The sequence below is a fragment of the Oceanobacillus limi genome, from assembly GCF_900111445.1.
GTDB lineage: Bacteria > Bacillota > Bacilli > Bacillales > Amphibacillaceae > Ornithinibacillus > Ornithinibacillus limi.
Genome location: NZ_FOHE01000008.1, coordinates 1 through 57,671, shown reverse-complemented (window position 1 = coordinate 57,671; position 57,671 = coordinate 1). Strand labels below are relative to the sequence as shown.

General features: G+C 36.6%; 55 protein-coding genes, 1 pseudogene and 3 riboswitches (1 of these 59 running past the window's edge). Of the genes and pseudogenes, 19 read left to right on the top strand and 37 right to left on the bottom strand.

What is annotated here, in order from left to right; genetic code table 11:
- Both glcD and BMX40_RS10115 read left to right on the top strand, forming a co-directional pair.
- Nucleotides 1-190 carry the final stretch of a glycolate oxidase subunit GlcD gene (gene glcD / locus BMX40_RS10120; protein WP_090869452.1) on the top strand. 1,223 nt of this gene lie to the left of the window's left edge, so the window shows 190 of its 1,413 coding nt (coding positions 1,224-1,413); its start codon lies off the left edge, out of view; its stop codon occupies nt 188-190.
- Nucleotides 190-1,533 carry a (Fe-S)-binding protein gene (locus tag BMX40_RS10115; RefSeq protein ID WP_090869690.1) on the top strand — a complete coding sequence of 448 codons (1,344 nt, stop codon included), beginning with the start codon at nt 190-192 and terminating at the stop codon, nt 1,531-1,533. The genes glcD and BMX40_RS10115 overlap by 1 nt, the downstream gene beginning before the upstream one ends.
- A gap of 42 nt (nt 1,534-1,575) precedes the next feature.
- Here BMX40_RS10115 and BMX40_RS10110 read toward each other — a convergent pair whose 3' ends face one another.
- On the bottom strand, nt 1,576-1,986 hold the full coding sequence (locus BMX40_RS10110) for a YwpF family protein (RefSeq protein WP_090869450.1): 411 nt from the start codon (nt 1,984-1,986) through the stop codon (nt 1,576-1,578).
- Between the two features lie 273 nt (nt 1,987-2,259).
- Between BMX40_RS10110 and BMX40_RS20240 the strand changes: the two genes are divergently transcribed.
- The 14 genes from BMX40_RS20240 to BMX40_RS20235 all read left to right on the top strand — a co-directional run bounded on the left by BMX40_RS20240 (nt 2,260) and on the right by BMX40_RS20235 (nt 12,057).
- Entirely contained in the window at nt 2,260-2,424 is a 165-nt protein-coding gene (locus tag BMX40_RS20240) for a hypothetical protein (protein ID WP_170840748.1), read from the top strand.
- A gap of 113 nt (nt 2,425-2,537) precedes the next feature.
- Nucleotides 2,538-3,254: a hypothetical protein gene (locus tag BMX40_RS10105; protein WP_090869448.1), complete on the top strand. Its 717-nt coding sequence runs from the start codon at nt 2,538-2,540 to the stop codon at nt 3,252-3,254.
- 12 nt (nt 3,255-3,266) lie between these two features.
- A complete protein-coding gene (gene nfsA / locus BMX40_RS10100) occupies nt 3,267-4,007 on the top strand; it encodes an oxygen-insensitive NADPH nitroreductase (RefSeq protein WP_090869446.1) in 741 nt (246 codons plus the stop codon).
- A gap of 161 nt (nt 4,008-4,168) precedes the next feature.
- On the top strand, nt 4,169-4,375 hold the full coding sequence (locus tag BMX40_RS10095) for a DUF1657 domain-containing protein (protein ID WP_090869444.1): 207 nt from the start codon (nt 4,169-4,171) through the stop codon (nt 4,373-4,375).
- A 64-nt stretch (nt 4,376-4,439) separates the two neighbouring features.
- Nucleotides 4,440-4,907 (top strand): YhcN/YlaJ family sporulation lipoprotein, encoded by a 468-nt coding sequence (locus BMX40_RS10090; RefSeq protein WP_090869442.1) that lies wholly within the window; start codon nt 4,440-4,442, stop codon nt 4,905-4,907.
- 17 nt (nt 4,908-4,924) lie between these two features.
- A complete protein-coding gene (gene spoVAC / locus BMX40_RS10085) occupies nt 4,925-5,404 on the top strand; it encodes a stage V sporulation protein AC (RefSeq protein ID WP_090869440.1) in 480 nt (159 codons plus the stop codon).
- Nucleotides 5,404-6,420, top strand: a complete 1,017-nt coding sequence (gene spoVAD, locus BMX40_RS10080; RefSeq protein ID WP_090869438.1) for a stage V sporulation protein AD — start codon at nt 5,404-5,406, stop codon at nt 6,418-6,420. The genes spoVAC and spoVAD overlap by 1 nt, the downstream gene beginning before the upstream one ends.
- A complete protein-coding gene (gene spoVAE, locus BMX40_RS10075; RefSeq protein ID WP_090869436.1) occupies nt 6,417-6,767 on the top strand; it encodes a stage V sporulation protein AE in 351 nt (116 codons plus the stop codon). Before spoVAD ends, spoVAE begins: the two co-directional genes overlap by 4 nt.
- A 66-nt stretch (nt 6,768-6,833) precedes the next feature.
- Nucleotides 6,834-7,037: a DUF1657 domain-containing protein gene (locus tag BMX40_RS10070; RefSeq protein ID WP_090869433.1), complete on the top strand. Its 204-nt coding sequence runs from the start codon at nt 6,834-6,836 to the stop codon at nt 7,035-7,037.
- Between the two features lie 15 nt (nt 7,038-7,052).
- Nucleotides 7,053-7,910 carry a DUF421 domain-containing protein gene (locus BMX40_RS10065; protein WP_090869431.1) on the top strand — a complete coding sequence of 286 codons (858 nt, stop codon included), beginning with the start codon at nt 7,053-7,055 and terminating at the stop codon, nt 7,908-7,910.
- A 108-nt stretch (nt 7,911-8,018) separates the two neighbouring features.
- Nucleotides 8,019-9,542: a spore germination protein gene (locus BMX40_RS10060; protein WP_090869429.1), complete on the top strand. Its 1,524-nt coding sequence runs from the start codon at nt 8,019-8,021 to the stop codon at nt 9,540-9,542.
- A gap of 11 nt (nt 9,543-9,553) precedes the next feature.
- Nucleotides 9,554-10,669: a GerAB/ArcD/ProY family transporter gene (locus BMX40_RS10055; RefSeq protein WP_090869427.1), complete on the top strand. Its 1,116-nt coding sequence runs from the start codon at nt 9,554-9,556 to the stop codon at nt 10,667-10,669.
- Nucleotides 10,638-11,897, top strand: a complete 1,260-nt coding sequence (locus BMX40_RS10050) for a Ger(x)C family spore germination protein (protein WP_090869425.1) — start codon at nt 10,638-10,640, stop codon at nt 11,895-11,897. Before BMX40_RS10055 ends, BMX40_RS10050 begins: the two co-directional genes overlap by 32 nt.
- 1 nt (nt 11,898) lies before the next feature.
- Nucleotides 11,899-12,057, top strand: a complete 159-nt coding sequence (locus BMX40_RS20235; RefSeq protein WP_170840747.1) for a hypothetical protein — start codon at nt 11,899-11,901, stop codon at nt 12,055-12,057.
- 32 nt (nt 12,058-12,089) lie between these two features.
- Here BMX40_RS20235 and BMX40_RS10045 read toward each other — a convergent pair whose 3' ends face one another.
- From BMX40_RS10045 to BMX40_RS10000, 11 genes are all read right to left on the bottom strand, one after another.
- Entirely contained in the window at nt 12,090-13,073 is a 984-nt protein-coding gene (locus BMX40_RS10045) for a zinc-binding dehydrogenase (RefSeq protein WP_090869423.1), read from the bottom strand.
- A complete protein-coding gene (locus BMX40_RS10040) occupies nt 13,070-14,011 on the bottom strand; it encodes an ArsA family ATPase (RefSeq protein ID WP_090869421.1) in 942 nt (313 codons plus the stop codon). Before BMX40_RS10040 ends, BMX40_RS10045 begins: the two co-directional genes overlap by 4 nt.
- A 24-nt stretch (nt 14,012-14,035) precedes the next feature.
- Nucleotides 14,036-14,293, bottom strand: coding sequence for a cory-CC-star protein (locus tag BMX40_RS10035; protein ID WP_090869420.1), 258 nt, complete (start codon nt 14,291-14,293; stop codon nt 14,036-14,038).
- A 77-nt stretch (nt 14,294-14,370) separates the two neighbouring features.
- On the bottom strand, nt 14,371-16,110 hold the full coding sequence (locus BMX40_RS10030; protein WP_090869418.1) for a carbon starvation CstA family protein: 1,740 nt from the start codon (nt 16,108-16,110) through the stop codon (nt 14,371-14,373).
- Between the two features lie 239 nt (nt 16,111-16,349).
- The gene (locus BMX40_RS10025) at nt 16,350-17,729 is read right to left on the bottom strand and encodes a Glu/Leu/Phe/Val family dehydrogenase (protein ID WP_090869416.1); all 1,380 of its coding nucleotides are present in this window, start codon (nt 17,727-17,729) and stop codon (nt 16,350-16,352) included.
- Between the two features lie 81 nt (nt 17,730-17,810).
- Nucleotides 17,811-19,226 (bottom strand): hypothetical protein, encoded by a 1,416-nt coding sequence (locus tag BMX40_RS10020; RefSeq protein WP_090869414.1) that lies wholly within the window; start codon nt 19,224-19,226, stop codon nt 17,811-17,813.
- 109 nt (nt 19,227-19,335) lie between these two features.
- Nucleotides 19,336-19,845 (bottom strand): hypothetical protein, encoded by a 510-nt coding sequence (locus BMX40_RS10015; protein WP_090869413.1) that lies wholly within the window; start codon nt 19,843-19,845, stop codon nt 19,336-19,338.
- Nucleotides 19,846-19,855: 10 nt separating this feature from the next.
- Entirely contained in the window at nt 19,856-21,160 is a 1,305-nt protein-coding gene (lepB, locus tag BMX40_RS10010) for a signal peptidase I (RefSeq protein ID WP_090869412.1), read from the bottom strand.
- A gap of 66 nt (nt 21,161-21,226) precedes the next feature.
- Nucleotides 21,227-21,358, bottom strand: coding sequence for a hypothetical protein (locus tag BMX40_RS20780; protein WP_280139671.1), 132 nt, complete (start codon nt 21,356-21,358; stop codon nt 21,227-21,229).
- Between the two features lie 118 nt (nt 21,359-21,476).
- Nucleotides 21,477-22,046, bottom strand: a complete 570-nt coding sequence (thiT, locus tag BMX40_RS10005) for an energy-coupled thiamine transporter ThiT (RefSeq protein WP_090869410.1) — start codon at nt 22,044-22,046, stop codon at nt 21,477-21,479.
- Nucleotides 22,047-22,167: 121 nt separating this feature from the next.
- Nucleotides 22,168-22,270: riboswitch (TPP riboswitch) on the bottom strand.
- 532 nt (nt 22,271-22,802) lie between these two features.
- Nucleotides 22,803-24,593: a M3 family oligoendopeptidase gene (locus BMX40_RS10000; protein WP_090869408.1), complete on the bottom strand. Its 1,791-nt coding sequence runs from the start codon at nt 24,591-24,593 to the stop codon at nt 22,803-22,805.
- A 225-nt stretch (nt 24,594-24,818) separates the two neighbouring features.
- Between BMX40_RS10000 and BMX40_RS09995 the strand changes: the two genes are divergently transcribed.
- Nucleotides 24,819-25,355, top strand: a complete 537-nt coding sequence (locus BMX40_RS09995) for a YceI family protein (RefSeq protein WP_090869406.1) — start codon at nt 24,819-24,821, stop codon at nt 25,353-25,355.
- Nucleotides 25,356-25,407: 52 nt separating this feature from the next.
- Here BMX40_RS09995 and BMX40_RS09990 read toward each other — a convergent pair whose 3' ends face one another.
- The 7 genes from BMX40_RS09990 to BMX40_RS09960 form a co-directional block, all read right to left on the bottom strand.
- Entirely contained in the window at nt 25,408-27,429 is a 2,022-nt protein-coding gene (locus tag BMX40_RS09990) for an iron ABC transporter permease (protein ID WP_090869402.1), read from the bottom strand.
- 4 nt (nt 27,430-27,433) lie between these two features.
- Entirely contained in the window at nt 27,434-28,432 is a 999-nt protein-coding gene (locus BMX40_RS09985; protein ID WP_090869400.1) for an ABC transporter substrate-binding protein, read from the bottom strand.
- 24 nt (nt 28,433-28,456) lie between these two features.
- Nucleotides 28,457-29,050, bottom strand: coding sequence for a nitroreductase family protein (locus BMX40_RS09980; protein WP_170840746.1), 594 nt, complete (start codon nt 29,048-29,050; stop codon nt 28,457-28,459).
- Nucleotides 29,051-29,149: 99 nt separating this feature from the next.
- Nucleotides 29,150-30,031: a VanW family protein gene (locus tag BMX40_RS09975; RefSeq protein ID WP_090869396.1), complete on the bottom strand. Its 882-nt coding sequence runs from the start codon at nt 30,029-30,031 to the stop codon at nt 29,150-29,152.
- Nucleotides 30,032-30,282: 251 nt separating this feature from the next.
- On the bottom strand, nt 30,283-31,494 hold the full coding sequence (locus BMX40_RS09970; RefSeq protein ID WP_090869394.1) for an NAD(P)/FAD-dependent oxidoreductase: 1,212 nt from the start codon (nt 31,492-31,494) through the stop codon (nt 30,283-30,285).
- 283 nt (nt 31,495-31,777) lie between these two features.
- Complete coding sequence (locus BMX40_RS09965) at nt 31,778-33,217, bottom strand: vWA domain-containing protein (protein WP_170840745.1); 1,440 nt, start codon at nt 33,215-33,217, stop codon at nt 31,778-31,780.
- Nucleotides 33,218-33,402: 185 nt separating this feature from the next.
- Nucleotides 33,403-34,677, bottom strand: coding sequence for a SpoIID/LytB domain-containing protein (locus BMX40_RS09960; RefSeq protein WP_090869688.1), 1,275 nt, complete (start codon nt 34,675-34,677; stop codon nt 33,403-33,405).
- Between the two features lie 316 nt (nt 34,678-34,993).
- Between BMX40_RS09960 and uraA the strand changes: the two genes are divergently transcribed.
- Nucleotides 34,994-36,277, top strand: a complete 1,284-nt coding sequence (gene uraA / locus BMX40_RS09955) for a uracil permease (protein ID WP_090869390.1) — start codon at nt 34,994-34,996, stop codon at nt 36,275-36,277.
- Between the two features lie 686 nt (nt 36,278-36,963).
- On the opposite strand, the gene BMX40_RS09950 is transcribed toward uraA, so the two are convergent.
- The 12 genes from BMX40_RS09950 to BMX40_RS09900 form a co-directional block, all read right to left on the bottom strand.
- Complete coding sequence (locus BMX40_RS09950; RefSeq protein WP_090869388.1) at nt 36,964-39,123, bottom strand: type IA DNA topoisomerase; 2,160 nt, start codon at nt 39,121-39,123, stop codon at nt 36,964-36,966.
- Nucleotides 39,124-39,305: 182 nt separating this feature from the next.
- Nucleotides 39,306-40,166: a manganese catalase gene (locus BMX40_RS09945; RefSeq protein ID WP_090869386.1), complete on the bottom strand. Its 861-nt coding sequence runs from the start codon at nt 40,164-40,166 to the stop codon at nt 39,306-39,308.
- A 148-nt stretch (nt 40,167-40,314) separates the two neighbouring features.
- The gene (locus tag BMX40_RS09940) at nt 40,315-41,268 is read right to left on the bottom strand and encodes an ATP-grasp domain-containing protein (RefSeq protein WP_090869384.1); all 954 of its coding nucleotides are present in this window, start codon (nt 41,266-41,268) and stop codon (nt 40,315-40,317) included.
- Nucleotides 41,269-41,282: 14 nt separating this feature from the next.
- Nucleotides 41,283-42,335 (bottom strand): LLM class flavin-dependent oxidoreductase, encoded by a 1,053-nt coding sequence (locus BMX40_RS09935; protein WP_090869381.1) that lies wholly within the window; start codon nt 42,333-42,335, stop codon nt 41,283-41,285.
- A gap of 95 nt (nt 42,336-42,430) precedes the next feature.
- Nucleotides 42,431-42,534: riboswitch (SAM riboswitch) on the bottom strand.
- Between the two features lie 70 nt (nt 42,535-42,604).
- Nucleotides 42,605-44,140, bottom strand: a complete 1,536-nt coding sequence (gene dacB / locus BMX40_RS09930; RefSeq protein ID WP_244513483.1) for a D-alanyl-D-alanine carboxypeptidase/D-alanyl-D-alanine endopeptidase — start codon at nt 44,138-44,140, stop codon at nt 42,605-42,607.
- A 71-nt stretch (nt 44,141-44,211) separates the two neighbouring features.
- The gene (locus tag BMX40_RS09925) at nt 44,212-45,816 is read right to left on the bottom strand and encodes a YndJ family protein (RefSeq protein WP_090869379.1); all 1,605 of its coding nucleotides are present in this window, start codon (nt 45,814-45,816) and stop codon (nt 44,212-44,214) included.
- The gene (locus BMX40_RS09920; protein ID WP_244513480.1) at nt 45,803-46,417 is read right to left on the bottom strand and encodes a DUF4166 domain-containing protein; all 615 of its coding nucleotides are present in this window, start codon (nt 46,415-46,417) and stop codon (nt 45,803-45,805) included. Before BMX40_RS09920 ends, BMX40_RS09925 begins: the two co-directional genes overlap by 14 nt.
- Nucleotides 46,418-46,426: 9 nt before the next feature.
- Nucleotides 46,427-47,332, bottom strand: a complete 906-nt coding sequence (locus tag BMX40_RS09915) for a DoxX-like family protein (RefSeq protein WP_090869375.1) — start codon at nt 47,330-47,332, stop codon at nt 46,427-46,429.
- Nucleotides 47,333-47,382: 50 nt separating this feature from the next.
- Nucleotides 47,383-47,550, bottom strand: coding sequence for a hypothetical protein (locus BMX40_RS20230; protein ID WP_170840744.1), 168 nt, complete (start codon nt 47,548-47,550; stop codon nt 47,383-47,385).
- 93 nt (nt 47,551-47,643) lie between these two features.
- On the bottom strand, nt 47,644-49,206 hold the full coding sequence (locus tag BMX40_RS09910) for a Vga family ABC-F type ribosomal protection protein (protein ID WP_090869373.1): 1,563 nt from the start codon (nt 49,204-49,206) through the stop codon (nt 47,644-47,646).
- A 486-nt stretch (nt 49,207-49,692) separates the two neighbouring features.
- Complete coding sequence (locus BMX40_RS09905; RefSeq protein ID WP_090869371.1) at nt 49,693-51,417, bottom strand: methyl-accepting chemotaxis protein; 1,725 nt, start codon at nt 51,415-51,417, stop codon at nt 49,693-49,695.
- An 88-nt stretch (nt 51,418-51,505) separates the two neighbouring features.
- Nucleotides 51,506-51,590, bottom strand: a riboswitch (cyclic di-GMP riboswitch).
- 276 nt (nt 51,591-51,866) lie between these two features.
- Nucleotides 51,867-52,628: a WxL domain-containing protein gene (locus tag BMX40_RS09900; RefSeq protein WP_090869369.1), complete on the bottom strand. Its 762-nt coding sequence runs from the start codon at nt 52,626-52,628 to the stop codon at nt 51,867-51,869.
- A gap of 96 nt (nt 52,629-52,724) precedes the next feature.
- Here BMX40_RS09900 and BMX40_RS09895 point away from each other — a divergent pair, with 96 nt between their 5' ends.
- Nucleotides 52,725-53,741, top strand: a complete 1,017-nt coding sequence (locus BMX40_RS09895) for a DUF916 domain-containing protein (RefSeq protein ID WP_170840743.1) — start codon at nt 52,725-52,727, stop codon at nt 53,739-53,741.
- Between the two features lie 45 nt (nt 53,742-53,786).
- Here BMX40_RS09895 and BMX40_RS09890 read toward each other — a convergent pair whose 3' ends face one another.
- The 6 genes and pseudogenes from BMX40_RS09890 to BMX40_RS09865 form a co-directional block, all read right to left on the bottom strand.
- Entirely contained in the window at nt 53,787-54,365 is a 579-nt protein-coding gene (locus tag BMX40_RS09890; protein ID WP_090869364.1) for a WxL domain-containing protein, read from the bottom strand.
- A 139-nt stretch (nt 54,366-54,504) separates the two neighbouring features.
- Nucleotides 54,505-54,942: a CBS domain-containing protein gene (locus BMX40_RS09885; RefSeq protein WP_090869362.1), complete on the bottom strand. Its 438-nt coding sequence runs from the start codon at nt 54,940-54,942 to the stop codon at nt 54,505-54,507.
- A 218-nt stretch (nt 54,943-55,160) separates the two neighbouring features.
- Nucleotides 55,161-55,721, bottom strand: a complete 561-nt coding sequence (locus BMX40_RS09880; RefSeq protein WP_090869360.1) for a flavin reductase family protein — start codon at nt 55,719-55,721, stop codon at nt 55,161-55,163.
- 94 nt (nt 55,722-55,815) lie between these two features.
- Nucleotides 55,816-56,235 (bottom strand): annotated as a pseudogene (locus tag BMX40_RS09875) (phosphotransferase family protein); the annotation flags it as partial.
- An 87-nt stretch (nt 56,236-56,322) separates the two neighbouring features.
- Nucleotides 56,323-56,928 (bottom strand): YdcF family protein, encoded by a 606-nt coding sequence (locus BMX40_RS09870; protein ID WP_170840742.1) that lies wholly within the window; start codon nt 56,926-56,928, stop codon nt 56,323-56,325.
- A gap of 183 nt (nt 56,929-57,111) precedes the next feature.
- Nucleotides 57,112-57,483, bottom strand: a complete 372-nt coding sequence (locus tag BMX40_RS09865; protein ID WP_244513477.1) for a hypothetical protein — start codon at nt 57,481-57,483, stop codon at nt 57,112-57,114.
- Nucleotides 57,484-57,671 lie beyond the last annotated feature (188 nt).

Below are 57,671 nucleotides of genomic sequence, written 5' to 3'. Positions count from 1 at the left end.
TTTAGGTGGAACCATTACAGGAGAGCATGGTGTAGGTGCAATGAAATCTGCATACTTACATTTAAAAGTTGGTGAAGCTGGCGTAGAGGCTATGCAACAGATTAAAAATGCATTTGATCCCAATAATATCATGAACCCTGGGAAAATATTTGCTAAGTCGGAACGAAAAAGGGTGGTAGTTTCATCATGATGAATACAAAAGAAAAACAAAAAATCCAAACTGAATTTAAAGAAAAAATGGATTATGATGAATTGTTAAATTGCATGCGTTGTGGCTTTTGCCTTCCGAGTTGTCCAACATATATCGAATCAGGAAAAGATGAGGCCCACTCGCCTCGTGGAAGAATAGCGATGATGAAAGCTGTTGTTGATGGCGATATCGAACCTGACGAGGATGTAAAAAGGTCACTAGATTTATGTCTAGGTTGCCGCGCTTGTGAGCCTGTCTGTCCTTCCGGTGTTAACTATGGTCATTTGCTAGAACAAGCTAGGGATATAATCTATCAAAATAGTAATCAGTCACTCCCTATAAAAGCTGCACGTAATATGGCCTTTGAACATCTCTTTCCAAATCAAAAGCGAATGATTGGGTTTACAAGTTTAGTAGGATTCTATCAACGATCTGGACTGCAAAACGTGACGAGAAAAACAGGTTTACTAAATCTATTTCCAGAAACGTTACGTACGATGGAAAAAGTATTACCTGCTATACCAAAAAAAAGCGAAATGCAAAATCGTCCGAGATACCTCCCTTCCCTAACCGAAGAAAAAAAGAAGGTCGCTTTTTTCTCTGGTTGTTTAATGGATACCGTATTTATGGCTACGAACGATGCGACTACCAAACTTCTTCAATATGCTGGTTGTGAAATCATCGTTCCAGAAACTCAAGGTTGCTGTGGCGCATTACACGGACATAGTGGTGAACGGGAAAGAGCAAAAGAAATGGCAAAGAAAAATATTAAAGCATTTGAAGATGAACAGGTAGATTATATCATTACCAATGCAGGTGGTTGCGGTGCATTTCTTGTAGATTATGATCATTTATTGAAGGATGAGCCAAATTGGGCAGAACGTGCCCTTGCCTTCACCAAAAAAATTAAGGATATTACCAGTATTCTTATCGAGCTTAATTTTCATCAATTAGATCTCCAATTGGATGAACAAATTATTACTTACCAAGATTCATGCCATTTAAAAAATGGACAAAAAACGTTTATGGAACCACGTCAATTACTGCAATCAATTAAAGGTGTTGAGTACGTTGAAATGAAAGATGCCAGTAGATGTTGTGGTTCTGCTGGAATTTATAATATTGTGGAATCTGAGATGTCGATGCAAATACTTGAATACAAGATGGAACAAACGAAAAAGACCAATGCTAAAACAATTGTTACTGCAAACCCAGGTTGCTTATTACAAATGAAGCTTGGAATCGAAAAAGAAGGGTTATCAGAAGAAATGGAAGCCGTTCACATTGTAGACATTTTATTAAAAGCATATGAAAACTGCAATCGATTGACTACATCCAACTAAATAATAATTGGATAATGCATCCTGATTAGGCGATGCATTATCCTAAATTAGTTCCTTAAATCTGTCTAATAATTCTTCCCCTTGATAGCCCTTGTTGATTAAGGCACCTAGCATTTCTTCAATTTTATTTTTTCGTTGGTCAACAATGGTACCCATAAACAGCACATTTATATGGTCGCCTATATCATTTATTCCGATAATAGAAGTAATAAAGGTTGCAGGGTCATTACTTTCTTTTGTAATAATAACTTCTACCATTATTTCTTCATAATTATCTCGTAAATTCATAAAATATTCCTTGCAATCCGATTCTAAATAAGCCTCTATTACCCAGCGATTTTTTTCGTCTTCTCGATTTATTATCAACCCATCAAGTAATTGGATTTTATGTTTGACAAGTTCTTCTTGTTCATTCTCAAAAATCTTCATGGCATGTAGTTTAAATGTCTTCATATTCTCCCTCCCTTTTTATCGATTTCCTATTATGTTTATTTTAACAAACTTCTTCCTAATTCTATAATGATTTTCACCTATACTGGACAAAATATGAACAAAATGCATGTTACGAACTGGACTAACCCAAGATAACAACAATCAAATGGAGTCGTCTCTATCCTAGCGTACATATTTAAGAGAATTTGCGATAGAATTGTCCCTTTTCCCTTTCGCTAGAAATAGACGTGGTTGTCCTGTAATAAATATACTTTAAAAGGAGTAATAGATATTATGACAATGGTATTTATATTTGTATCGGTTATTGTTTTACTTATAATTGGTTTAATAATAAACACGAAGGGAAAAGAAGATAAAAGAACGAATTCCCTGAATGAAAACGAAGAATATATAACACAAGGTACTAGAAAAAATATAGAGGATCCTAAAAAACTATAATAGTGAATACATCGTTTGAGAGTGATGTTTTTGCAACTCTCCCCCTTTCCCTCTTTTGGAATATTGTATAATATTATTAAAAACGGAATGGGGTGTATCCAATTCGAAGTTTAATGATAATTTCCTTATTTACTTTCGTTTTACTTTCTTCTTGTTCTTCCGATGAGCCTGTATTAGTAAAAAAGAAGACAACACTACCTCATTCGCAAGAAAACCCTGAGCTTATTGAACAAAAAAACGAAGATGAAGAAGTTAACGAATTCATTGAGTTTACTTTAGATGATGAAGTTGTTATGTTAAATTTAAATTTAGTTCCGATATTAAATCAATACTTACATGCTGTATCTGATCGAAATAAAAAAATTGAAGAAATGAATATCCAACGCATTCATCAGAAAGTTACGAATAGCATTTATTTATTAGAATTTTCATGCCATAATAGTTTATGTTCTTATTTATTATTTGACCAAAATAAAGACAACACAGGACATCTCGTTGCAGATCTTGCTAATTTAATCCATGCTAAATTATCTCCTGACCATTCCAAACTTCTGTTACAATTTAATCGAGAGTCCAATTTACCACTACCAGTTACCCATCTCGTTGTTTTGAACCTTGAAGAATGGCAACCAGTCAAACTCGAAAACGAACATACTGATACACAACTTTTACATTACAAATGGCCAATTTTGGGGCTGGATTGGGTGAATAATGAAACAATTTCAGTAGTAATACCGGATATTATTGAACCTACACCTGAAATGATCAATAATTGGCAAAATGAGCTTGAAATTACTACTACAATTTTACTTAAAACACAGCTTGAGTAAGGGAGTATTTATATGAATCAAATCATTGAAACCATCTTTAATCATCGTTCAATCCGAAAGTTTACCGAACAGAAGTTAACACAAGAACAAATAAAAACGATCGTTTCCGCTGCTCAACAGGCTTCTACTTCTAGTTATGTAATGGCATATTCCATCATAGGAATCACGGATGAATCATTAAAGGGGCACCTGGCTAACATCTCTGGGCAGCCATATGTCAAGGATAATGGCCACCTTATGGTTTTCTGCGCGGACTTACATCGAGTGTCACAGTTGGCGACGATCGAAGTGAAAGAAAAAATTACAGAAAGTGTTGAAACAACTGAACAGTTCATGGTATCCATCATTGATAGTGCACTCGCTGCACAAAATGCAAGTATAGTTGCCGAGTCAATGGGATTAGGAATTTGTTATATTGGGAGCTTGCGAAATAATATAAAACGAGTGAATGATTTATTAGAACTTCCAAATCATGTCATTCCATTATTTGGTTTAGCTATTGGCTATCCAGCTGAGCATCCCGAGAGAAAACCACGTCTCCCATTTAATATGGTGTATCACAAAAATAAATATCAACCAGTAAATAAGAAACAATTTAAAGAATTTGATGAAACATTAGATCATTATTACCAAAATCGTTCCGATAATACAAGGGCTGATACATGGACAGAGCAAATGATCCGAAAATACAGTAGACAGGAACGTTTAGATGTTTCACCATTTGTGAAGGATAAAAAACTCAACAAAAGATAACAATAAAGGTGCCCATGATTAGGGTACCTTTTTTTATTTAAGTTTAAAATTTGAAAGTATCAATCGTTGGCTAAGTTCACGTAGGAAAAATGTAGTAGGTATAAATCAATCGACAAGAAAAGATGATAATGAATGAGGGTAATTAAAAGGAGGGGCAATTGATGACTGTATCAACTCAGGTAAAACAAACAATTGCAGGGCTGAAAAGTGCACAAGCTAGTTTTGAACAGTTTGCCTTACAAACACAAAATAAACAAGCAAAAAAGCTGTATGAAAATGCAGCACAACAAACACAAAGTATTTTACAAAGTGTTGAACCTAGGGTACAACAAATTGAACAAGAGGAACCACAGTATAAAGGTTTTTAATATTTAAGGGGTGGCGGGACTCCCCCTCCCCTACTTCATACATGCGATAGAATTGGGTGAAATCATGAGCAAACTAAAAAAAACAATTCTTACAGGAATACTTCTATGTTTGCTAATTGGGTGTGGAACAGATACCGGACAAGGCACATCCGATAATCCGAACAACGTTGAATTAACAAAAATTTCAACGCAAAGGAAAGATACGGATCAACAGTTAGCAAATAAAGCAAAAGACATATTAAAGAAGAAAGAAAGTGTCAGCGGTGTTAACGCCGTAAACACATCAAAAAAACTGGTTATTGCAGTGGATGTTCCCCAACATGAACGGTTCAAAATGGCTGAAACTAGAAAAAAGCTTCGTAAAGAGATGAAAAAGAAGTTCTCACAAGTAGATGTTGAGTTATCTACTGACCAAAAGATTATTTTAGAATTAGAAAAACTCGAAGAAAAGTTACAGAAAGGCTCCATAAAAAAGAAAGATCTTGAGAAACAAGTTGAAGACATTATTAAGTTATCTAAAGAACAAACATAAAGGAAAGAGTGAAGGAAATGGCAGATAAGAAAAAAAAGAACTTACCACCTTCCGCCCAACAATATCAATCATTTCAAAGTAAGCGTGAAGTAAAAAGACCAGTTTTTAAAAACTGTTTAAAAGCATTTTTTGTAGGTGGATTTATTTGTTTTATCGGCCAACTTATTTCCACATTTTATATATATTTTTTTAATTTCACCGAACAAACTGTTGGCAACCCAACAACTGCAACACTAATCTTTCTAACAATGCTACTAACCGGCTTTGGAATATACGATCGTATTGGTCAATTTGCTGGTGCAGGGACAGCAGTTCCAGTTACCGGTTTCGGTAACGCCGTTATTTCAGCAGCAATTGAGCATCGAACGGAAGGTTTTGTCCTAGGTGTTGGTGGAAATATGTTCAAATTAGCTGGTTCTGTTATTTTATTCGGTGTCTTTTCTGCATTCATCGTTGCATTGATTAAGACTATCTTCATTCAATGGGGTGGTATGTAATGTTACAAGGTCATCGCACTTGGGTATTTGAAAATAGTCCCGTTATCATCTCATCAGGTACTGTTGGTGGCCCCTTTGAAGCCAATGGAAAGATACCAAATGATATCGATATTTTACATGATGATATGTGGTTAAACCAAGCATCTTTTGAGAAAGCACAACAAACAATGATGGAAGAAGCTTGTCAACATGCAATTAAAAATAGCCATATCCAAAAGGAACAGGTATCTTACTTCATTAGTGGCGACTTAATCAATCAAATTACACCAACCAGCTTAACTGCTAAGACGATTGGAGTTCCTTATTTTGGCCTTTTTAGTGCATGCGCAACTTCCATGGAGAGCTTAGCATTATCCGCATTTCTCATTAATGGAAATGGCGCCGAATACATCCTAAGTGGAGCTTCCAGTCATAATGCAGCTACGGAAAAACAGTTCCGATACCCTACTGAATACGGTGGTCAAAAGCCACCAACCGCTCAGTGGACGGTTACAGGAGCAGGATGTGTCCTGCTTGCAAAGGAAGGAAATGGCCCTATTGTAACTTCAGCTACCACAGGAAAGGTAGTTGACATGGGAATGACTGACCCATTCAATATGGGTGGTGCAATGGCTCCAGCAGCTGTGGACACCATTACAACCCATCTGCGTGAGCGAAATGTGGATCCATCTTATTATGATTTAATCATTACCGGTGATTTAGGTCATATCGGTAGAGAGGTTTCATTAGACCTCTTCCATAAAAACGGAATCGATATAAAAGAGGACAAATATGTAGATTGCGGATTAACTATTTATCGAGAAGATCAACCCGTTTTAGCTGGGGCAAGTGGAGCGGCATGCTCTGCTGTTGTAGCTTATGGACATTTTTTAAATAAGTTGAAAAAAGGTGAGCTAACTAAAATTCTTGTTGTAGCAACAGGAGCATTACACTCTCCATTAAGTGTAAACCAAAAAGATCCCATTCCATGTATTGCACATGCAGTTTCAATTGAGTCAGGAAGTGATCGTGTATGATATTTTTTTGGGCATTTGTTGTTGGCGGCCTTATTTGTGTGATCGGACAAATAATGTTTGATGTTTTTAAACTTTCACCTGGACACACCTTAAGTATCTTAGTTGTTTCAGGAGCAATCTTAGATGGGGTTGGATTATACGAACCTCTTATCGATTTTGCTGGTGCAGGCGCAACCGTTCCTATTACAAGCTTTGGGAACTCCCTCGTACATGGTGCCATGCAAGAAGCAGAGAAACATGGAATTATTGGAGTCATAACTGGCATGTTCGAAGTTACAAGCTCCGGTATTTCAGCAGCAATTATCTTCGGTATGATTGGTGCATTGATTTTTAAACCAAAGGGATAATATTGATGGGAGCCGTTTTCATACGACTTCCCCCTTTTACTAACAAGTTGGAGGTATCGTCAAGACATGACTGTAGGATCTCAAGTAAAATCCTGTTATTCAACGATAAAAAGCGTGGAAGCAAATTTAGAGACGCTCGCTATACAATCAAATGAACGTGAAGCGACGGAAGCCTTTCACAAGGCACAAGCAATTGTAAGAGAAATTAAAAAAGACTTAGACAAGCAAGTGATTTTATTATCACAAGAGGAACCACAATATAAACAATAGAAAGGATCAGTAGTTATGCCTGATTGGATTCAAATTGTACTACGGGCACTATCACTCGTAATCATCCTTTTCTTCATGACAAAATGGTTAGGAACAAAGCAACTTTCACAAATGAATATCTTTGAATATATTTCGGGGGTTGTTTTAGGTGGTATTGTAGCCATCCACGCCAGTACATTAGATAGCCCATATTATTATGCACCGCTTGCCATGTTTATTTGGTTTATCGTTCCCTATATGGTAGAACTCATTTCGTTAAAGAGTAAGAGCTTCCGTAATTTCACCCAAGGAAAGAGTAAAGTTGTTATACAAAACGGGAAAATTATGGAGGATAACCTTAAGAAAGAACATTACTCAACGGATGATTTACTAGAAAATCTTCGAGAAAAAAATATCTTTAAAGTTGCAGATGTTGAATTTGCCGTATTGGAGCCTACCGGTAAATTAAGTGTTTTACCAAAAAAAGAAAACCAACCGTTAACAGCAAAGGATTTAGATATCAAATTAGCCCCAGAAAGAGAACCTCAAACAGTTATTATGGATGGAAAGGTATTATTGGAACCTCTTGCCAACCTATCTTTGAATACCAATTGGCTTGAGACAGAGTTAGATAAATTAAATGTAAGCATTGAAAATGTATTCTTAGGTCAGGTAGATTCACATGGACAACTAACAGTTGATTTGTATGATGATAAAATAGCAGTCCCAAGCCCAAGTCAAAAACCTCTTTTACAAGCTACAATGAAGAAGACTCAGGCAGATTTGGAACTCTTTGCATTAGCTACGGAGAATGAGGATTCAAAGCAAATGTACGAGAAAAACAGCAAGAAATTACAAGAAGCTCTAGATATTGTCTCCCCTTACTTAAAGTAAAATCCTACAAACTTAAAAGTGGGATTTTATTTTTTATTCATTTTTACAGCACATATTTTTAAGGGCATCGTGGAAAGGTAAGACTAGTAATCATTGGAGTTGAAGTAAATGTTTAAAAAATTATTAAAAAAAGCTTATCAAACAGTACCAGATGTTCCAGAAAAGTCATCAAAAGAAGATATAAAGTTAAAAGATTCAAATATAGGAAATAATTTAGAACAAACATTAGATATATTTAAAAAGATATATACGTATCCGCATAATCAGGATTTTAAAGTTAGGAATTTACATATCGGTGGTTCAAATAAAAAGGCAGCAATATTGTTTATCAATACTGTTACCGATACAAAGATTATTGAGGAAAATGTAATTAAGCCATTATTGTCTAATAATGATTCAGATAAAAAGATTGATGATATTGTGTCGGTCCTTTCCATTTCAACGGAATGCAAAATTAAAAATGTGTTGACCAACTTAAACAAGGGTAGTGCTATTCTTCTAGTTGACGATGATTCAAAAGCATATATCTTAAGCGCGGCTAATTTCGAAGGTAGGAATATTGAAAAATCAGAAAACGAAACTGTTGTGAAGGGGCCAAAAGAAGCATTTAATGAAAGAGCAAATACGAATATTTCCATGGTACGCAAAAAGGTTAAAAATGAAAACCTAGTTGTTGAATCTTTGACCATCACCGAAAGGTCCAAGAATGATCTATTTATTCTTTATGAAAAAGACTTAGCGAATGATAAATTAATATCCAATATTAAAAAGCGTATTAATGCATTGGATGTTGATGCCATTCAAAACCTAGGCTTATTAGAACAACATATCGAAGAAAGAAAATTGTCCATCTTCCCTACTGTTCTCTATACAGAAAGACCAGACCGCGCTGCCTCTTTCATTGAGGATGGATACATCGTATTGTTAATGGATAATTCACCCGCCTGTTTAGTTTTACCAGCAACATTCTGGTCCTTTTACCATTCATCCGAAGATCATTATTTGCGGTTTCCATATGGTAATTTTACGAGAATTCTACGAATGGTTGCGTTATTTATTACATTATTTACTTCTGCAGTTTATGTTGGAGTTGTTTCCTATCATTCGGAAATGATTCCACCCGATTTATTACTCGCTATTGCTGCAACTCGAGAAAAAGTACCCTTTCCTGCCGCAATAGAAGTAATTATTATGGAACTCGCTTTTGAACTTATACGGGAAGCTGGACTACGTGTACCAAGTCCTATTGGACCAACCATCGGAATCGTTGGTGCACTAATTTTAGGACAGGCTGCTGTTCAAGCAAATATCGTTAGTCCAATTGTTGTAATTGTAGTTGCTCTCGGTGGACTGAGTTCCTTCGCAGTCGGTGATATTAGTATGAATTTCTCGATACGATTAATTCGGTTTCTTTTCCTAATAGCTGCAAGTTTGTTTGGCATATACGGAATGGCGGCTTTATTTACAGCTGGGATTTTTTACTTAGTTTCCATTAAATCTTTTGGTATCCCATATTTAGCGCCTCTTACACCAAAATATGTTTCCTCTGGAGATACAATTTTTAGGCGCGTATTACAAAATGAAATGTTTCGTCCTGGTTATGTTAAACCAAAAGATATTAAGAAGAAGTAAGGAGAACATGAATGGAACAATCAAAAGGAAAAATCGGGGTCAAAGAATTTATCGCTATTATTATTTTGATGACAGGTACAAAGTTAGCGGATGATACACCTGCGATTCTGTATGAGAAATTGTCAAATGCAGGTTGGGTGGCCCCACTCATTATCGGTGTCATCTCGATTATTCCTGTATTTTTGTTAATAAAGGTAACGACAACCTATCAAAACAAGAATCTCATTGAAGTTGTTGATCATGTATTTGGAAGAATTATTGGTTTTTTCATTATACTTTTTCTTTGGATTATCTCTTATTCAGCACTTATTATCGATTCGGCCATTTATACAGATATCATTGGGACGATGTATTTCGTTCGAACACCGACCATTGTAATCTACGCCTTATTAATGGCCGTTTGTGCGTATGGCGGAAAAAGAGGATTCGAACAAATTGGATCAACCGCTTGGGCAGTTATTCCTTATATAAAAGCTTCCTTGTTTCTGGCATTAATCCTATCTTTTAACAAAGGGAATTTCGCTTTTATTCATCCTATTTTTGGACCTGGCGAATGGGAAGTTTTGAAGGAGAGTACCTTAAAATTATCTATTTTTGCTGATTTATTATTTATTTTTATCCTTTACCCTCTCGTTAAAAGCAAAAAAGACTTTACAAGAGGAGTGTGGATTTCATTAATTATTCTATCAATTGAACTAACATTGGCAATGCTTGCTTATGTATTTCTATTTGATTATAAAACCGTGGAAATGTTAAATTACCCTTTTCATGAGGCAATTCGTTCCGTTGAAATGGGGTTTTTATCGAACATGGAAACTTTTTTCTTTCCATTTTGGTTAATTTCTTCTTTTGTACGATTCTCGGTTTACATTTATATTACAGCAATTCTATTCGGAAGATTATTCAAAATCGATCATTTTGAATACGTAATACCCTCGATAGCGACACTTGTAGTTTTCATCGGTTTAATTCCAGAGAGCCCAACTCATTCTATTTTTGAATTAAGGGAAACCTTGATTAACCTAACAACACCTGTTTATTTCATATTACCGTTCTTGTTATGGATTGTAGCAAAACTTAAAGGAGATTTTAAACATGATAACAAAAATGGTTCTAAAGATGGCTAATTTACTTCTTCTTCTCCTTTTCATTACCGGATGTTGGGATCAACGAGAGGTGGAAGATATGGCGTATGTCGTTGGTATAGGCTTGGATAAAGCTGAAGATGATGATGACCGAGTAAAAGTAACCTATTTAATTTCGAACCCTGAGGTCGGCTCACTGGCACAAGGAGGTAGTGCCGGTGAGGAGCCACCCCGAGAAATTATTTCCTTTGTTGCGGATGATTTCGTAACCTCCAGGAATTTAGCAAATACGGTAGTTTCAAAAGAGATTACCTATGACTTATTAAGAATCTTAATTGTATCAGAAGAATTTGCTTCGAAACCAGATTTCTTAAGATGGGTGTATGATGCAACAAAATCAATGGAAATCCGACGCGATACAAAACTATTGGTCACCAAAGAAAAGACAAGTGAGTTCATTCAAAATAATCAACCGTTATTAGAAACCAGACCACATGAATATTTCGAGAAAATGTATGACTTAGGAAGCGAATCGGGGATGACTCCCAAATCAGATTTAATGACGTTTTTCCGGATTACAGAAGCTGATGCCGACCTCTTCCTAGCTGCCTATGGGACAGCCCAACAAAGTAATGAGAGAAATAAAGGACAAGATCCAGAGCAAATTATTGCTGGCGAATTTGACTATGAAGGAGAAACAAATACTGCTCAATATGCGGGTTCAGCTATATTTAACGAAGGAAAGATGTTCAATACGTTAACACTAGAGGAAACAAGAATAACATATCTTCTAAATCCTACATTAGAATTTGAATCCATACTGACAAGCTTACCAGACCCTTTTAATGAAAAGTACAAAATCGCAACAAAAATAATTCAAAATGGAGAAACGAGTATTAAGATGAATCTCAAAAAGAAAAATCCTACGATTGATGTAGAAGTCCCAGTACTCGTTGAGGTATTAACAAATCATAGTGGTATAAACTTTGCAAAGGATAAAGATAAACGGGAAAAGTTAAAAAAATCATTTGAAGAACGATTAACCGAAAAGATTGAGGAATTAGTCAAAAAAACCCAAGAAGAATTTGGGACGGAGCCTTTTGGTTGGTCACTAATCGCCAGAAAACACTTTAAATCCATCCCCGAATGGGAAACATTCGACTGGATGAACACGTATCCAGATATGAAAATAAATGTTACAACAAAAGTTCGATTAGGTAAATTCGGAAGACAAGGTGAAATGTTAAATATAGAGGACGTGAGAGATTAAGATGAATATTGTCATCTGGATTGTTATTGGAATTGTCGTTTGTTATTCTCTTGGGTTTGCCTTTACTCTATGGAAAGAAAATAGCAAAATTGGCGCTTTCACGATGATTGCCATGGCTGTAGCCATCATCGTTTCCCCCTTTTTTTCCATTCTACGGTAAGCAGGGGAGCTAGGCTTTTTGTAAGCCTAGCTTTAATCTTGAATTTTTAGTGCTATTTTTCCAAACTGTTTGTTTTCTTCAAGGTAGTCAAATGCATCTTGTGCTTGATCTAACCGATAGACCTTATCCACAACTGGATGTGTTTGGTGTATCTCCATGTGCTCCAGCATCCCTCGTAGTTCTTCCCTACTCCCCATCGTCGAACCGAATAACTGATATTGTCCATAAAAGAAAGAACGTAAATCAAAATCAATTGTATCCTCTGTTGTTGCACCAAAGGTAACAATCCTACCGCCTTTTTTTAATACACCTAAGGAACGATTAAACGTAGCACGGCCAACACTTTCAATTACAAGGTCAATCGTTTCATTTTTTAGCTCCTCCGACCAATCGCTATGTGTTTCAATAGCAATATCGGCACCTAATTGTATAGCTTGCTCTCGTTTTTGTTCACTACGAGATGTCACGATGACCATTGCACCACTGTTTTTAGCAAATAAAATTAAAAAGGTTGCTACACCACTCCCTGCACCAGGAATAAAGACGGTTTCTCCTTCTTTCAACTGACCTTTGGTAAACAACGCTCGATATCCTGTTAAGCCTGGTAAAGCTATTACAGATGCTTCCTCCATGGAAAGATATGATGGTTTCTTTTCTACTTGTTCGGCTGACAAGGAAATTTTCTCTGCAAATGTGCCATGGTCTGGCATACCTAAAATATCAAATCCAATCGGTGGTGCATCACTATTCGCATACCAACGTAATGCCGGATTAACAATCACCTCATCCCCTACTCGTACATTTGTTACACCAGGTCCAACAGCTTCTATTACCCCAGCACCGTCTGAACCTAGAATCAATGAATCAGCTTTATCACCTCGTCGAGAAGGTATATAGAGATCACGACGATTCAGACCAGCGAAACGTAACGCAACTACTACCTCTCCTTCACCCGCAACAGGTTCTTCCATATCCCTCAATTTCAAATTTCCATATTCATGGACAAATGCTTTCATGTACGTTCCATCCTCTCTACAAAATACTTGCTTATTTGATTTAAGTCTTTTTCATTCGTAATATCGTGTGGAAATAAAGGTATTTTAATGAATTCTTGTTCCGGGAAATATTTAAATATCATAGCTAAATATTTCTCCTCATGTTCTTTTCGTTTCTGAAAAAATCCACCTACAGATTCCTCTGGAAGCACTTTGTTTATGATTAATGTTTTCACATGAAGATGGTATTTTTCAAGTAATTCGATTGCTTTTTTCGTTTCCACTATAGGTAACCGCTCTGGATTTAACACAAATATAAATCCTGTCTTCACAGGATCAAGCAATACTTCTCTAGCCTTTGCAAAGCGCTTTTGACGTTCTCTTAGCACATCATAAATTGGATCATCAACGGCTTCTCCGTCATTTAACAATTGAGTATAATTATCATTGGTTTTTTTTCGACGTTGTAATAGTCCTTTAATCCAAACCCCCATTAATTCTGGTAAAGTTAACAAACGGATCGTATGACCAGTTGGTGCTGTATCAAAAATGAGCTTATCATAATGATTACTTTCTTCTAAAATGATGGAAATAAGCTTATCAAATAACGCTGCCTCATCAGCACCTGGTGAAGCCTTTGCCGTATCTAATTGACGATGAACCTCCTCCATCATGTGGGAATGAACGACACCTTGTATATTCTCTTTCACACGATTAATATAATTAGTAGTTTCTACATCCGGATTAATTTCCAATGCAAAAAGATTCTTTGTGATTTTCTTCGTATCTCCACCAATAGCTTGTCCGAAAATATCTCCTAAATTATGTGCAGGGTCCGTGGATACTAATAATGTTTTCTTTCCAGCTTGCGCTTCTTGCCAAGCAATCGATACGGCGGTAGTGGATTTCCCAACCCCACCTTTTCCACCAACAAACAAGATCTTATTATTCTGTTGCATCTACATCCTCCTAACTAATCCACACTAACAACATCGAATACCAGACAATGGTGAGTTTTCCATTCCCATTCGTAGATGCCAATCATGGAATTTTTCAATCATATAGGGGTATAACTCCAACGTATAATAATAAACCGGATTTGGTATACCAATCATTTCAGAATACAGCAGTAGTAAGAATAAATCATCTTCATTTCGTAGTTCTCTAGCTATTTCCTGGCGATGCGGCATTCTTAATACTTCTTCATAATAATCAATAAGTTTTTTCACTTTATCTAACATCCAATCACCTCCTATAGGTAGCAGAAAAGGGATCACATTATCCATTGATCCCTTTTCCATTTCTATCACTCTATTCATTACGCTTTATTATTGATTGGTGGATCATCTTTTCCACTTAATGCTGAGAATGCTGTTAACACGATCCAAACAGCAAATACAAATATAATCGCCCCTAGCACGAACAATAACGTGTTTGATTCATTACCAAACCATGACCATTGGAATACAACCTGCTGGAACATAGCATATAATGTCATAAACATGAGGAAAATCATCGGTATCAATGTAATCGCGTAGTTTCTTCCTTGACGTTTTAACCAAATAGAGATTAATAGTAAACTGATACCAGCTAACAATTGATTGGAAGTTCCAAATAACGGCCAAAGCAGGTATCCGCCTGACCCGAACCCTCGTGAGCCTTCCGGTAATAAAACTAAGACTCCACTTGAGATGACGGCAACAGATGTAGCAACATGTGTTTTCGTTAATAGTGGCATTTTATACTCAACACCGAGCTCGGATATGATGTAACGCATTAGCCTAACAGATGTATCGAGTGTTGTTGCCGCAAAACTAACAACAATAATGGATACGATCGTCGTCGCCACTTCAGGAGGGATTGCTAAGCCTTGAGCTAGAACTGCTGCTCCTTCAACAAAGTTACCTAAACCGCTTTGATTCGCATCAGTAAAACTACTATATACACCAACAAATGCCTCTTCACTAGAAAATAGCGTTACAACCGCTATAATGGAGACTAATGCAAGTATTCCTTCCCCTATTGCTCCTCCATAACCAACAAATCGTGCATCTGGTTCTTTATCCAATTGTTTCGACGATGTACCAGAGGAAACCAATCCATGGAAGCCTGATATTGCTCCACATGCGATCGTAATAAACAGAAGTGGGAACCATGATACATCTGTCGCACTTCCATTGACTGCTGGTGCAGAAATAGATGGATTTGTAAATAATAAACCTAAATATAAAATTAATAACCCAACAACTAACTGATGAGAATTAATAAAATCTCTTGGTTGAAGCAATTTCCACACTGGTAAAGTAGAGGCAATGTAAACATATACCATTAAAATGACGATCCAGATTAAAAATGCAGAAGACACAGCTCCTAAACCAAAGAGACCTGCTCCACCTTCTCCTCCCATATACCTTACTAAATCAACTTGCAAAAATTCTACGTTACTAGCAATGATAGCCGTGATGTACATGACGGCAAGTGCTAGTAAGGACGGGACTAGCATTTTTACATTTCGTTTGTATACCGCATACCCAATCCAAATTGCTAATGGAATTTGAATGAATACCGGAAGTACACTTGCTGGATAAGAAATGAATAAGTTCGAAATGACCCAGGCAAAAACCGCATTTACCATTAACACAAGGATAAGGATAATGAACAAGAACAATATCTTTGCTCGTTGACCAATTAATCTGTGGGCTAAAGTTCCAACCGATTGTCCTTTATTCCTTACAGATAATACTAATGTTCCAAAGTCATGTACCCCCGCTGCAAAGACTGTACCTAGAACGACCCAAAGAAGTGCTGGTAACCATCCCCAATAAACAGCAACAGCTGGGCCTAGAATAGGTGCCGCCCCTGCAACAGATGTAAAATGATGCCCCCATAATACAAACTTATTCGTCGGGACATAATCAACTCCATCTTTATACCGATGTGCTGGGGTTACATAATTTGGATCCAATCGAAAAATCTTTTCTGCAACGAATTTCGAGTAAAACCGAAATCCTAAGGCATAAACGACCAACCCAACAATTGCTATTAAAATACCATTCATATTAATCTACCTCCCCCATATAATTGGATTTTCCATCAAAACTAAAGTTGTCATTGATGAAATGGCTAATCCTATTTAAACGCTATGTGAAAGCGTTTTAAATTAGTACAAATTCATATAAAAATTATGAACAAAATCTTATTAAACAGAGAAGAAGCAAGGTGACATAATATAGTCTCCTTGCTTCTACAAATAGGGAAATAGTATTTTATTGTAATGACATACAAGTCACGATCATCTTAATACAACTTTCCTTGACGATACATAATTGTAGATAGCTTCATCACAGCATGAATATAGCAATTTTGCCGAAGAGGAAACGGATCTCCAAAAAACTGTGGATATACAGATTCAAACGTTTGTTCCATTTTCTCGTACAATTTTTTAAAAACCTCTTCCTCGCTGTAAAATTGTGTTTCTCTTCCTTGTAGCCATTCAAAATACGATACAATAACACCACCGGCATTGGCTAAAATGTCGGGAATAATCACGATACCTTTGTCACTTAAAAAATTATCTGCTTCAGTAGTAATTGGAGCATTGGCACCTTCGACAATAAATTGTGCTTTAATTTCATTCATATTGTCCTGATGGATTTGGTTCTCTAAAGCTGCTAATAACAAGACATCGACATCAAGTGTTAACACTTCATCACGATCCATTATATTTGCTTTTACATCAGCCTTTTCTAACTCTTTTTCAGTTGTAGGTAGGTCACCGCGATTGTTCTCAACAAATTTCACTAGGTTTGGTATATCTAAGCCATCTGAATTATACAATGTTACATTCCGATCACTTACAGCTACCACTTTATTATTTAAATGATTGCATTGATAAGCCGATAAAGCCGCCACAGAACCAACGTTTCCAAATCCTTGAACTGCAAGAGTTATGGATTTATCCTTTAATGATAACGCCGTCTTAGCAAAAATATTATCTCGTTCGGATAACCATTTCTCCTGTTTTTTTACAAAATCATATAATAAATAACGAAATGTAAAATAAACACCTTTACCCGTAGCTTCTCTACGACCTAGTGAACCTCCATTTTCTACACTTTTACCGGTAAAGCTACCACGATAGGATTCACCTGGTCGGATGCTTTTATATTCCCCCATCATCCAGTCCATTTCTCGGGCGCTTGTTCCTACATCAGGAGCAGGAATATCTTTATCTGGACCTAGAATATCACTAAAATATTGAACATATTTTTTACAAATTAAATAAAGGTCTTTTTCACTATAGTTTCTTGGATTAATGACAACGCCACCCTTGCCACCACCAAATGGCACTTCGTGTAGCGCATTTTTCAAGGTCATTAAAGCAGCTAAATTAGCAACTTCCCCCTCATTAACTGTTTCATGAAAACGAATCCCACCTTTATAAGGTCCAAGTACATTATTATGCTGTACCCGAAAAGATGGGATACGAACGACCTTACCATTTTCTAAAGCAATACGTAAAAATGATTTATTGACGTGATTTGGTGTAGATAGGATAGAGACCAAGGAGGTAAATGCTTTTTCCCTAGTCTCTCCTTCTAAATCTGGTAAAAATGTCGGATCATCCAATAAAGCCTGTAATGAATCTTGCACGATTTCCACCGTATTAGTAGCCACAACATAACCTCCATATTTCCATACTTTTGGTTCCGATTGTATCAAAAGTATAACCAAATACCAACGTCAAGAAAACTAAATTTATAATATAAACACGGCAACTAATGTCATAATGAGTAGCCCTGCCATAACCGGAAGGAAGTTCTTTCTTACTAAGTCCATTACCGAGACACCACATAGACCTGCTATAGCGATAAGTGAAGACCATGCTACAAGTGTTCCTCCTCCAGTCCAAATGGCACCCATTTGACCAATAGCTGCAAGTGTTGCGGCATCAATCGAAGCTGTTTCTAATGAGGAGGCCAATGCGCCAGTTAATGGTAGTCCCGAGAAGCCAGAACCATCAAGACCGGATATTATTCCAATTACCAATACACTTAGCGCTGCAAGTAAGGCACTTTGTGGTAAGAAGCTCTGTGTTGCTTCCACCAGACCAAATAATAAGGAAGGTCCTTCTTCTACACCTAAAATGCTACCGGAAAAATCCGGGCTCCCTAAAAAGAAGAAACCCGCTATAGGAATCACCGGTCCCATTGCTTTGAATGCGAAGACGAATCCATCTGTAATATGGTTGCTTATATAATCCAAGGCTTGATGTTTACCAAATGCAATGGTCGAGAGCAACAATAGAATGACTGCTACCCCTCCTACAAATGCAGCACCGTCTCCCCCTGCTAAACCGTCACTACCCGAGTAAAGCTTGTTGTAAAGCATATAAACAACTACAGCTAACAGAGATAATGGAACCAAAACAGCGAAGACCTTACTCCACGTCGTTAGGTTATCTGTTTTCGGTTGATTCGTAGATCTTTCTTGTGACTGCAACGCTTGTAATTCTTGTTCATTTCTTACATCATTTTTAGAACGAATTGTTTTTCGATACATGAAGTAAGCTAATGCTATCGCTACACCACCAGCAATAAGTGATAATACGATCGCTCGATCAGCCACAACTCCTGCATCAAGTCCAGCAGAGGAAGCCGATAAGCTAGGTGCTACTTGAACAATATAATCAGAAGACAAAGCCATACCTTGCCCCGCAATTGCGATTGCCACAGCTGCTGTCATTGCAGGTAATCCTGCTCGTATTGCTGCTGGAACAAGTAGTGCACATATAAGTGGAACAGCTGGAGTTGGCCAAAAGAATAAAGAAATAACATATGTTATTGCAATAAGGACAAAAAATGAAATATGACCATTTACCATCATTTTCTGAACCGGCTGTATCATTCGAATATCTGCACCTAAATCCTTTAAGGAGTTGAGTAAAGCTAACATAAAGGTAATGATTAAGAAAATACTAAAAAGCTCTTGAGCAGCAACTAAGTTCGCATTAAAAATCGCTGTGAATCCATCTACTAAACTTCCTTTATATACCCAAGCAATGATAAAGGTACCTAATAAAGTTGGTAAAACAACACCTTTGCGGAAAATCATCGTACCGATAATTAAAAGCGTGAACAAACCATATAGAAGATGGGATATCGTTAGTTCCACATATATCTTCCTTTCTTTATTTAACTGTGCTATAGCCTATGCATGACTATATCCAGCGGTGAAAGGAAAATAAAAGCTCCAAAGTCATAGCCTTTCTACAACTTTGGAGTTATTTACTTATATCTTCTGGAACTAATTGTAAAACTTCTGTCTCTCCATCCAAGATAAGCTTTAATTCTATTGGATTTTCAAAAACACCAAATACATCAGAACTGTCAACAGGTAAATTAAATACTGTTTCCCTTGGTGCATCGTTATCAAATGTAACCCCCATACTACTCGAGCTGCTACCAAATTCTGCTTTTATGTCTAGTTTCTCAGCTGCATTTAGCTTACTTATATCTCCTATATATTCAACATGACCAGTACCCTCATGCCAATATTCCTGTTCTAATACGCCAAAAGATTCATAGGTTATCTCTTCGCCCTCTAGAATATACTCTCCCTTCCAATGTTCGCTTTCTCCTGTATATTTATAATTTATTTTTTTATAACCGGTATCATCCAGCGTATTTTCCGTTTCCTGCGATGGTGGGTTTTCATTCATAATGACAATATTCACCACTACAAGAAAAAACAGAACACCAATAATACCAAATAAGATTTTTTGTAGATTCATTTAATCACCTCTAATGTTCTATTCCTTCCTTATACCCCATCACTTTCCCTTCAATCTCATCTACAGGTAACGGTCCAAACACCCTACTGTCGAAACTATCCCACCACTGATCACTTAGTATAAAAAAAGTATTAGGAGGAACCTCAACAGCCTCCATACCTTGATCAAAATAGTTCAATATCTCTTCTTTCTCACTACTTGTGTGATCATCTATTTTCTTTTCTAAATATGTTTCTTTATTCATTCCTTGTATAAGAGCCTTATTATAAGGACGATCTAACTGTTCTTCATCGATATAAACTACCCCATCTTTTATCGATACTTCTTCCCCAGGCAATCCTACTATTCTACCTAAGCTATTGCTCGGTACATCTGACTGATTTGTGTTCTCCATCTGAGGAGTTTGATAAAAGATCACATCTCCTCTCTGAAGTGTTCGTTTATCATATGACTGATTGACGATGATTTCACCACGCACTTCTGAAACATATTCATTGTTACCTCGCACCATGTTGTCATATGTATACAGTACCTCTAAACGGTCTTCTTCAGAAACGCGGTACACTTGATGCATTTCTTCTCCTAAATAAAAACGGCCAATCTCTTTCTCTTGTATAGTAACAACAATATCTACTTCTGTAGCATGGTCTAGGAGAAGATCCATATCTTTTACTGCCGGAACAATTGGCGTATCTCCATTTTCAAATTCTGATCCTACTTGATAGGACAATGTATACAAATTTCCATTAATCGTAGATATTACAGGATGTCCTTGAAAGCTATTAGGCTCCGTAAATAGATTAAATCCAAGCACATCATCCATCAGGTCAACAAATTCCTTATGTGGCTCGATATGAACGCTTACACCGTTTTCATAGGTTTGTTCCTCTGGATCATATCCCCTAATACTTCCTAGTGGTTCTCTCCATATGTTAGATAGACCAATATCGTATCGCAAAACAGTTGGATGGAAATAGGATGACATGCCATTATTCCTTACGATAGGTTTTTCTACAAAATAACCTTCCCTGAATGGATTGGTACCGATTTCTATTAAACCCATTTCCAGCTTCAATACATCTTCATTTTCATTTGGTATTGGTATTCGTTCCTTTTCTGTTTTACTCCACATACCATTCTCACTGTAATAAAGAAGGAATGAAAGAATTACGATGCAAGCAATACCTCCTATATAAATCCAACGGCGAGGGAACGCCTCCTTGTTAACATCCTCATTCTTATCCCCTTTTGAAGGGCTTTCTCCAATTGATGATTGCAACTTCTTTTGATCATCTTCATATTGATTATCCTCCATGAACGACTCCTCCTACTACTTAGATGAATGAAGCTTATATCCATAATCATGTTCAGGAATAATACATCATTCCTCAAATTTGGCTTCCGAACATTGATTGCACATCAACTCACCATCTTCATGAATTCCAACAAGGAAACCATTTTCACAAAAAACGTCTTTCCCACAAACCATACATTCACCAACGAATTCACGCATCCAATCACCCCTTACTAAAAGTATAGAATAATTCGTAAATTCATGAAATACTATAACAAAAAAAATAAAAGGACAACCCTAATTAGGTTATCCTTTGAAATGAGCGGACTGTTACATATTAAGATTGCAGTAATGTTCTAGGCTGTTTGATAAACAAGAAAAATACTACGATTGTACATAATATAAATGATGGAAGCATGTAAGATCCATTATAGACAAGGGAATAAATCCAAACTTCTTGATTTTCCGGAGCGAAATGATCCCAAAAAACAATTCCAGCATAAAAATGCGCTAAGAAACGTAACACACTTCCAATAAACACACCCAACATGATATATAGAAATCGTTTAGCGAATTCCCCATCTCTCATGGATTGTTGAACAGGCTTGGCAAAAATTCCAGCTAAACCTAATACTGTGAATGCAAAACCATATTCAATAAAACCTTGTAATGGATGAATAATTGACGGATTTACAGTCAATTGCAACAAACCCCATAATAATCCAGAAAGTAAACCGCCTTTAAGTCCCCAGCGGAATGCTACAATAAAAACTGGAATCATTGCAAAGGATACTGACCCTCCATTTGGCCACACTTTAAATGATAAAAATGGAATGATATCCAGTAAAAATGCTAAGGCCGTAAAAATTGATACTTCAACTAAAAATAACGTTTTCTTTGAACTCATGTAAAAATTCCTCCCCTTATAAGTAATCTAAAAATCTACTAATTCGATTTTTAAACATACAAAAAAAGCAATGCCAAGGGGAAGCTTCCTGATGGGGAATCCGCTCACATTGCTTTTATTCCATCAAAAAAGCCACCATCCCTACGCTAGTACTAACTAACAGGTTCTAAGGGTCTGAACATAAACCGTCCACTCTCAGCCACTTGGCTCCCCCTGTAGGCTTCTACATTCACTTTTTTTGCTAATGGTATTGTAACGTACTTTATAGATATTTACAATGAAAAAAGGGCAAATGGTTGCAGATCTTCGTAACTACATTATCAACCTTCATCTCGTGTTATCAACCTTCATCTCGTGTTATCAACCTTCGTCTCCAAGTTATCAACCTTCATCTCGAGTTATCAACCTCCATCTCGTGTTATCAACCTTCGTCTCCAAGTTATCAACCTTTGTCTCCAAGTTATCAACCTTCATCTCGAGTTATCAACCTTCGTCTCCAAGTTATCAACCTTCGTCTCCAAGTTATCAACCTTCATCTCGAGTTATCAACCTTCGTCTCCAAGTTATCAACCTTCGTCTCCAAGTTATCAACCTTCATCTCGAGTTATCAACCTTCGTCTCCAAGTTATCAACCTTCGTCTCCAAGGTATCAACCTTCGTCTCCAAGGTATCAACCTTCACCCCAGTGTTAACAACCAACGTCCACAAAAAAGCAACCTAATTTCAAAGATGAAATTAGGTTGCCAATGTTAGCTTTTATAGCGCTACAAATTCTTCAACGTCTTTCACACATAATGCGATTGCATTTTCCCAGAATTCTGGTTTAGTTAGGTCCACACCTAGGTGTTTCTGTGCAAGATCTTCTACTTTCATGCTTCCAGTATCACGTAATAACGCAATATAGTCATCCTCAAAGCTTCCGCCTTTTTCTACTGCGTGTGCATAGATTCCAAGGCTAAATAAATATCCAAATGTGTACGGGAAGTTATAGAAAGGTACACCAGTAATATGGAAATGTAATTTAGATGACCAGAAATTCGGATCATACTCACCTAGTGCTTCACTATATGCTTCTTTTTGCGCTTCCACCATTAATTCATTCAAACGATCAACAGATACTAACCCATTTTTACGTTCTTCATAGAAACGAGTTTCAAATAAGAATCGTGCATGAATATTCATGAAGAATGCTACACTCCGGCCAATTTTGTCTTCAAGTAATGCTTGTTTTTCTTCTTTTGTTTGTGCACTTTTGACTGAAGCATCAGCAACAATCATTTCAGCAAATGTTGATGCCGTTTCGGCAACGTTCATTGCATAACCTTGATTTAGTCCATGAATATCATTCATCACATGTTGATGGTACGCATGTCCTAATTCATGGGCAAGTGTCGAAATATTCGATGTCGTACCAGAATACGTCATGAATATACGTGTTTGCTCACTATGTGGGAAGCTTGTACAGAACCCACCAGGTCGTTTACCAGCGCGGTCTTCTGCCTCAATCCAGCTTTTATCAAATGCCATTTGCGCAAAATCAGCCATTTTCGGACTAAATTCACGGAATTGATCAACGATAAAATTAGCACCGTCTGTGTAGTCTGTTTTTTTAACCGATTTTGAAATAGGCGCTCCAATATCATACATGTTTAACTTATCTAAACCTAATAGTTCAGCTTTTTTATCTAGGAATTTAACAAAATGCTTTTTGTTCTTTGAAATTGCAGTCCACATTGCATTTAATGTAGCTTCTTCCATGCGATTTATTGCTAATGGTTCTTTTAATACATTTTCCCAACCACGGTGCTTATACTTTTGTAGACGGAACCCAGCTAAATGGTTAAGTGTTTGTCCAAATAGATCTGCATTATCTGACCATGCCTTACTGATTTGTTCAAACACATGCTTGCGGACGCTACGATCAGGATTACTTAGTTTGTTGGCAGCTTGTCCAACCGAATACGAATTAACTTCACCATCTTCTTCGATATCAACTGTCATATTTCCTACAATCGTTTCATACATTTGACCCCATGCGTGATAACCATCTACAGCTAGATCATTAATAAGCACTTCTTGATCCTCTGAAAGTAATTCTTTTGCTTTATCCCTTGTTTCATTTAAAACGTAAGATAATTCACTGAATGGTTCTTGACTTAGTAGTTCTTGCCAAGCATTATCTTCAATTTCAACTAGTTTTTGATCAAAGGATGTTTTAACTGCATCCATTTCCGCCTTTAATGCACTGCGTTTCCCGACTAGTAAGTTTGCTTGTGCGTCTTTTACATTCTGTGCACTTAAACAACTTATATATGCAAAAGATTCACGTAATTTTTTCATTGTACTTTCTAACTTGCTAATTATATCAGCTAAGTTGGAAGATCTTGTTTCCTTATTATTTGGATCAAACGCGTCTACTGCAGATTCGAGCGTTTTGATTTCATCCTGAACCGTATTAAGAAATTGTTGGAACTCCTTCGATTCGCTTCCACCAGGGAAGATCGTATCTAAGTCCCATGTCTGACGATATTCTTTTGTGCCTTGCATGTAACCTCTCCCTTTTTTAAAAATATCAGTATATTTTCTATAATAACAATAAATTCTACATTTTTCACGAAATAATACTTAGAAAACCGAAATATTTTTAGTTAATTTTTTCCATCATGTAAAAGAACTTACGAATGAATACCTTGACTTTCTTAAATTATGATTATATACTTAGTAACATAAAGTAAGTAACTCATTAATAATTATATTTGGAGGGGAATAACAATGACAAAAACCGTATGGAATGTAGACGCATCGCATAGTGAATTAGGATTTTCAGTAAAACACATGATGATTTCTAAAGTGAAGGGAACATTTGAGAAGTTTGATGCAAAAATAGAAGCTGACCTTGATAACCTTACTGATTCAAATGTAGCACTTACTGTTGATTTAGATAGTATTAATACACGAAATGAAGACCGTGATAATCATTTAAAATCAGCTGACTTTTTCGATGCAGAAAATCATCCAAAAATGACCTTTGTAGCTACTGATATTAAGAAAAAATCAGATAACAATTTTGACCTAACTGGAGATCTTACAATCCGAGGTACAACCAACCCTGTCACGGTTGATGTTACATTAGAAGGAGTAAGTAAAGATCCAATGAGCGGAAATGAAGTAGCTGGTTTTAGTGGTGAAGCGACAATTAATCGTAAAGATTTTGGTTTAACTTGGAATGTTGCAGTAGAAACTGGCGGCGTATTAGTTGGCGAAGAAGTAAAAATCAACTTCGAAATCGAAGCACATAAACAAGCGTAAAGATAGAAAGGGACGCCGTCTGAGGCGTCCTTTTTTAATATAACCATAAATACTATCCATTCCGCTTCATTAACCATAAAAAATATGGTGCACCGATAATTGCTACTAGAATGCCGGATGGGATTTCATTTGGTGCTAATAGGGTACGACTAAGAGCATCAGCAACAATTAGTAACAAACCACCAATTAACATCGTAACTGGAAATAGTCGCTGATTGGATGGACCTACTAACAATCTAGCAAAATGTGGCGCAATAAGTCCGATAAATCCAATTGATCCAACTGCAGCAACACTGAATGCTGCTAATAGAGTGGCCATTAATGCAAGCTGAAATCGAGTAGACATTACCTGTAAACCGAGGCCCATTGCTGCCTCATCCCCTAATGACAAGGTATCTAGTCTGCTAATTTGCAATAAAACGATTGGCAACAGAATAATGACCGGCCAGATAAGGTATTGGAATAACTCTGACCATCCTCTAGCATAAGTTGTTCCGGAAAGCCATGTTAATGCAGAAGCAACACCCATATCAGCTTGGACAACTAATATTTGTATAATTGCAGATCCAAATGCGGAAACCCCAATCCCTAACAACGCTAAAATTGCCGGTTGGAATTTAGCACGAATGGCTAGAAGCATAACCAACATGAAAAAGACAAATGCTCCAATCATCGCTCCTACAGGAATCCATATCGCAGAAACACCCACTACATACATGGTTAATAATGCTCCAACACCGGCACCAGAAGTGATTCCAATAACAGAAGGATCTGCCAATGGATTTCGAAGTACTCCTTGAAATATTAAACCACTTACCGCCAAGATTACCCCACTTATAAAAGCAACTAATGTTCGTGGGAAACGAAGATCGACAATTAAATTCTTCATGAATTCATTTTCCCCAACTAAAGCCTGTAAGGTCACTATCGGTTCAAACCCGTAATTTCCCGAAGCAATACTGATAAACATGGTACATGCAATAATAAATAGAAGTACCGGAACAATGATCTTTAATGGTAATCTCATTGTTGTTTTACCAGCTATGATCGCAGTATTCTCGGAACCATACTTATGTTTTCTCATTCGAAGCACAAGAAAAATTAACCATGGTGCACCAATTAGAGCAGTTATTGCCCCAACTGGAAGTTCCGAAAACGAAGGGTCTATAATTCTAGCCATTATATCAGCCAGTAATAGAACATTCGCCCCCCATATAAAAGATGCGATAATCAATGGGAAATGTTTACGGTATCCAATTAGTTTAATGATATGTGGGGCAACTAATCCCACAAAACCAATCGGTCCAACGACACTTACCGTAACGGATGTTAAGAGTACAGCAAAAATAACAGAGACAAACTTTATTCGATTTACATTCTGCCCAAGCGCAATTGCTACATCATCACCTAATGTCAACGTATCTAATTTAACCGACATAGCTAGTAAAATGAATAGTCCAATTGCAACGACAGGAAAAGAAAATTGTACTCCGCTCCAATCATTTTGCACGAGCGTGCCAGACCCCCATAAAAAAATTCCTGCTGTCTCATTTTCATAAAAGATTTGTAAGACACTTGTCAATGAAGAAAATAGGAAGGTTACAATCATTCCTGCTAAAACCATTCGTACAGGCGATGCCTGGTTACCTCCAGATAGGATAAATACAATTAAAAATGTAAAAAGACCTCCAAGAAATGCAACGACAATACCGTTCCCCATTAACATACTTGGAAATAAAACAGTAGCAAAAACAACTGAAAAATAGGTTCCAGAATGAATTCCCAATGTACTAGCAGAAGCTAAAGGGTTTTTTGTTACAGTTTGTAAGACAACACCTGCAACTGCAAGCGCCCCTCCCGCAATAACTCCCATCATAGCACGTGGGAGCCGAAGATATCTTACCGTGTGATGTTCCATAATATCCTGTGGGTTGAAAATAGCACTCCAAACCAAATCAATCGAAATCGTAACATTTCCTTGATTTATATGTATAAATGTGAATAGGCATAAAAGCGCGGTTCCACCACCAAAGGTGAGAACCGCAACAATTAAATTTTTATAATTTATGTTCATATAATCACTCATTTACCATAGCATCGACTAATTGTTCGGCAAGTACTTCCGCTGATAATAATCCACCAAATGTCCAAGTATCACCAGGTAATGCATGTGTATTCCCTTGTTCAACGAAGCTCAGGTTCTCCCATACCGGATTTCCTTTTAACTGATTTTCAAAAATATTATCATCTTCTTGAACGATATATAAGAACTGGAGATCTTCTTCCTGGAAATTCTGTAACGCTTCAACGTTCACTTCACTATAGCCATATACCTCTACTGTATCAGATTCATATGCATTTTCAAATCCTAATTTCCCCATAACTTGAGCTACGATCGAATTATCTGTGAACAACCTTAAGATTGGTGTGTTTTGTGCCGTGTATGCTTGCGTCGATAAATATTTCGCACCTTCAAGTTCCGCATCTACTACACGTTGTTTTTGTTCCTCTATAAACGAATCTAAATCAGCTAAAGCTTCATCTGCATCGTTTTCACGATCCATAATCGTTGCAATCGTTTTAAATTCATCAATCATGTTTTGATAATGATCCTCTATTGCTGCTTCGCCATATGGCGCAAAAGTAACAACAGGAGCAATATCCTCTAAGCTATCCAGGTATTGTTCATGTCTAAAATCTACTGCTATAATCAAATCTGGGTTTAAACGAGAAATCGCTTCTAAATTTGGTTCTTGTCGAGTTCCAACGTCTTCTACACTTTCATCAAATTCTTCATCAATATTTACCCATTGATGAAAACCATCAAGGTCTGCAACCCCTGCAGGCTGAATACCTAACGAAAGTAAATGTTCTGCATAAGACCATTCTAGTACAACAATATTTTCTGGAGTACCAGTAATGGTTTGCTCACCATTCGCATCTTCTATTGTTACCGAACGTTGTTCTTCATTTGAGTTATTTCCATCTTGCGCTTGATTCTCCCCATCGTCATCTCCACCACAAGCGACTAGTAATGTTAGCGCTATAAAAATAGTAATTGCTAATATTTTTCTCATCTCATAGTCTCCTATCTCGTTTGTTTATGCTTGAATCCATTCTATTGATTCTTGAATTGGTGTTCTTTCCTTACCTTTTGGAACTTTATTTGGATAACCAACCTGAACAACTGCTACTAACCGATGTTCATTTGGTGATAAGCCAACATCCCGAATAAATACCTCGTCACGTAGCGTTTCTTTCGCAGTCCACATTGTCCCAATGCCCTTTTCCCATGCTAGTAGTTGAAAGTTCTGGATAAAGGCACAGATTGCCGCAAAATTTTCATCGTCTAAATATCCACCATTGTCCTCTTTATCCATGTAAAAAAGGATATGGTGTGGTACAGAAGTAAAAAATCGATCATATGCCTCACGCGCTTTTTTTAATTTACCTTCATTTAACGTTTTTAATAATCCTAACCTTATGTAACTATCAACTACTTTTTCACCGAATTTAGACCGAGAATCTTCCTCATATATCTTTAGCTTCCATGGTTCTTTCATATGATGGTTTGGAGCAAAAGAAGCATTTGTTAATATCTCCATTAGTAATTCCCGTTTTATCTTATCGGGCTTATAATCAAGTATGGTACGTCTGCCCCGAATAGCATCTATTAAATTTATACCGTTCACCACCTTATTGATAATGAGAATCTTTATCAATTATAATATATCCAGTATTAAAATATGTCAATAGAAATTCGTAATTATACTTGTTTTACCCTATATTCGTAGTTATGATTGAATTTCTTCCGATTTGTCACTATTCTTTTTTTCAATCGACTCGGAAGATAGAATACGGATAGCTACTCTCCCATTTTTCGCTGTCGCTCGAATTAATATTGGATGGTTATACTCGTTTAGAAATACAAAATCCGGTCCCCACCAGCTCACCGTAGCATCCTTACCAGGAGGAACATATGGTACGTTGCGACTATGAGAGTACCGTTCTACTATTTTTATCCCCTCTAAATTCACTGCATTAAACAATGTGGAAGATACTTGACAGATGCCACCACCTATATCCTCCGATAACTCTCCTTTTACAATAACTGGAGCACGCATATACCCTTTCTCTTTGGTGCGCTTACCAACCACCTTATTAAATGAAAATTTTTCTCCAGGGAAGACTACAGAATTATTAATAGCTTCTGTGGCTAGTGCAATATTGTTAGATCTTTCCTCATTACCACTTTTAAAATACGTTGTATAATTTGCTAACTCATATGTAGTTATCTCAGATAATAATTCACTGTCCACTCGGGGATATATTATTTTTTTCGGAACTCTTATTTGAAAGGACACATTGGAATAATAAAAATGATAGAACTGTTGTAATAGTAACCTTCTATCTAGCGTCACCCCTGGTTTTGCTGGTATAATCTCCCCGGTATCTGTCAAATAAGCATTTTGCGGGGATTCATACACTTGTTCTTCTATACGTTCAACCAATAAGTCAAGTTTGTTATGATCGATAAAGGAATCCGTAATTGGGTTGGAGAAATGATCACGGACAATGGTCTCGCTAATATTTTTTTCAGATATCACTAGCGTTGTAGCAAACACTTCTGGTGAAAACACAAATAGCATAATGGTTAAGAGTAATAATATCCTCATATAAACACCTCCTCATAGTTAGTCATTTACAAAAAATGAAAAAGCATGTACAAAATGTAAAATTTACGCAAATAAAAACGTTGATCCCTTTTATGAACAGGAATCAACGCTTAATTTTATTATCGAAAGTCTCTTTTATCTTCCATCCTTCTACTAGCTAGCATATACCCAACTAAAGATGCTAGAACAGCAAGGATCCAATAAAAAGTTCGTTTCATATATAAATCCCCCTTTTGGAGTACTAATTTAGTTTAAAAAGGACGTACTTTGCCTTTTTTCAAAAATAGGTTTAATCCGCCGAGTAAGAACAAATAACGATTATCTACTACTTTTTTCATAGCAGCTGCTGGCTTACCATATAATTTTGTGCCTTCGAAAATAGTACCCATGGCATCTGTTACCCCCAGTGATGCTACCGTTCCTTTATCACTGAAAACGAATTGCTCTAAAGGCTGATGGTGAAGCAATGCCTTCAAATTGTTGGCACATGTAGTTGCATGTTGCATAGCAGCTTGAGCTGTTGGTGGATATGGACGATCTTCTTTTTTATTCATTACCCATGCACAATCACCTAGTATAAAGATATTCTCTTCACCAGGAGCACGAAGATCACTATTTACAGTCACTTTTCCCTTTGTCAACTCAAAACCAGAATCCGCTAGTACTGAATTACCTGTTACACCACCAGTCCATACTACAGTACCAGCTTTGATAAGCTCATTTCCTTCACCTACAATAAATCCTTCTTCCGTACATGCTTGAATTTTTGTTCCCTCTCGCAATTCTACTCCTCGTTCTTGTAGTGAAGTTTTAGCATATGCAACTAAATCCGTATCAAAGCCCGGTAAGATCGATGGAGAGGCTTCTACATTAATAATTTTCGGTACATTTGGATCAATATCGTATTTTTTACAAAGCTGTGGTACCTTTTCTGCTAATTCACCCACAAACTCTACTCCAGTAAAACCACCACCACCGACTAAAATGGTTAGGTTGTGATCTTCTTTTGCTTCACTGTTTTTATATTGAGCAAATTGGTACTCGATATGTTCGCGGATTAATTGACAGGAATCTATATCTTGGATGAAAAATGCATTTTCATCCATTCCTTTGATTCCAAATGTATTTGTTTCAAAGCCAAGTGAAACAACTAGATAATCATAATCAATTTCACTATTTTCTAGCACAACTCGTTGATCATCTCGATTTACCCGAACAACTGAATCATAGATCAAGCGAACTCGATTCGGATCAATAATATCGCGAATCATTATTCTCGCTTGATTGTGATTAATTGTACCTGCTGCCACTTCATGTAACCACGTTGTCTGATAATGATAATTATGCTTATTAACTAATACAATATCTGCTTCTTCTGGTTGCAATTGTTGCATCAATTTCTTTGTCGTCATCATTCCAGCATAACCAGCTCCGAGGACGACAATTTTTGGTTTTGAATTCATTCATTTTCCATCCTTTCTAGTTTTCCTAACCTTACAACCTTAAGTCTTGCATTTGTAATCTGCATTATTTACCAATCAATACCAATATTATCTTATTATTATGATAGCAAAGTTTCTTTTAATAGGCTAATATCTCGGTATATTCTTGACATATGCTTTATTATTTCAAAAAAGAGATCAATCATTCACAAAAGATATTCGCATTAGCCCAAGTATTACCCCACCATCGGAAGGTTTATTCCAAAAAAATGAACCGCTCAACAAACTAGCGGTTCATTTCGTTTTACCAAACATCTCCTCGCTCTTTTTTTCGTTCTCTCATTTCTTCCGTCCATTCATTTACTCGCTCTTTGATATCTTCAGCAATCGCATCGATTTGATCAATTTTATCAGAGCGTATTTGCCTTAATTCATCCATACGCGAACGATATTTGGTGTCTATAGCATCATTCAATTCTCGTTGTTTTTCCTCTGGGATTAACTCTAACTCCTTCATAACAGCTAAAGCATAATCATAACGTTCTTTTTCCTTTTTAATAATTGATCGAATCTTTTCATGTTCGATATCATATCTTTCATATTCGTCAAGTATTTCCCACGGACCTGGTGCTTTCGTAAACGCCCAAGCTAAATCAATACTAGATGGAAGCCATTCATACTCGATTGTTTGTTTTAGTTCGCTTGCATTATTTGCTGAAAAATATTCTCCATTCCCAACTTCCGAAACTTGCTTTAATTGCTCTTCTGCTTCTTGATCTACATCAAACCCAATAATGTTAACAGAGCGTTGGTCATGTTTCGCTACAAAATCTTTAGCTGCCTGGACCGGGTCTCCATCACATGTTTCAACACCATCACTGACAATATACAAAGTTATCGGACCGCTTCCTGCTTCACTCATCGTTGCTGCGTAGTTGATTGCTCCAGCTAAAGGTGTGTAACCTTTGCTTTCAAATGCTGATAAAGCATCCGCAAATTCCTCCGAATTATATGGTGCCATTTCGTATAATTCTTCTATTCCATTACAAGAAAGCTCTTTATCAGCACTAGACTCTGAACCTTGATGTCCATAAACTACTAAGGAAATCTCACTGTTTTGTCCGATTACTTCTGCAAATTGGCCCACTGCTTTCTTGGCGATATCCATTTTCACCTCTCCGTCAACAGCCAAAAGCATGCTTGAACTTGCATCCAACAATATAATGGCTTTTTCACTCTCTACCGTATTCTCAGTTTCTTCGCTGACCTTCCCTGGATAAGGAAGATAAGGCTCTTCAAAATTCGGTTCGAAATTATCCGCTTGTGCTAAAACCGTAGGATAATTCGGAGTAGCAAATAGAAAAGAAACAACTTTTTCGAGTTGTGTTAGATCCAAGTCCTCTGTGATCCCGTCTTTTAAATGTTCCCTTAATTCATCATCCAATGTAGCTTGGATATCCTCGATCCCTTTTTCTAATTCCTCTTCCAAAGTTAATTTTTCTACCAATATTCCACCCTGCTGTTGCTCCATTTCTTGTTTACTTTCTGGTAAAACTATATCCTGCAAGTCGGAAGGTGAAATCGATTCTCCATTTTGTACTTCTTCAGCCACACCCTCATCAACGTTTGCTTCTGTGTCTTGTTGTCCTTCAACAGTTGCATTTGTTTTTTCCTCATCATCCTTTGTACAACCAACCAAAAGAATAATAGTCATGAAAACAGCAAGCATAAAAATACGAATCACGCTTGTTTCCCCCATTTCAACAATTATATCCTTAAGATTGAATATATACTTGTTATTTGTCAATATTACTTTTATCCTAATTTTCACACTTAAATGACGAAATAATCAGTTGATACTCCTATGAATTCGTACCTAATTTAAAATTAAAAAGCCACCTTAATGGTGACTTATTTGTGCAAATACACCTATCTAGATAATGTTTGACTAGAAAGGTCTGTGATAGTTGTTCCAGGATAATAATATCCAACAATCTCCTGATAGTTTTTTCCGTCTTCAGACATATAATGAGCTCCCCATTGGCTCATTCCAACACCGTGCCCGTATCCTTTCCCTTTCATCGTATATTTTGCATCGTCTGATTCAAAGGATTCAATTAAGTAACTTTTAAATATTGCTCCACCTATCATCGGCCTAATACGATTGAGGTTAACATCTTCTAACTCAAGCTTCCGAAATAATACCGTTCCTTCAAATAATCGTTGCATAAATTCAATTGTAATGGATCCTTTGTGACTTCTTCCAGATTCATAGGTGTCATCCACTACTTCAAAATTCGAAATGGAGAGTATTTTAATTTCGCCTGGATATCCGTTATTTCTTAAGTAGCCTTTCATCGAATCTGTAATTTCTTGATCTTTTTCCTGTAATTTATCCCACCAATCAACTCCATCCCATGCAAGGCTTTCAAAATCAATCTGTGTTTTATCCAATGTGAATTCCCATGGGTGTGTTGGATCATAGGGGTCTTCTTTGATTGGAAAATATTGCAAAGCGCTCCCTCCCCAAACATTCGAATTATTCTCTGTAACTCCTCCATTACTGGCGGAGTAAAACGTTTCTATTAATTCATTGTTGTAAGTTATCACCTGGCCAGCTGTTTCTTCCACAGCCTTTGTTGTATTTTCATCCCACGTATACCCTCCATAAACTTGGTAGTTAATTGTATCATCCATTACTTCAGTCATTTTAGAAACTGCATATGTCCTAGCAGCTAACGCTTGTGCTTTTAATGCTTCCATCCCCCATGTAGAGAAAACTTCAAACGGTACAACCCCTTTTAAATAATCTTCTAGTGGCAGCTGGTTGATTGGTCGAATCTGGTCTTCTTCCTCTATTACAAATTCCATTGCCCCTAAGTAAGGTCGATCATCAATACTTATTTGTTGATCCTCACCATATGATTCAGGGATTAATATAAAAGGACCATTTACTTTTTGTGTTTCATGTTTACCCTCTTGTATATACATGGACCCATCCTTCACCGATAATGTATAGTTCACCCCTTCTTTTAATTGTAATGTTGGGTCTAATGAAAAATATTTCCCTGTTAATTTAAATTCAATATTATCTGTTTTGCCAACATAATTGACTAGTTTTACTGTTACCATTTCATCTGCATTTGAGATTGCTGGACAAAGGAAAAATAAGATTGTAGTTAAAAGCATAATGTATTTTTTCATACCCATATTTTCTCATCGTTAGGGATGATTATACAGCTATTTCATAAAAAAAAGATTGACTGATGAGCGCTTATTGTGTAATATCAAATTAAGTTCATACGGTTACCTTTAATTCAGTCCCGTGAGACTGGCAAGGTGGAACAGACGTGGTCTGTTTTGTAATGAAATCGAAGGGGGAGGATCCCCCTCCGATTTGCAGTGCATGATAACACCTTGCCGATTTGGCAAGGTGTTTTTATTTTTGTGAAGATTTCTAGCTAGCGAAAGTTCTTCCCCTTGGTAACTGTTGAACAATTTAACAAAGGGAGAGAAAACTATGGAAAAATATGAAGAAATACAAGTAGACCAACGCTTACCATTTTTACAAAGCTTACCATTAAGTTTACAGCACTTATTTGCTATGTTTGGTTCTACCGTTTTAGTACCAGTATTATTTGGGGTCAATCCTGCTACCATTCTATTAATGAATGGGATTGGTACACTGCTTTATATTTTTATTACCAAAGGAAAAATTCCAGCCTATTTAGGTTCAAGTTTTGCATTTATTTCACCAGTTGGTGTTGTATTAGGGCAACATGCGGGCGGAGATGGATTTGGTTATGCACTAGGAGGATTTTTAGCAGTAGGTATTGTATTAACAATTGTTGGTTTCATCGTAAAGGTTGCTGGAACTTCCTGGATTGATGTTATCTTCCCACCAGCTGCCATGGGAGCAGTTGTTGCTGTTATTGGTCTTGAACTAGTTCCTGTTGCTGCAGAAATGGCTGGGTTAATTGCTCCATCTGGTGCTGAAGCAAATTGGACAATTGATCCAAAGGTAGTTACCGTTTCCTTATTAACACTGATCATTACGATTATTTGTTGGGTTACATTAAGAGGTTTTCTCAAAATAATTCCTATTTTAATTGGTTTTATTGCTGGATATATTCTTGCAGCACTATTTGGTTTGGTCTCCTTTGATTCCGTTGAAGAAGCTGCTTGGGTATCGACACCAGAACTTTATCAAATGAAGTTTGATTGGTCAGCTATCCTAGTCATTTTACCAGCTGCTCTAGTTTTAATTCCTGAACACATTGGCCATCTGTTCGTGACAAGTAATATTGTTAAAAAAGACCTAGCCAAAGACCCTGGATTAGACCGATCACTGATTGGAAATGGAATCTCAACAATAATTTCCAGTTTTGTCGGATCTACTCCAAATACAACGTATGGAGAAAATATTGGCGTATTAGCTATTACACGCGTATATTCAACTTGGATCATTGGTGGGGCCGCAGTTATTGCCATCATTCTATCTTTCTTTGGAAAGTTAGCTGCTTTAATTAGTTCGATACCAGCTCCTGTTATCGGAGGTATTTCCTTACTCCTATTTGGTATCATTGCAGCAAGTGGGATTCGTATGCTAGTAGAAGCTAATGTTGATTATAGTAGATCCCAGAACTTAATCCTAACCTGTGTCGTACTTGTTATTGGAATTAGTGGTGCTACCATCCAAATCGGAGATGTTCCATTGACAGGAATGGGATTAGCAACCATTGTAGCAGTATTGTTGAGTTTATTATTCAAGCTATTTGATATTCTTAAGCTATCAAATGAATAGACAAATGTGGTTTTAACCCACGGTAATAATCCGAGCGAAATATTCGTTCGGATTATTCTTTTTGGGGTTTTCTTAACTTTATTGCCAAGTATGGATATGATGCGACGTAACTTATATAATTTGCTCATCCAATCATATTCAAAATAGTGTAAGAATACAGCTATGACAGAATACCTCGCTTTCCGCGGATTGCCTGAGCCAATATATAAAGGAATGAGGATCCACCTCGTTATTCATGAGGATCGTGGTTCCGTTAAATGACAAAAACACCGCCCAAACCAGGTGTATGAGGATCCTCGTTCCTCTATTAGCCATAAATCAGTGTGAATTATACTAAATATAGGTGAATAAAGGATTGAGGATCCAAAACCATGCTCCAAATGAATGATATCGGCCATTTAGCGGAATGAGGTTCCACTTCATAATTGATGAGGATCGTTCTTCTACTATTTGGGCTGATGGATAGATGGATCTTGCATTCCCTCATTGACAGTTTAACTTTGCCACTATCAGCTTAATATTTTGAATACCAATTTTTTAGTTACGTCGCATAATACATCTATTATGAATTATATCCAACCGTTTAAATATACTCAACCTTACTATTCCTAATGTTGAACATTAGAATGAAATGTTTTCGTTATGTCCTCACCTATTTTTGTTTAACACTTTTATCCAGTAAGCTATCACTTTTTAAATTCCATTTTCCAGCTATAATAATCGTTTTCTTTATTCTTTTCATAGCTCAAGTAAGCACTGAATTTTTTTCCCTGTTTACTTGTTAATCCTTTTACAAATGCTTGTTTATTTTTTAATAATGCTTTCACCATCGTTTTTGTTGGGCGCTTTTTCATCGAACGTAAGTAAAAATCATTTTTCCAGATAACAAACTTACATCCTTTTTTCCAATTGTTACAACCAAACCCTTTACTTCCTTCAACAATATTCCCTCCACATTCTGGACAAATTCCCAATACTTCATTTGTCTTTCGTTGGGCAGACGTTATTTCATGTATAATTTTTTCTTGATCTGCTTTAATGGTCGCGACAGATCCATTGGTAAAGTTGAAAATACTGTTTAAAAATTCCCTTTTGTTTACTTTTCCTTTTTGAATATCAGAAAGTGTTTTTTCAAGTCGTCCAGTAAACTCCAAATCAAACAGTTCTTTAACAGGAAATGTCTCCACTAGCCTTCGACCTAAAGCAGAACAAGTTAGCGTTTTTCCCTGGCTGGTTATATAACCAACATCTTTTAGCTTTTTTATCGTTTCTGCCCGAGTAGCTGGCGTCCCAATACTAAAACCAGTCAGAATATTCCCCATTAATTCTTCGGTCTCTTCTTCTTCTTTAAAGCTCTTACCGCATGTTTCCATCACTCGAAGTAATGTTTTTTCCGTATGGGGCTTTGGTGGTTTGGTCACATGTGAACTCACCTTGGAATCAACTTCATGAACAGAGTCCTCCACATGTACCACTGGTAATATAGCATCCTTTGATTGAATTTTTTCTACTTTCTTCCAGCCTTCTACAAGCTGGACTCTACCTTTTGAGGCAAAATATCCTTTTATAGACACATCCTCTAGTTTTGTTTGTAACCTAGTTTCTTCGTATTCTGCAATTGGCATAAATTGCATGATCAACCGATTTTTTATTGCTGTGTACACAATCGTTTCGTCGTTTGTCAATTGCTTCGGTTTCATATACGTTGGAATAATGGCACTATGGCTCTCCACCTTTGCATTATTAAACACACGTTTTGTCTTCACGAATCGAATTTCATCCTTATAAGGTAAATCCTCTGCTAACGTTCGAACTACTTTAGCTGTTTTACTTACTAAACTTTCCTCCAATGCTATACTTGATGTTCTAGGGTAGGTAATAAATTTCTTCTCATACAAAGACTGTGCTACCTTCAATACTTTATCTGATGTCCACCCCTTATACTTACTTGTTATATAGCCTTGTAGATTGGACAAATTAAATAAAAATGGGGCAAACTCTTTCTTTTTTTCTACCTTTTTATCAATTATAGTTGCTCGCTTTTTATTAATTTGTTGATGGATTCGATCTAATACTTCCTTTTTCTCGAATTTATCCTCTTTGTTCTCTACATAGGTTCCTTCATATGTTTCATCTGTTTCCGTTTGAAATGTAGCCGTCAATTTAAAATAATCTTCAGGGACAAATTTTTCAATTTCCATATCTCTATCATATATAATCTTTAATGTTGGAAGTAGAACGCGCCCGATGTTTAAGGCCTTTCCTCTTCCTTTTTGATATTTTAACGTTGCAACTGAAGTTAAATTGATCCCTATCACCCAATCAGCCCACTGTCTACTTACTCCAGCATCTTGTAATGGTCTTAATTGTTCATTTGGCTTCATATTGCTCAACCCTTGAAGCACTTCATCCTTTGTCCACTCATTAAGCAATAACCGATAAACAGGCTTTGTTGGCCTTGCTTTATATATGATGCTATCACCAATCACCTGACCTTCACGATCATAATCACAGGCAGAAACGATACAATCCACGTCACGTCGTCTCATTAGAAAATGAATCGTTTTTAACTGCTTGTCAGCTCCGCGATCTACTTTTCCTCGATTTCTCGGGTCATTCTTTACTTTGTATTCAAACTTATTCGGAATGAATGGAAAATGCTCCATGTTCCATCTAGCCATTTTGGTATCATAATCTTTTGCATCAAAAAGCTGTAATAGATGACCAAATGCCCAAGTTATTATGTATTCCTTTCCTTCAAAATAGCCGTCCTTCTTTGTTCTTATTGTCAATGCATCTGCAATATTCTTTGCTACAGATGGTTTTTCAGCAATTATTAATTTCATGATTAAACACTCTTTTCAATTCTAGAATTCGTTTCAGGTGGGAACATAAGAGGGGTAACTGTAGATTTAATAAGATACAATCTATTATACTATAAATTTCACGATGTTTCTAAAGACAAATGGAATAGCATGCATATAAAGGAAAAGACTGTCGTACGAGACAGTCTTTTAATAGAATCTTATTATTTCATGTCAGGGTCTGGCATATCATCAGATTTACGAAGTGCAGCTGGTGGGGTATCATGAATGTATGGAGGTGCTGGGTTTAATTTTGGCTTTTCACCAAACGGTACCGGGTTTTCGAAGTAATTAAACTGTCCTAATCCATCAATACTCGGTCCATGTGCCCAACGACCTTTTGCACTTTTCGTTCCAGCTGAATTGTTGTAGAAAGTATAAGCAACTTCTTGTTTCTCAAGTTCTCGAGGGAATGTGCTTGGTACAACAATGTTTTCTTTAGCTTCTAACTCTAGACAAGCCGCGTACCACTGATTTTGGTGCATGGTATCTCGAGCAATTAACCAAGATAGCATATCCTTCACGCCACGGTCATCCGTTTGCTCATACAAACGAACTGCTTGTAGCCTTCCTTGAGATTCAGAATTTAAATTGGCTCGGAAGTCAGCGAGCAAATTTCCGCTTGCAATAATATAATCTGCCGTCCATTTATTTCCATTTGCATCTGCTGGCATTGCTCCTAAGCCTGAAACAATGGAGTGTTGTGGATTCGAACCACCCAATATTGCTGCGACAAACGGATTTTTTGCAGCTTCATCTAGTTCAACATCTGGCGCACCATCTAATAATCTAGCAATCATCGTTGCTAACATCTCGATATGTGCTAATTCCTCCGTACCGATATCCATTAACATGTCACGGTATTTCCCATCACCACGTGTATTCCAACCTTGAAATAAATATTGTAATGCTACAGATATCTCACCAAATTGCCCACCAAGTATTTCTTGTAACTTTCTCGCAAAAACTGGATCTGGGCGTTCTGGTTTCGCGTGATATTGTAACTCCTTTACATGATAAAACACTCATCTCACTCCTTCTTGAAATGGGTAAAATAACCACTCTCTAACTAGGTATTCAACCAAGGAGGAAAAGGTGACGAAAAAGCCCGCCCATATTTTATATAATAAATAGAAAGAAGAGGTGAAATCACCTCTCCTTCATCCAAATTCTCTATTGTTTAACGAGATCTTCTGATTTTTGTAGCACTTCACCAAGATATTTAGCCATCTCTAACATTCCGTACTTCTCCGTTGTTTCTTCTGCTTCCCTATTATAATTCGTGTTTGTATTGATATCGTACGTATATATTTCACCGTTTATATCGCGAATAAACTCAATCCCAGCTACTTGTATATCATTTGCTGCTAAAACCTGTTCATACTTTTGCAATATCGGGTGTTCAAAACCCTCAATAATTTGAAATTTAGCTGGTGTAGAAGCATTTTCTCCGACGGCACAAAACAAGTCCTCAATTGTACAAGCATCTGCTGGACAAAGTTCAAATCCATCTGAAGTATCCACACGGACTGCATAAACGAATTTCCCACCAATAAATTCACATCGCGTAATAGAAGACTCTGGGGATTCAATATACTCCTGAATCAACGTAATTCCATCTACAGGAACTTCAAAATCTTCTCCAGTTACATAATCCTCTAATGCCTCTAGTGAATGAAAAAGCTGTACCCCAAGACCTTTACCAGCTCGGTTATGTTTCGTAATAAAGCTCTTTCCTTCAAATACCTTTGCTGCTTCTAATAATTCTTCTTTTCCAACTGCCGCAACTGTTTTCGGTGTTTTCACTCCATGCTTCTCTAATTCAAGATATTGTAAAACTTTACTAACCTCTAATTGGAGTGCACGAGACCCATTTACAACAACACGATTATGGTGCTCTAGCCAGGACAATACAGCACTTGCCAATTCTGGGGAGTAACGATTGCCCCTTGTATGAGAGGAAGCGCTCATTCTACTATAAAATACACCCTCTGGCGGTGTACTCGTTAGGTCTACTTTTCCACTGTCTAATAACCAATCCTCATACGGAAGATTCAATTCTTCTAATCGTTTTAATAAGTGTTCTGTCCATTCACTGTTTTCGTGTATAACATAAATTTTACTCAAGCAAATTTCCCCTTTTATATGTTTGTTAGCTGTTCACGAAGTTCCTCTACTTTTGGCATCACTTGTTTGGAAACTCGTTCTAACTCCTCCAGTTGTGGGGAGCATTGTAATAGGAGTAAATCGACACCTACTTGCTCATATGCAAGTATTTTCTTGGCAATTTGTTCTGGCGTTCCTACTAAATTTGGACGTAAACCACGGTTAGAAACAGAATAATCCTGGAGCTGAATTTGTTGTTCTAGCTCCGATTTTGATGTGAAATCTTTAAAACCAGCATAACCACGCTTATCCTTTACTGTCGTAATCCTTTTTAACTCTTCCTGTGCTTCTTCCTCTGTATCGCGACAGATAACATAAGCTGCCATTCCAAATGATTGTAATGGTTCCTTTTCTGATTTAATCCTTCTATCCTTCATGTCCTGAATTTTTGTACCTACTTCCTCCACCGTACCACCATGCATCACATAAGCATCACAATGGGAAGTGATGACCTGTTTTCCTTTCTCACTTTCTCCACCAGCATATAAGACAGGATTGGGCCGTTGAATCGGTTTAGGTGAAAGTACCGTGTTTTCTATTTGATAAAATTTACCGTCATAAGAAAACTTCTCATTCGTCCATAGTCCCTTTACAACTTCTAAGAATTCATTGGTTCGATCATAACGCTCATCATGAGCTGTAAAATCTCCACCATATTGTTTGGCTTCTCCTTCCCACCATCCAGAAACAACATTTAACGTAAAACGACCATTACTAATATGGTCAATATTAGCTGCCATCTTAGCTGTCACTGCTGGATTATGAAAAACCGGACGGACAGCAGTCATAATTTCAATTTTTTCTGTTACAGCAGCAAGTGCAGCTGCAGTTGACCAAGCTTCTAAAGAATCTTGATCAGGTCCTTTTATATCATTTAAATATAACTCGGCAATTAACGTAGTATCATAACCCCATTTTTCCGCATTCTGAATGACTTCTTTTGCATAATCAAATGTTGGAGGCATCCCCTCATCCTCAACATTTCGCAGCCATCCCCCAAAAATTGGTAACCAAAAACCATATCTCATTAAAATCCTCTCCTCTTCTCAGCTTTATGAAATAAAAAAACTCTTTTCTTAATGATAAGAAAAGAGTTTGATTACCTATAATAGATATTTTCTCTTCCTTATCTTTCAAGCATATGCTTGCTGGAATTGGCACAGTATTCATAAGAACCTGTTGCCGAGGCTTCAAAGGGCCATCTCCCTCCACCTCTCTGGATAAGAATAAAAATAATTCTATTTAATTGTTAAAACAAATAATATAGGAAGAATTCAAAGCTGTCAATCTATTCGTTTTAAAATATCTCATAAATTTTCTTCACGATCTGATCAACTACTTGTGGCCCATCATCTTCATCCACTAAATTATTTACTAAGATTGAAAAAATCACTGTTTCGCCACTTTTACTCTCTACATACCCTGACAATGTACTGACACCTGCAATTGTTCCAGTTTTCGCTTGTACAGGTAGGTCTGCCATTCGATACCTTAATGTTCCTCCAAGCATTCGCTCTGGGTTCCCGGCATCTGGTAAGGAATGCAAATAGACTGGAAACCATTCTTCTTGTCTCGCTCTATAAAGAAGACTGGAAATAGCATTTGGAGTTAACAAATTAGCGTGAGAAATTCCAGATCCATCTCTCAAATCTAACTTTGTTGCATCAATTCCTGCTTTCTCTAACTCTGCTTCGATAACCTCCATTCCCTTTTCCCAGCTTCCTTCACCATGTACTACCTTCCCCATTTCTTTCACCATTACCTCGGCATGTGCATTATTGCTTAACTTCATAAATGGAACAAATAATTCCGATAATGGCATTGATTTGTGTGAATACAATACCTCACTACCATCTTTTACTCGACCTGTTTTCCATGTTCCATTCCAAGTTATTCCTTGCTCTTTTAAGGACTGTTTAAATAAGTCCAATACATATCCTGTTGGCTCCCAAACAGACATCCACTCTTTTACACTTGAAGAATCAACCGGAATCGTACCGTCAATCGTAAATATATTTGTCCCATGTTTTCGATTTAATGTTACGTCTTCCTCTTGATTAGCTGAAACAGTTTTGGCGTTATTCTGTATTTCTATGTAATCTACTTTAGGAGAGATGATTACTTTTGGTTTGTCACCGGCTTGATCGCTTGGATGTACCTCCACAATAATTGATCCAGCATCATAGTCTTTATTAGGAGATGCGGTGAGGGCGGATATTTGAGCTCCATAGTACCAATGCTCATCACTCCAATTTAACCCCCTAGATAACCGAACATCATCATACCAAGTATCATCACCGATAATGTCACCATTAATGGTTTGAATTCCACTCTCCTGAACTTTTTTTGCTAGTAGTTTAAAATCCTCAGGAAGCAAGGTTGGGTCACCTTTCCCTTTTATATACAAATCCCCATCTAAACGGTTCTCAGTTATGTCACCATTTGTTAATATCTCTGTTGTAAATCGGTGATCCTCTCCCAAAACGGACAATGCAGCAAATCCCGTAATTAACTTCATGTTAGAGGCTGGTTTCAAACGAGTATCGCCAAGAGAATCATATAACAAATCACCAGTGGATGCAGATCGAATACTTATTCCTACAAGCGCCCCATCTAAGATTGGCTCATCTTGCAAATAGTTTTCCAGTTCAGCAAATTGTTTATTTTCGGTGGAGGAGGTACTGTTAACGACTACTTGATCCTTTTCATTCAACACATTATTCGCCTCCATAGTGCGAGCTTGTTTACTTTCAGGGCTTGATGAGATTGTTGTATAACCAAACCAAATAAAGAAAATAAATACGATGAAAAATCCTACCTTATAGAATTTCAATATAATCAACTCCCGGTACCTTTATTTCCTTTATAGTGTTTACATCAGTGGCCCTATTTAAAAGATATTCATCATTTTTTTGTATGATGATAAATATGATAATTTATGGTTAGAAAAGGGACAGCAAATATCCACATTTGATGCGTAGCTTTAAGAATCCCTTTCTCTATCTCTCGCAAATGAAAATCTTCTTCTAACGGAAGTTTAAAAAGAAATTGTTTACCTGCTAAATATATGCCGGAATCGGAACCAGAGTGAGAGATTTTTTTACTCGTTAATTGCAGATCAATCCCTTTTTGATGTGCTTCTAAAACCCCTACCATGGCAGAACCCGGTAATGGTAATGCGATATTCATATACCGCTTATCATGTTGAAAATGGCTGGAATAAAGTGCTATAAAAATCGTTTCGGCCTTTGCTTTCCGCACCCATGCTCTTGTTCGTTCCCTACCATCCAGTTCATCACGAATAGAGATAATATCTCCCTTCATTTCCATCCACTCTCTTGAAAGAGGTAGATTTAATTGTTGTATAAAACGACTTATTAATCGATAAACAGTAGCAAACGGTAAGAACCATAGCTTCCATTTCACCTGAGCAACCAGTCTGTAGTTTTGCGTATTTTCATAAAAGTCTTTAATGGTTGACGAAAGTGTATCCATCTGGAGTGCTGGTTCATAATCACTCAAGTCATCCACTAATCCGCTTACCTCTTGGGTATCCTTTTTTCCCATAATAAAGTTCTCACCAATACGACTCTTACCTCTTATTTTACTAATTGGAAATACTTTTGGTTGATAGCGAGCGAGAGGAACTTGAAGACTCCATCCAACTATTCCAATTAATCCAAAAATAATTGCATTACTAATCCCGTGGAATAAGAGCATAAAATCAATTGACAAAGACCATTGATTTGTAAGATTCCCTAGCGCATAAACAAGTGAAAATAAAATAGTAACTCCCAAAGTCAATAAAGAAAGGCGGACTGCAAGCCTTTGTAGCCTTGAGTGGAATACTGTTTGATAAGAAAGGATTATTATTCCGTAGATTCCAACTATATAAAGTACTACAGAAAATACTTCCATAACTGGTGAGAAAGTAATACCTAGCGCCACAATAATTGGAGATAGTAAAATAATGATGCCGACATACTTGTAAATCTCATTCTTATATATTCTCCCAAGAAAACCAACGAAAATTGGCAATAGAAATGCGGAGTAATGAAAATGGATCGCTGTCAACCAAGTTAATAGCGGTGAAAAACCTGTATCGATTCCCATTTCAAATGCTAAGAACCATCCTCCACCAATCGCTAAATACATCAAGCCAAAGTCGATCATAGCTTCCTCTACATGTTCAAATCCTCGGTTCATAAATCTAGTAAATCCGTAAAAAGCAACAACGATCGTGAAAGAAAAATAAAAGAAAACTAGAATTGGATCAAATGGAGTAACATCCGTTACTAGTAAAATAAATACAGCGACAAAAGAAACAAATCCAAAATAAGTACTATATGGTGGTAGCTGCTTTTCTTCTTTGTCTATTAAATCCAAAGCTATTGGTACAAAAACAACTTGCGCTACAACAAGTAAAATCTCATACCAAGGATCAATGCCTAAGAAAAAGATTATCAATAATACGATCGCATTTATCAATCCCAGCTTACGAAATGTCATCGGTTGCGAACCTCCCCTTATATGACATCAAATTCCCTACTAATGGATTGGTAACTTTTACATGAATCAAAAAATTCTTTTCTACATCATCAAATTCTTCTATTACGGTAGCGACTCCTTGGAATAGTTTTGGAACTGGTATTTCCATTCTACCTATTACCAATCGTTGTTGCTTTGATTCAATTTTTAATCCTTTTGCTTTCGTTACTGTAAATGACAGATCAGAATAAAAAATAGGAGGTTCTCCAAAATAGTCTTTAATCATGTGACTATGTTCATCGAAGCTCATCAGAGCATTGAAGTATCGTTTTTTATTTTCAAAATGAAACTCCCGTTGCCAATGAATTTGTTGTTCACCATCGTTCCCTTTACATGGTGTATTGATAATCGTAAATGGAATATCCCTTCCATGCTCAGGAAATAACAGTTTCCGCTTTAATCCTAGTCTGTATAATGGATATAAAAATGTAGATCCCCTATAAACATAATCCATAACTCCTTTCGCCCGAAAAGGACGATCACCCTCAAAAAGATAACGTTCTTGCAACTTCGGATGCATTTTTCGAAATTGATTTCCTAGTGCACGTTCATAAATTGACATATAAATCCCCTATCTTGTTCGTTTACAACTTTTAGCTGTTGGTACATTCTTACTAAGCAGGAATCCAATTACAGATAGCACGAATAATGACATATTAAAAGTCAGTGGATTAAATGGTTGAATCAAATAACCCGGTTCTGCAATAACTGCTCCTAATGTCAGCAACGGAAAAATAATTATTTGGAACGTAAACAACTGCTTTTTATTCCGGTAGAATAACCAAAGGAAACCAAATGCAAGTTCGAGTATCCCAGCTATATATACGATCCATTTCCCCTGTTCAAAAGTTAATGGTATGGTATTGGTTATCATCGTTACTTCATCTGGATGCATAAACAACAATTTGGGTATTAGTCCATGATACATCCAAAGAAACATAAAGAAGAATGATAGAATCCAAATACTAAAAAAGCGAAGAAACTGTGATGCAGGGCTTTCTTCTTTTTCTAGCCAACGTTTCAATACATCAAAGCTTAAGGCTGTGCCCCAGCCAATTAATGGACGGAAAATATAGTGGTCAATTAAACTACCTATCCTTCCAAAACTAGGCTCATAATTATATTGAGTTAAAAACGTGATAGATCCATCCTCTTTCGGTATGTACTTCCAATAACCTCTGCCTTCACGAATAATCGAGATTTTTTGGTCCGTACCAAAATGTAAGGAAGATGTTCTCGAATCATTTTCTGCATGATGGCTTCCAACACTTTTCCCCCAACCAGCTATTTCAATTCCAAATCCAATTTTAGTTTTATAGGAAAATAACTGTGGTTTGCCTTCTTCCTTCGGTAAATACGTTATCGAAGAAAAACGCACATCCCACTGTTCGTGTAATTTCGGATTTTGTGTTGCATGCCAGAGCTCGTCCATCTTTGCATGAATTGGAATTTCGACATAGATGGGTTTATGCTTCATTAAAAATCCTCCAATCTTATCTATTCTTCTAGTTTATCATATACATAAATCTATTTTTTTCTAATTTTTATAACGATAACTAACAGAATACCTATGATAAAACTAAAGTTAATTTGGATACCTACGATTATGGAAGTCTTTTCAATTACAAAAAGCATTATTACCGTGTACGTTACAACTAAAATAAGTATAAAACCAATCCAATTATCTTCCTTCATGGTAACACTCCTCACGTTTTCGTCATTATCTAAATTTTAACATAGAAAAAAGAGAGTCTTTCATTTAAATAAGAACTCTCTTTTCTCCACGAATTATTTAATACGATTCTTCTTTTCTTTCAGTAATAGTTGGAACTCTTTTTCCAGTTCAGGAGTTGGATCTATACTTAATCTACTAAGCACATCAGATATTTTCGTTTCCAAGATAAGTAGATCGTCTTCTTTGGAATTTTTTCCTTGATCAAACTGAAGGTATTCCTGGTAACTACCATTAAACCCATGGATTTTCTGATGATGAATGTGTAGGATACGACCAGCAACCTCTTCCATAAAGCGTCGATCATGCGATACGAATATTACTGTACCTGGATATTCCTTTAAAAGAGACTCTAACGCTTCTACAGCATAAATATCCAAATAGTTCGTCGGTTCATCTAAAATTAGTAGGTTTGCATCACTAAGAAATAGCTTCGCAAAAACAACTTTGACTCGTTCCCCTCCGCTTAGCACATCTACTTGCTTATGAACATCTTCTTGAAAAAAATGCAATCTTGCTAAAACTGTGCGTATTAATGAAGATTCTTGTGATGATGACTGCTCCACATTTTCTAAGATTGTTTTATCGAGATCAAGTATATCTAAATTTTGGCTAAAATAACCGATTTTCACAGCGGGTGATACGTGAATTCCTTTGTCACGGGCTAGGATTTTCTTAACTAACGTAGTTTTCCCTGTGCCATTATCGCCGATAATTGCTAGCTTATCCCCAGATTTCACTTGAAAGGACACTTTTCCCCATAATAAACGCTTTCCAATTCTCCCTTCCAAATCCTCCACCTTTACTATAATACGCTGTTTTAACTTTTCAGCACCGATTACATCCATATTTAAAGGCGGATCTTCCTGTATTTTCTCAACGCTTTCTAATTTCTCCAACCTTGTTTTAATTGCTTTCGCTGTCGTTTCTAATTTCTTTTGCTTTTTAGCAAAGTAAGGTCTAGCTCCAGTTTGTTTTGTTTCGGAATCACTCTTTTTATTCGGTTTCTTGGTCGCACGTACAGCCTTCTTCTTCTTTTCAATCAATGCATTTTCCAGTTGTTTCTTTTTTTGGACATATTTCTCATATTCCGTTTTTTGATGGTTTATTTCCAAATTCCGTTGTAACTCGAAGTCTTCGTAATTACCTACGTATTCTTTTATAGCACCATCCTTCACTTCCCAGATTTTTGTACAAAGCGCATTTAAAAAAGTACGGTCATGGGAAACAAGCACTAACGCACCGTCTATTCGCTTTAATTGCCTCTCCAATTTTTCAATGTGTGCCATGTCTAAATTCGTTGTTGGTTCGTCAGCAAATAGTATGTCTGCTTTTTCAGCTAGAGCATGATTAATATACGCTTGTGTTGTTTCTCCACCGCTTTTTGTTGTATTCTGATACTTTAGCTGCGGTAGCAATGTTCGAGTTGCTGTTGTTTGAACCACTCCTGTTGTTGGTTCTATTTCACCAGCTAAAATCGTTAATAATGTTGACTTCCCAGAACCATTTTTACCAATAACCCCGATACGATCACCTTTTTGTATTTGCAAATGCTTGGTGTTTATCAAAACTTTGTCGGCAATTTCATACGTTAAATGAATTCCTTCTAGTAATACCATGCCGTTTTCCTCCTTATCATGAGTTGGAGGGAAACTAAAAAAGCTTCCCACTCTGTTAGAAGAATAAGAAGCTGACAGTCAATTAAATGAAATAGCTAAATCTATTAAAACTGGGCAACCACATACTACTTACTGGTTTGCCCAAGTTTATCCCTATGCAGAAAGAACAATTTCTACTTTCCTTCTTCAAAATAGATGTAGCGAAAACACCTCTACAAGTGTTACATAGACAGTCTAATCCTATTCTTCGTTATTGAATATAGTCCATAACAAAATAAACAGAGATACTCTCTGTATTAGCATGACTTATTCAAATTACGGTAAAAATAGAATTAATTGTCCATCTGCCTAAGTAACACCCTTTCTTAGTTAATTATTCGTAGTATAAAACAAATAGCTCCAAATAGCAACCTTCATAAAGACCTATTCCAATTAACACCAAACAAATCTAAAAAGATGCCCCTAATAAAAGGGACATCTTTTCACTTACAATCGGAACTTACGAACTAACTGGTTCATTTCCTCTGCCAGTTTGGAAAGATCTTCTGAACTTCTTGACATTTCCTCCATTGAACTACTTGTTTGTTGCGAAGATGCTGACGTTTGTTCTATTCCTGCAGCTGATTCCTCAGATATAGAAGCAATCTCCTCTACAGAAGTATTCATTTGCACCGTCTGTTCTTCTATTTCCGTTAAGTTCTCTGAAACCTTCTCTACTCGTGAAGCCATATTCTTAATAGCATCACTTATTTCCTTAAATGTTTCACTAGTAGACTTAATTTGCTTTGTTCCTTGTTCTACCTCTACATATCCACCTCGCAATGATTCGGTCACATTACTCGATTCTTGTTGTATATTACGAACAATATCGGTAATATCCGTTACCGATACGGACACTTGCTCTGCTAGCTTTCTAACTTCATCAGCTACTACAGCAAATCCCTTTCCATGTTCGCCGGCTCTAGCTGCTTCAATAGCTGCATTTAAAGCTAACAGATTTGTTTGATCTGCGATATCTCGGATAACAGATACTAGTTCTGTTATTTGTTGAGATTGCGAATCTAATCCTTGCACTTTCGCAACTGCTGTTTGTACGATTTGGTCAATCTTTGTCATCTGTTCTGTGGATGTTTCCATTAAGTGTGTTCCTTTATTTGTTAATTCAAGGACACTGTTGCTAGCCTGTTCAATACGACCTCCATTTTCATTTGCTTCTCTCACTTTATCAAAGAAAGAATTCATTGTAGCAGATAACTCACTAGCACTAGTTGCCTGTGTTTCTGAACCATGAGCTAATTCCTGCATTGTAGAAGCAACTTGTTCGGAGCCTTCTCTTACCTCATTTGCTGATTGTGTTAACTCCTCACTTTGACTGCTTACTGATTCAGAAACAGTGGTTACTTCCTTTAATAATTCCTGTAAATTTGAACTCATCTTATTTACGGAAGATGCTAACTGACCAATTTCATCTTTCCCCACATAATCTAGTTTAGCTACAGTTAGATCCCCTTCCGAAATTTTATTACTCATCTCTACTACTTTATGTAAGTTACTAGAAACAATTTTACTGATATACAATACGAGTAGTCCACCAACGATGACCGACCCAATTAAAGTAGCAAGCTGGGTAATAAACGTAACATTTTGGCTTTGCTTCGTATCAGAAATAGCCGACTGACGCTCCTCATTCACTGTTGCAGTTAATTGATCTAATAAATCAATTGCCTCTGCACGTAGCTCATTTGCATTCTTTACGTATGCTTCTGCTGAACTCATTTTCCCTTCGTTGATAGCGGATACAATATAATTTTTAAAAATTCGATTTATTTCTTGATCATTGGAAATAATATGCTGGAATAATAGTTCTTGCTCCTCGGTTTTATCCATTAAACTAACATCTGTTGCTAGCGTATTAAATTGTTCTTGCCTTATCTCATATTCTTCAACAAGCGCTGGATCTTGTTCTTGAAGATACGAAACAATTCGAATCCCTTTCGAACGGGTTAGGGAACCCATTTCAGAAATACTCATCGTTATATCGCTACGATGTTCTACCGTCTCAATATCTCCCCCGATACTGTTAACCATATACATGACAACACCAGAAGCCCCCCCAAATAATAATAAGACGATCAATAGGGCAATACCATATTTCCAACCTATTCGTATATTCTTAAAATTTAACTTTTGAAATTTAAACCGTTTAAACATTTATATCCCCCTATGCTAATCATTTACAATTATGTAGTGTACATAGTAAAAAATGACTATCCTTAGAAGAATAGCCAATTCATATAAAATTGGTAGTCAGGCGATCATTAGTATTAAACCTTAGACCCTAAACTTTGCGTCCTATCTTTTCAAATAGTTTGCCTTTGTCATTTATCTACTATTATATATTTAATAGTAATCTATCATGAAGTAAAATACAATACATCAAGTAGTTATTTTATCCTATTTAAAACAAAAAAGCACCGCTAGTACGGTACATTTAAAATAGATTACTTCCTTATGCTTTATTTCACAAGGCACACAGACCCTAAATAGTCCATACAGGAAAGTTGGTTCAAAAACGATTAGCGAATTTTTCAAATGTTAGTTAAACACCCTGCTCAATAGAAAAGTTCTTTCTACGAGCAGAGTAGGATAAATTTGTTCACTTAAGGTCCGCTATTTATTGTTACGGTCACTGTAGAAGTATATGTTCCTGTATACGCTCCACCCGGTACATTAAGTGTTAGTGCGTCAGGATCAAATGAAGTCGTGTAACTCCCCATTCCTTCATCTGTTCCAGCACTTAGAATAGTTGTACCAGCACCGTCATCAATCAAACCACCAGTCTTTATAATGTCATCTGCCGGTGTAGATCCAGAGCCCTCATTGGCAATTAGATTTGGGGCTTTTACAGAAAGTGAACCAGCTGGGAGTGTTCGTTGCGTATTAGGATCCGTAAATTGAGTTGCCGACATAATAACATTCCATCCAGCACCAGAGCCAGTTGCATCTGTAATTGTAAAATCATTAATATCTGCAAATGTTTCTTGTGTCCTACCATCTAAAACTACTGCAGTAAAATTTCCCACAGTTAAATCACTTATTTCTGCAGTTTGTGCCTCTGTAGTAACACCTACCTCAGTTGGGGCTGCATGCACCTGATTTCCAGCTGCTCCAGGAACAACGAGTGCCATTCCTAGCACGCTTGCAATCACAGCACCACCAATCATAACTTTTATTTTCTGATATTTCACATCTGGTAAGTTTTTACGGACATACTGTATTGCTGACTTCTTAATGTTAGCATTTTGGTCATGTCCAAGCTCAGCCGAAAATTCTTCTAACGCTGTAGGTGCTGTATCGAGATGAAGAATAACTTCAACATTGCCATTGTTTTCGTGTATTTCATGTCCCTTAATACGAACCAATATTCCCCCTCCTTCCTATTTTAATATTTTTTAGTTTCTGTTGGTTTCATACTATTTATACATATGGGTAACATATACAAGAAAGGTGGTTGTAGTATGAATATTCGTGTTACTTGTTTATTCTTTTTACTGATTATCTCAAGTCCTTTCATAATTTTTGCTCAAGAAAATACAGTGCCTTTATATATTGAGCCTGTTTACCCATCGAATCAGGTAGATGGGGTTAGAGGATATTTTCATTTAAATGTGGAGCCAGGTCAAGACCAAACAGTTACAGTAAAACTTAAGAACAATTTAGATGAGGATTTAAAAGTAAGAATGGAACCAGCTAATGGTTATTCCAATCCAAGTGGAGGAATGTTATATAGTAGGGAACTTCAATCCGATAAATCCAAACTACTTAACCAGGCAATAAAATTAGCTGACCACATAAGTTTGGATTCCGAAGTAACACTTGAACCGAAAGAAACAAGAGAAGTTACAATTGATATTACTGTTCCAAATATGGATATTGGAACAGCTTTAGGCGGGATACGATTCGTTACTGAAGGGACACCAAAAGAAGAATCTTCGGATGCAGAAGAAGGCGAAGCTAATTTCATCTTAAAAACGGAAATAGCTAATGCCGTTGCGATACAATTGGATTTTCCAAATCGTGCTCATTCGAACTTCCAATTAGAAAACGTTGGGTTTAGTCCAGAAGGCCCTAGTGTTTACTCAATATTCAAAAATGCAGCCGGACTAATTCAAGAAAATATATCAGGTCAGTACCGAGTAGAAGACTCAAGCGGTAACCAACTTTTCAACGGTGAAATTCCTAGCTTTAAAATGGCTCCTTTTACACAAATTCGATATCCTATGTATTGGGATTATGAAACGTTAGAAGAAGGTAGTTACAAGTTATTCTTAACAATGAATGTAGATGGAAAAGAAATCACATCGGAAGAAGAGTTTTCGATTGGAGACGAAGAAATTAATAAGTATGTAGAAAGAACACAACCCACTGTTACAACTCATGAAGATAATAATCGTTTTCCATCATGGATCTGGTTTGCTATTGGTGGCGTTGTACTTGCTGGAGGAATGTATTGGCTAGGAATGCGAAAACGTTAAACAATAAAAAAGCCAAGGGCTCTCTCTTGGCTTTTTTATCGTATTTTAAGGACCGTGAATAATGGAAAAGGTTAGGGTTGTTTCATACTTATATTCTTCTCGATAATTTGGTACGGCTAGCTGCAAAGAATCATGAGGAAAAGAAATATGAAACTGTCCCATCCCTTTTGACTTATTTGCGACTAAAAGCGTATTCGGCTCCCCACTATCTAGGATGAGGTAAGCCCCACCCACAAAACGTGGAAGCATATTTTCCTCTCCTACTATTTTTGCACCTTGTTTATGTATACGTATTGATTCATTTTGTAAAACTGTTTCTTTCCCTTCATCCAAAATAGTCTTTACACTACTTGCTTCAACATTAATCTTCCAACCTTTTCCTGAACCAGATGAATCGGTAACTACAATGTCTCCGATTGAGCCGGTTAATAAATCTAAATCTTTTTGATAATTCATTGCAATTGGAACTGATTTATAAGTAATGTTAAGATTACCTGGTAATATTTCTGCTTTTGTATCAGTTGAAGTGCTATTTCCGAAGATTTTATCAGTAGGTATCAATAAAACCATAAAAATTACAATAGCGATAAAGTGTTTTTTCTGACAAAAACTCTTTTTTTTCATACTTTCTCCTCTTTTCTAGATGACCACATGTAAAAATATACTACATCAACGAACATATTCCTAAGGTAATATTTCCCTCATAACAATTAGAGGCATATAAAACGTTAAAAACGCTTTATATGCCTCGTCTTATAATTAGTTACTTCTGTGGCTTCGAAGGGGTTGAAATGCTTGAAAGTGCCTGTTCTGCTTCGTCATCAAATTGATGATCTACAGCAAGGTCACCCAACGCAACCATACCTACAACCTGTCCATTTTCTACAACCGGTAAGCGACGAATTTGCTGCTGTGCCATAAGTTGAGCTGCTTGATCAGCATCCATATCTGGAGTTGCTTGCACAATCTGTTGTGCAGTCATAACTTGAGATATAGGTGTCTGAGCCTGTTCTCCTTGCGCAGTGGCACGAAGCGTTATGTCGCGGTCTGTTACAATCCCCGTCATTTGACCGTTGTCATTAACGACTGGAATCGAACCAATATTATGCTCACTCATTATTGCTGCAGCCTCTTGAACAGATTGATTTTCATTAATGGTAAATACATTTGATGTCATAATATTTCTTAATTGTTGATGCATCAAATATCCTCCCCTTTCACTTTTAGAGTGAGTTATTTTTTGTGAATTATGATAGGAAGATATTTCATGATTTTTCTTGAATTCATTTAATACATGAATAATGGTGAATAGCTGTTACTTAATTTGGAATACTATAACTAAATTTAAACGTATGTTAGGCATTAAAGATTATTTTCTTTTTAATAGCTAAACAATTTATTCATACACAATAATCTAACCTATTTTTTTATTTTATATGTCTCAATAATACTGTTCTGATCAAGCTTGGCATATTTAGACCGCCCTAGATATAACGGTATTTCTAGCTGTTCAAAGTTAGGTAGTCCATTATTATGAAAACGTTCATCGTCCTTATAGAACTGGACTATATCTCCAACAAACCAATCATGATCTCCATACGAATTCAAATCGATCGTTTTACATTCATATGCAACGTAAGCATCGTGCAGGATTGGTGCATCTATTTGAATTCCTTGATCGAAACCCAATCCACTAGACGAAAATTTATCTACATCGCCCCCACTATATACACCCGTTTGCTGTATGAGTTCGGCTTTCTCAAACGGTAAAAAGTTTATTGCAAAACAGCCCGCTTTCTTAACTAACTGGTAAGTATACCGCTCTCTCCCAATTGCCACACCATATATTGGTGGTTCAAAGGATATGTATGAATGCCAGCCGGCTGCCATAATATTATGTTCTCCCTGATACGTTACAGTTACGATTGCAACCATACCTGGATAGCTATGCATTACTGTGTTTTCTGTTTGTTTTCTCATCAAAACATCCTAACTTTATATGATTTACATTTAAGCTTTATGAAATATCCGAGATTTACTCGATCAATTTTAATAGCTAAATCGCGAAACAACTCTAGTTCACTTTAGCAATTGAGGAAAAGATTTCTTTAATTTGATCTAATGTCATTGTATCTTCTTGCATACCAAACATAGACCAAACTTTTTTCAATTTAGTTAAATACCGATAAGCATATTCATGGTGTTCCTCTTGTGTAAAGTCTTTTGTTTTTATGTCATCTAAATAACGATGGGTATCAATAATTACTAGTGTGACAAGTTCTAAATTACGATAAATATGAACTTGATCTTGTAAGTAAGATAAACTGTGAAATTGTGCATTTTCTTTGATATATTCGTTTAAGAATAATTCTTCTTGATCAGGTTCATATCTCATTTTTGATAGATGGACCGCTAAGTCGTACACTGGGTCACCAATTACGCAGGTTTCCCAATCAATTAATACAAGTCTTTTATGCTGATCATCATAAAGGAGATTCGCTCGATGCTATAATTCATCGATTTCCCACCCTTACTCAGTACCACATGAATAATTCTTGTTAAATCACATTGTTTTTATTAACTACAAATCTTTAATATCTACATCATTAAGAATCCCCATATTGGTATACCGAATAAGCGAAGCAATTTCTTTATTTATCGTCTTTTCTTCCTTGGGGTCTGTCCACCAATTATGTTTGCGTCCGCGCTTTCGATCATCTGGACAAAATGAATAGTCTATCCAGTTCGGCATATAAGTCCTAAGGGTTAAATAACATCTTTTCACATGGAAAGGTGCACTTACAATCAAAATTCGCTTGATTCGATGTAGACCAATCTTCTTTTCTAGTACATAGGCCGCACCGAGTACGTTTTCTGTTGTGTTATCTGCTTCTAATTCCAGAAATATCTTATCTTCTGGAACACCAAAATTTAATAATTGCCCTTTCATCCAAATAGCTTCAGGAGTTTCATTATCTCCCCATCTATTTCCTGAACCCGAAACAATTATATAAGGTGCTCTTTTTTTCAAAAATAGGTCTGCAGCCTTTCTAGATCTAGAAGAACTTCGATCACCAAAGAGCAAGATACAATCACCTTGTATACCATCGTCTTCTGTACCATCAAAGATCAAGCTTGTTTTTTGTTCCCTTGATAGTTTATCAAGGTTAATTGAAGACAATAACATCCAATCCACCTCTATTTGATTCATTCAAACTCTATCAATTAAAAATAACTTAATTAGAAATTTCTGAACTAAATGGGTAAATATAATCAACGGAAAGTCACACTCGAATCATAACATTAAATATTATGAAACAAAATACCTTAATCCCGTGAACTGCTTTCATTTTTAGCAAGTTTTCATCTATTATAACGACTTTTTTTGTAAAATCCTTTTATAATTCTCTCGATAATACCATAGCAATGATATTTCAAAAATTAATAGTAAAATTGCTAATGGAAGAAGTGAATGATCGACGAATAGGTGAAACGCGAAAATATTGACTATTAATCCAGCCAATATTAATAAGGTTAGAGAAACATATCTACGTATTAATAGTAAAATACCACAGATAATTTCCGTTGTCTTCTCTAAAACTAATAAATATCCATCGCCTAAAAATTCCATTGCTTCTGGACTAGTTGGTAAAATCGGATGATACCCAAATAACACGATATAGCCGTTCAATCCTGCACCAAGAAAAATTATACCTAGTATAACCTCCATGAATCTAATCACTTTTTTGTTTTCCTCCCTTATGGTCTTTTTAAATCTTATTTAAAGATATCATAATTTCGAAAAAATAATTCTCAATATCCTTATTTTATGCAAAAAAACCATGATACGGAATTCCGTATCATGGTTTCTTCAATTGCCTGGCGGCGTCCTACTCTCGCAGGGGCAAAGCCCCAACTACCATCGGCGCT

What these genes read in the sequence shown, in the direction of transcription:
- BMX40_RS10115 (WP_090869690.1), top strand. Translation starts at nt 190, where the DNA reads ATGAATACAAAAGAAAAACAAAAAATCCAAACTGAATTTAAAGAAAAA.
- BMX40_RS10110 (WP_090869450.1), bottom strand. Translation starts at nt 1,986, where the DNA reads ATGAAGACATTTAAACTACATGCCATGAAGATTTTTGAGAATGAACAA.
- BMX40_RS20240 (WP_170840748.1), top strand. Translation starts at nt 2,260, where the DNA reads ATGACAATGGTATTTATATTTGTATCGGTTATTGTTTTACTTATAATT.
- BMX40_RS10105 (WP_090869448.1), top strand. Translation starts at nt 2,538, where the DNA reads ATGATAATTTCCTTATTTACTTTCGTTTTACTTTCTTCTTGTTCTTCC.
- nfsA (WP_090869446.1), top strand. Translation starts at nt 3,267, where the DNA reads ATGAATCAAATCATTGAAACCATCTTTAATCATCGTTCAATCCGAAAG.
- BMX40_RS10095 (WP_090869444.1), top strand. Translation starts at nt 4,169, where the DNA reads ATGACTGTATCAACTCAGGTAAAACAAACAATTGCAGGGCTGAAAAGT.
- BMX40_RS10090 (WP_090869442.1), top strand. Translation starts at nt 4,440, where the DNA reads ATGAGCAAACTAAAAAAAACAATTCTTACAGGAATACTTCTATGTTTG.
- spoVAC (WP_090869440.1), top strand. Translation starts at nt 4,925, where the DNA reads ATGGCAGATAAGAAAAAAAAGAACTTACCACCTTCCGCCCAACAATAT.
- spoVAD (WP_090869438.1), top strand. Translation starts at nt 5,404, where the DNA reads ATGTTACAAGGTCATCGCACTTGGGTATTTGAAAATAGTCCCGTTATC.
- spoVAE (WP_090869436.1), top strand. Translation starts at nt 6,417, where the DNA reads ATGATATTTTTTTGGGCATTTGTTGTTGGCGGCCTTATTTGTGTGATC.
- BMX40_RS10070 (WP_090869433.1), top strand. Translation starts at nt 6,834, where the DNA reads ATGACTGTAGGATCTCAAGTAAAATCCTGTTATTCAACGATAAAAAGC.
- BMX40_RS10065 (WP_090869431.1), top strand. Translation starts at nt 7,053, where the DNA reads ATGCCTGATTGGATTCAAATTGTACTACGGGCACTATCACTCGTAATC.
- BMX40_RS10060 (WP_090869429.1), top strand. Translation starts at nt 8,019, where the DNA reads ATGTTTAAAAAATTATTAAAAAAAGCTTATCAAACAGTACCAGATGTT.
- BMX40_RS10055 (WP_090869427.1), top strand. Translation starts at nt 9,554, where the DNA reads ATGGAACAATCAAAAGGAAAAATCGGGGTCAAAGAATTTATCGCTATT.
- BMX40_RS10050 (WP_090869425.1), top strand. Translation starts at nt 10,638, where the DNA reads ATGATAACAAAAATGGTTCTAAAGATGGCTAATTTACTTCTTCTTCTC.
- BMX40_RS20235 (WP_170840747.1), top strand. Translation starts at nt 11,899, where the DNA reads ATGAATATTGTCATCTGGATTGTTATTGGAATTGTCGTTTGTTATTCT.
- BMX40_RS10045 (WP_090869423.1), bottom strand. Translation starts at nt 13,073, where the DNA reads ATGAAAGCATTTGTCCATGAATATGGAAATTTGAAATTGAGGGATATG.
- BMX40_RS10040 (WP_090869421.1), bottom strand. Translation starts at nt 14,011, where the DNA reads ATGCAACAGAATAATAAGATCTTGTTTGTTGGTGGAAAAGGTGGGGTT.
- BMX40_RS10035 (WP_090869420.1), bottom strand. Translation starts at nt 14,293, where the DNA reads ATGTTAGATAAAGTGAAAAAACTTATTGATTATTATGAAGAAGTATTA.
- BMX40_RS10030 (WP_090869418.1), bottom strand. Translation starts at nt 16,110, where the DNA reads ATGAATGGTATTTTAATAGCAATTGTTGGGTTGGTCGTTTATGCCTTA.
- BMX40_RS10015 (WP_090869413.1), bottom strand. Translation starts at nt 19,845, where the DNA reads ATGAATCTACAAAAAATCTTATTTGGTATTATTGGTGTTCTGTTTTTT.
- lepB (WP_090869412.1), bottom strand. Translation starts at nt 21,160, where the DNA reads ATGGAGGATAATCAATATGAAGATGATCAAAAGAAGTTGCAATCATCA.
- BMX40_RS20780 (WP_280139671.1), bottom strand. Translation starts at nt 21,358, where the DNA reads ATGCGTGAATTCGTTGGTGAATGTATGGTTTGTGGGAAAGACGTTTTT.
- thiT (WP_090869410.1), bottom strand. Translation starts at nt 22,046, where the DNA reads ATGAGTTCAAAGAAAACGTTATTTTTAGTTGAAGTATCAATTTTTACG.
- BMX40_RS10000 (WP_090869408.1), bottom strand. Translation starts at nt 24,593, where the DNA reads ATGCAAGGCACAAAAGAATATCGTCAGACATGGGACTTAGATACGATC.
- BMX40_RS09995 (WP_090869406.1), top strand. Translation starts at nt 24,819, where the DNA reads ATGACAAAAACCGTATGGAATGTAGACGCATCGCATAGTGAATTAGGA.
- BMX40_RS09990 (WP_090869402.1), bottom strand. Translation starts at nt 27,429, where the DNA reads ATGAACATAAATTATAAAAATTTAATTGTTGCGGTTCTCACCTTTGGT.
- BMX40_RS09985 (WP_090869400.1), bottom strand. Translation starts at nt 28,432, where the DNA reads ATGAGAAAAATATTAGCAATTACTATTTTTATAGCGCTAACATTACTA.
- BMX40_RS09975 (WP_090869396.1), bottom strand. Translation starts at nt 30,031, where the DNA reads ATGAGGATATTATTACTCTTAACCATTATGCTATTTGTGTTTTCACCA.
- BMX40_RS09970 (WP_090869394.1), bottom strand. Translation starts at nt 31,494, where the DNA reads ATGAATTCAAAACCAAAAATTGTCGTCCTCGGAGCTGGTTATGCTGGA.
- BMX40_RS09960 (WP_090869688.1), bottom strand. Translation starts at nt 34,677, where the DNA reads ATGAAAAAATACATTATGCTTTTAACTACAATCTTATTTTTCCTTTGT.
- uraA (WP_090869390.1), top strand. Translation starts at nt 34,994, where the DNA reads ATGGAAAAATATGAAGAAATACAAGTAGACCAACGCTTACCATTTTTA.
- BMX40_RS09950 (WP_090869388.1), bottom strand. Translation starts at nt 39,123, where the DNA reads ATGAAATTAATAATTGCTGAAAAACCATCTGTAGCAAAGAATATTGCA.
- BMX40_RS09935 (WP_090869381.1), bottom strand. Translation starts at nt 42,335, where the DNA reads ATGAGATATGGTTTTTGGTTACCAATTTTTGGGGGATGGCTGCGAAAT.
- BMX40_RS09925 (WP_090869379.1), bottom strand. Translation starts at nt 45,816, where the DNA reads ATGACATTTCGTAAGCTGGGATTGATAAATGCGATCGTATTATTGATA.
- BMX40_RS09920 (WP_244513480.1), bottom strand. Translation starts at nt 46,417, where the DNA reads ATGTCAATTTATGAACGTGCACTAGGAAATCAATTTCGAAAAATGCAT.
- BMX40_RS09915 (WP_090869375.1), bottom strand. Translation starts at nt 47,332, where the DNA reads ATGAAGCATAAACCCATCTATGTCGAAATTCCAATTCATGCAAAGATG.
- BMX40_RS20230 (WP_170840744.1), bottom strand. Translation starts at nt 47,550, where the DNA reads ATGAAGGAAGATAATTGGATTGGTTTTATACTTATTTTAGTTGTAACG.
- BMX40_RS09910 (WP_090869373.1), bottom strand. Translation starts at nt 49,206, where the DNA reads ATGGTATTACTAGAAGGAATTCATTTAACGTATGAAATTGCCGACAAA.
- BMX40_RS09905 (WP_090869371.1), bottom strand. Translation starts at nt 51,417, where the DNA reads ATGTTTAAACGGTTTAAATTTCAAAAGTTAAATTTTAAGAATATACGA.
- BMX40_RS09895 (WP_170840743.1), top strand. Translation starts at nt 52,725, where the DNA reads ATGAATATTCGTGTTACTTGTTTATTCTTTTTACTGATTATCTCAAGT.
- BMX40_RS09890 (WP_090869364.1), bottom strand. Translation starts at nt 54,365, where the DNA reads ATGAAAAAAAAGAGTTTTTGTCAGAAAAAACACTTTATCGCTATTGTA.
- BMX40_RS09885 (WP_090869362.1), bottom strand. Translation starts at nt 54,942, where the DNA reads ATGCATCAACAATTAAGAAATATTATGACATCAAATGTATTTACCATT.
- BMX40_RS09880 (WP_090869360.1), bottom strand. Translation starts at nt 55,721, where the DNA reads ATGAGAAAACAAACAGAAAACACAGTAATGCATAGCTATCCAGGTATG.
- BMX40_RS09870 (WP_170840742.1), bottom strand. Translation starts at nt 56,928, where the DNA reads ATGTTATTGTCTTCAATTAACCTTGATAAACTATCAAGGGAACAAAAA.